Source organism: Streptomyces sp. NPDC050504, from assembly GCF_044458065.1.
Classification (GTDB): domain Bacteria; phylum Actinomycetota; class Actinomycetes; order Streptomycetales; family Streptomycetaceae; genus Streptomyces.
Genome location: NZ_JBITHO010000015.1, coordinates 57,672 through 115,342, shown reverse-complemented (window position 1 = coordinate 115,342; position 57,671 = coordinate 57,672). Strand labels below are relative to the sequence as shown.

Sequence of the window (57,671 nt, the reverse complement as noted above, 5' to 3'; positions counted from 1 at the left end):
CGCCCACCTCGTGCAGCGGCAGGTCGGGATCGGCGACGAGGGTGCCGAGCACGTGCGTGAAGCGTCCGGCCATCGCCTCGACCGTGGCACGGTCGAAGAGGTCGACGGCGTAGGACACCGTGCCCGTGAGCCCACCGGGCGCACCGTCGGCCCCGGTGCTCTCCGCGAGGGTGAACGACAGGTCGAACGCGGGGTTCTCCCCGACGGGAAGCTGCTCGATGCCGACGTCGGGCAGGGCCAGGGCCGCGGGTGCCACGTTCTGCAGGACCAGCATGATCTGGAAGAGCGGGTGACGGGCCATCGAGCGGACCGGCGCGAGGTCTTCCACCAGCCGCTCGAAGGGCACGTCCTGGTGGGCGTAGGCGGCCAGGCCGGTCTCCCGGGCGCGGTGCAGCAGGGTGCGGAAGGTCGGGTCGCCGGACAGGTCGGTCCGGAGGACCAGGGTGTTGATGAAGAACCCGACCAGCTCGTCCAGGGCTTCGTCGGTACGGCCCGCGATGGCCGTACCGATCGGGATGTCCGTACCCGCGCCGAGCCGGGACAGCAGCGCCGCCAGGGCGGCCTGCAGCACCATGAACACGGTCACACCCTCGGCGCGCGCCAACTCCACGAGCTTTCCGTGCAGTTGCTCGTCGATGCGGAGGTCCACATGACTGCCCCGGTGGCTGGCGACGGCGGGGCGGGACCGGTCGGCCGGCAGCACCAGCTCTTCGGGAAGGTCCGCCAGCGTCCTTCGCCAGTAGGCGAGTTGCCGACTCAGCAGGCTCTCCGAATCGGACTCCTCACCGAGGAGCATCCGCTGCCAGAGGGTGTAATCGGCGTACTGGACGGGAAGTTCCGCCCACGGTGGCGCCTCTCCGGCGCGGCGTGCGGCGTACGCGGTGGAGACGTCCCGCGCCAAGGGTGCCATCGACCAGCCGTCCGCGGCGATGCGGTGCACGACCACCACCAGCACCCCGACGACGCTCACCCTCGGTCATCAAGTCGAGCTGATGTATGCGCTCCTCCGCGCCGGAACGAGCCATCCACTTCAGCACTTCGAGGAATTTCGCCGCGTGCTCGTACGACGCTTCCTCGCTGTAAAGGTCCGGGTTGGCGTCCACGACAATGGAGATGCTCTTGTCGGTCGACCTGTCGTACACCGAAATCGACAGGTCATTGAAGTGGATTCCGCCGAGTCCGCGCACATCGCTGGGGGCGTCACCGAACCGCAGGTCGTAGTCGAAGGCGACGATGTTGACCAGGAGCGGATAAACACCGCTGCGCCCGACGAGCTTCAGGTCCCTGATGATGTCCTCGTAGCGGTACCGCTGGTGCCTCAGGGCGTTTCTCGTGGAACGGGAGACCTGCTTGACGAGTTCCTTCACGGTCGAGGTCGGCTGAACTTCAAGCCGTAGCGGAACGACGTAGGCCGTCATTCCCGGAAGGTTCCGCAATGCGGTTGCCCTGCCCATGACGGGGACCCCGAGGATGACGTCTTCCTGGCCTGTCACGCGGTGCAGGTACGCGGCGGTCGCGGCGATGGACAGACCGGAGACGCTCATTCCGAGGCGGCGTGCGGAAATCCGGAGTTCCGCGGCGACGTCGGAAGGAACGTGAAGCGTGTGCCGTGTCATTCCATCAGGCGTACCGGAAGGCTTCCGGCCGCTCAGGCCCGTGACTTCGGGCCGGTCGGACAGGAGCTCCGCCCAGTACTCCCGGTCGCGCCGGAAGTCCTCGGACGCCCGGTACTCGGCATCCGCGTCCATCAGCGCGGAACTCGACGGGAACGCGCCGTCATCGGCGGACCCGCCGGCCAGCATCTCCGTGTAAACGGCGGCCACTCGGGTGGCGACCAGGGAGCCGCCCAGGCCGTCGCCGATGATGTGGTGGGTGCGCTGGTACCAGAAGTAGAGCTCGTCCTCGACCTTGAAGAGGGCCTGGGTGAAGAGTTCGGTGCCCTGGAGGTCCACCGGGCGGCGCATGTCGGCCAGCATCCAGCTCTCCGCGCTGGATCGGCGGTCCTCTTCACCGCTCACGTCGATCAGGTGGAACGTCCAGTCGTTCCGTATGTCGAAGTACTGCCGCGGCACTTCGTCCGCGGTTCCTTCAAATCGAAGGTGAAAGGCGTCGGCCTCTTGAACGACCTTCCGGACGACCGCCTCGAAGAGATCCGTATCCACCTCCCCCCGGATCTCTATGTACTCACCCATGTTGAAGATGGAATTGCCCGGATGCAGTTGCTGCGCATGCCATATGCCGAGCTGTCCGGCCATCAATTCCCGACGGCCCGCACGCGATCCAGATATTCTCACACCTCGGTCTGAGCAAATAGCTCGGTGAACGTTATTGCGCCACAGTAGGTGATCGACTTCATCCAGGGAAGCTGAACCTGCTGTTGACCAAAGGTGAAGGTTTGCGTGCGGGAGGGGGAACTACTCACCAACTTCGACCACGCGCGAGCCGAGATGAGGCAGGAGCCGCGGCGCAGGTGCCGCGCACTCCTCGAACCGTGCGGTCGCCCAGTCCCCCTACCCAGCAGTAGATCGACTCATGCAGCCAAGACCCCCCGGTTCTACAGACCCAGGTCGAGCGCCAGGCACGAGTAGTACTTCCAGGAGCGTTCGGGGTCGTACGAGCCGTCTTCCACGCCGCTCCGCCCGGACTCGGCCCCTTCCGACATGTCCTCGAAACGGATCCGCTCGGGAAGCCTGCCGTAGCGGGCGCTCCGCACCGCGGCCTCGGTGTCACCGGTGGGTTCCTTGCTCATGACCGACTCTCCGTCCCGTCGACCGTGGATGTCGTTGCATCGATGGTCATCCCTCACGCGTCACCTGTCAAGACAGTGACGCATTCAGCGGGGTTGAGCTTGTGGAGCCAAAGTCACCTTGCTAGCCGGTGACCTGTATGCAGCCAGCACACATGGCCGATTACCTACTCATCAACACATGGTTGAACATGCAAGAATCCGCCACCTGTCTCATCGCGCACGTCTCGTCAACACACGCGAAAGGGTGTCCGCATGTCCACTCCCACGAAGAAGCTCCGTAGCACCGCCACCACCACCGCGGCCGCGGCCGTCGCCATGACCGCGGCCCTGGTCGGCCTCGGGGCCGGTACCGCGAACGCCACCGACTGGCCTCCGTTGCAGGAGGGCGCCCACCTCTACTCGGGCGCCCACGGAACGGGGACGGTGTCGACGGTCGACCTCGACGACTTCGGCACGTGCCACACCCTGTCGGCGCCGGTCCGCTCCGTACAGATCGCCTCCGGCTCCGCTTCCGTGGTGCTCTACCCCGGGGCCGACTGCACGGGCCCCTACCCGTGGGCCACCGGCTCTCTCGCCGAGTCCGACCTGCCGCGCCCGGCACTCAGCTACCGCGTAGTGCCGGCCTGACCACACGTTCCGACGATCCGGCCCGGAGATCCGGCCCGCCGGGGCCAAAGACGTCCTACGGGCCGGTGTGACCGGGCACGTCCTGCCGGAAGTCGAGCCTTTCGGCAGGCACGCGCTCGATACGGGTCCAGCCCTTCCAGCCCCGCTCCTCCAGGATCGCCATCACCCGCTGGGCGCCCGGCGAGGACTCGACCATCATGGCGTCCAGCAGGTCGACGAACCGGTCCTCGAAGATGTCGGACCCCGCCGTGCCCGCCTCCACCGCGCGGATCCTCAGGCGTTCCAGGACGTCGACGATCTCGAAGACCCTCGGATCGTCGGCCGACTGGACGGGCGCCCCGCTGAGGAAGCCGTAGAGCTTCACCATGTCGGGGTCGTCCAACTGCTCGTGCTTCTCGGCGATCACAGAGTCGATCAGGTCTGGCACCTGGGCGGCAATCATGATCCAGGCGTCCCTCTCCATCTCGACGTACCACTCCTCGACGCCGAGGGCACGCACCCGATCGAGGTAGTCCACGACGCTCAGCGGAAGCGCCAGGTGTTCCCCGGCGGCGAGCCTGGCGAGCCGTTTGCGGGTGTCCTGCAACCGCCGGATCTCCGCGCGCAGTTCCCCGTCGATCGCCTGGACGCCGTCGGTGAACTCCGCCGGGCCCGCGTCGAGCAGTTCCTGCACCCGGGCCAGCGGCACACCGGCGTCCGCCAGGGTGCGGATCCGGATCAGGCGCACGATCGCGGCGGTCTCGTAGGTGCGGTACCCGGACCGGTTGCGTTCGGGCTCCGGCAGCAGTCCGATCTGGTGGTAGTGGCGCACCGCCCGCACCGTCACCCCTGCGTACGCAGCCAGTTGACCGATGGTGAGCATGGGTACCAGCCTGCCTCAGGTGATCTTCCGGCGGTAGGTGGCCATCGCGAAGAGATACGCCACGACGAGGATGCCCCCGCACCATCCGAGCGCGATCCAGATGTCGCCGCCGACCGGCTGCCGGGCGAACAGGTCGCGGATCGTGTCGACGATGGACGTCACCGGCTGGTGCTCGGCGAACCACCGCACCGGGCCCGGCATGGTCGCGGTGGGGACGAACGCCGAGCTGATGAAGGGCAGGAAGATCAGCGGGTAGGCGAACGCGCCCGCGCCCTCGACCGACGTCGCCGAGAGTCCCGGGATGACGGCGATCCAGGTCAGGGCCAGGGTGAACAGGAACAGGATGCCGACGACCGCGAGCCAGGCCAGTACCCCGGCCCCCGACCGGAAGCCCATGAGCAGGGCGACGCCCACGACGATCACGAGCGAGACCAGGTTGGCGGCCAGAGACGTCAAGACGTGTGCCCACAGCACGCCCGAGCGTGCGATCGGCAGGGACTGGAACCGCTCGAAGATCCCGCTCTTCATGTCGGTGAAGAGTCGGTACGCGGTGTAGGAGACGTCCGACGCGACCGTGACGAGCAGGATGCCGGGCAGCATGTAGCTCACGTAGGGGCCCGGTCCGCTGTCGATCGCGCCGCCGAACACGTAGACGAACAGCAGCATCATGGCGACCGGCGTGATGACGGTCGTGATGACGGTGTCCACACTGCGTGTGACGTGGCGCAGGGTCCGGCCCGTGAGCACGGCCGTGTCGGTGAGCCAGTACGCACTCATCGCTGTCCTCCCGCGTGTCCGTACGCGTCCGTGCCGGTGGCGCCGCTCATCTCTTCTCCTCCGGTGATCGCGAGGAAGATCTCCTCAAGGGTCGGCTGCTTCTCGACGTACTCGGTCTTGGCGGGCGGGAAGAGCCGCCTGAGTTCGACGAGGGTGCCGTTGGCGATGATCCGGCCCTCGTGGAGGATCGCGATGCGGTCGGCGAGCTGTTCGGCCTCGTCGAGGTACTGCGTGGTGAGCAGCACCGTCGTGCCGTGTCCGGCGAGTTCCTCGACGGCCCGCCACACCTCGATGCGGCCCTCGGGGTCGAGGCCTGTCGTCGGCTCGTCCAGGAAGATCACCGGCGGGTTCCCGATGAGGCTCATCGCGATGTCCAGTCGGCGCCGCATCCCGCCCGAGTACGTGGCCACCTTCCGCGCGCCCGCCCCGGTCAGCGAGAAGCGTTCCAGCAGGTCGTCCGCTATGGCACCCGGGTCCTTGAGGTGGCGCAGCCTGGCGACGAGCACGAGGTTCTCCCGTCCGCTGAGGATCTCGTCGACGGCCGCGAACTGGCCGGTGAGGCTGAAGGATTCACGTACGTCCGCAGGTCGCCCGGTGACGTCGAAGCCGTTGACGCCGGCCGTTCCCGCGTCGGCCTTCAGGAGCGTGGCGAGGATCCTCACGGTCGTGGTCTTGCCCGAACCGTTGGCGCCTAGCAGGGCGAAGATGCTGCCCCGTGCCACGTCGAAGTCCACGCCCCGCAGCACTTCGAGCGTCCCGTACGACTTCTCCAGACCCTGTGCGCGGATCGCCGGATCCGCGGTGACCGGACCTGCGGTGACCGGACCTGTGGCGGGTGGAGCTGTCATGGTCGTCTGCCTCCTGTCGGGGAGCCGCTCCCTTCGGATGCGGAAGCGCCTGCCGGAAGGATGGAGGGTTGACCCGACGTCAGGGTCAAGCCGATGTCCGCACCCGGCTCAGGACCCCGGTATGCGTGTGGCATGCATCCGGTGAGCGCGGACCTGTTACTCTGCGAATGACCCGTACCGAAATTGATCGAGGAGTCACAGACGTGGTGGGTGAAGACGACATCTCCGGGTGAGATCCGGATGTGACCGGCCGTCGGACGGCGCTGCGAGAGCGCTGCTGCCGTGGCCTCTTCGTCGTACCCCCTTTTCCCACGTCTCCCGGGGCAGAGCTCTGCCTGCCCCCAGTTCGCGAGGTCACCTCCATGTCCGACGTCTCCGTCGTCTGCTCGAACCTCCGTTTCTCCTGGCCCGACGACACCCCTGTCTTCGACGGCCTGTCCTTCACGGTGCCCACCGGCCGCACGGGCCTGGTCGCCCCCAACGGCTCGGGGAAGAGCACCCTGCTCAAGCTGATCGCGGGCGAACTGCGGCCCGCAGCGGGCTCGGTCACGGTCAACGGCACGCTCGGCCACCTTCCGCAGGGCCTCCCGCTGGCCGGCGACCTCACGGTCGCCGAAGTGCTCGGCGTCGCCGAGGTGATCCGCGCACTGGACGCCGTCGAATCCGGCGACGTCGGCGAGGAGCACTTCGCCACCATCGGCGACGACTGGGACGTCGAGGAGCGCACCCGCGCCCAGCTCGACCGCCTCGGACTCGCCGATCTCGCCCTGGACCGCGGTCTGCACACCCTCAGCGGCGGTCAGGTCGTCTCGCTCGGCCTCGCCGCGCAGTTGCTCAAGCGCCCCGACGTACTGCTGCTCGACGAGCCGACCAACAACCTCGACCTGGCGGCCAGGCACAAGCTCTACGACGTGCTCTCCGACTTCACCGGCTGCCTGCTGCTGGTCAGCCACGACCGCGCGCTGCTCGACCGCATGGAGCGCATGGCCGAACTCGGCGGCGGCGAACTGCGCCTGTACGGCGGCGACTTCACCGAGTACGAGGAGGCCGTGCGCGCCGAGCGGGAGGTCGCGGAGAAGAACGTCCGCAACGCCGAACAGGAACTGAAGCGCGAGAAGCGCGAGATGCAGCAGGCCCGTGAGCGCGCCGAGCGCCGCCAGAGCAACGCCGCCCGCAACCTCAAGAGCGCCGGACTGCCGCGCATCTTCGCGGGCAACATGAAGCGCGGCGCGCAGGAGTCCGCAGGCCGGGCGGGGCAGGTGCACGCGACCCGGGTCGGCGAGGCCAAGGCGCGGCTCGACGAGGCCGGGCGCGCGCTGCGCGAAGAACACCGCATCACCCTCGAACTGCCCGACACGCAGGTGCCCGCCGGGCGCAACCTCTTCATCGGCGAAGAGTTGCAGGTCCAGCACGCCGGCAGGGCCGTGTTCGCGGACGGCGGTGTCGACCTCACCGTCCGCGGCCCCGAGCGCATCGCGCTGACCGGGCCGAACGGCACGGGCAAGACCACGTTGCTGCGCCTGGTCACCGGCGACCTCGCCCCGGACGGCGGGGCGGTCAAGCGGGGTGAGGGCCGGATCGCGTACCTCTCGCAGCGACTCGACCTGCTGGACCTGGACCGCACTGTGGCGGAGAACTTCGCCGCGTTCGCCCCCGAGCGGCCCGAGGCGGAGCGGATGAACCTGCTCGCCCGTTTCCTGTTCCGGGGCCAGCGGGCCCATCTGCCCGTCGGGGTGCTCTCCGGCGGCGAGCGGCTGCGCGCCACCCTGGCCTGCGTCCTGTGCGCCGAACCTGCGCCCCAGCTGCTCCTGCTCGACGAGCCGACCAACAACCTCGACCTGGTCAGCGCGGGACAGCTGGAGAGCGCGCTCAACTCCTACCGGGGCGCCTTCGTGGTGATCAGCCACGACGAGCGGTTCCTCGCCGAGATCGGGGTGGACCGCTGGCTGCGGCTGGCGGACGGGACCCTCACGGAGACCGCGGCTCCCGCGGTGTGAACCGCCGGCGTGCGAAGAGGCCCGCGTCCGAGGCAGTGCGCCCCGCGGGCCGTCCCATCGACCACGTCGGACGGTTCTCCATGCCCCAGCCCGCCCTGCTCGCCCACGACCTCGTCCGCGACCTCGGCGGTCGCCGCGTCCTCGACGGCGTCTGCCTGACCGTCTCTCCCGGCCACCGCATCGGTCTGATCGGGGAGAACGGCGTCGGCAAGTCCACCCTGCTGAGGGTGCTCGCCGGTGCGGACGAGCCCGAATCGGGGAGCGTCTCGCGCCCCGCCGACCTCGGCCACCTCCATCAGGAGATGCCGTACGACGCCGGATCCACCGTCGCCGCCGTGCTGGACGGAGCGCTGCGCGAGGCCCGCGAGGACCTTGCCGAGCTGGACCGGCTCGGCGCGGAGCTCGCCCGCGTCCCCGATGACGACCCCGGTCACCGAAAGCTCCTCGATGCGTACGGCAGTCGTCTGGAGCGGGCACAAGACCGCGAGTCCTGGGACGCCGACCGCCGCGCGGCCCTGGTCCTGGACGGCCTGGGGCTCGGCGGTATCGGGCACGACCGCGCCCTGGGCTCGCTCTCCGGCGGGCAGCGCGGTCGGCTCGCCCTGGCCGCGCTGCTCGTACGGCGGCCGTCGGCGCTGCTCCTGGACGAGCCGACCAACCATTTGGACGACGCGGCCGCCGCCTTCCTGGAACAGCAGGTCCGCGAGCTGCCCGGGGTGGTGGTGGCCGCCAGCCACGACCGGGCGTTCCTGGACGCCGTCTGTACCGATCTCTTCGACCTCGATCCGGCGGTGGAAGGACCGGTCCGCTACGGCGGCAACTACAGCGCGTACCTGGGTGAGAAGCGCGCGGAGCGGGAGCGCTGGGAGCGGCGGTACGCCGAGGAACAGGAAGAGTGGGAAGGGTTGCGTCAAGCGGCGGGTGTGAGCGCGCACCGGGTTGCACCCGACCGGGGCCGTACAGACAACGAGAAGATGGGCTACGGCCACCGGGCGGGCCGGGTGCAGAACCAGATCTCCCGCCGGGTGCGCAATGCGGCCCGGCGCCTTGAGGAGCTGGAGCGCGTACGGGTCACCGAGCCGCCGCGCCCGCTGCGGTTCGCGGCGGAGACGCTGGTCGCGGGGGCGGAAACGGAGATCCGGGCCAAAGCAAAAGCCGAGGCCGACGTCGAAGCCGACGTCGAGGCCGTGGTCGAGGGAGGTGCGGCGGAGGAGAGGGCGGAGCCCCTGGTCTCGCTGCGGAACGTACGGGTGCCGGGTCGGCTCGCCCTGGATGCCCTTGAGGTGTCGGCGGCCGACCGGCTGCTGGTCACGGGTGGCAACGGAGTCGGCAAGTCGACACTGCTGGCCGTGCTCGCCGGGCGCCTCACCGGAAGTATGGCTGAGGGCGTGGTGCACAGGCAGCGTGGTCTGACGGTGGGGTTGCTCGCCCAGGACACCGCGTTCGACCGACCCGAGCGCACGGCCCGTGACACCTACGCGCTGTCACTGGGTGCGGAGCGGGCCGAGAGGACGCCGCTGAGCTCGCTCGGGCTGCTGCACGCGCGTGACCTGGACACGCCCGTGGGCCGACTGTCCGTCGGGCAGCGGCGACGGCTCGCGCTGGCGCTCCTGGTGGCCCGTCCGCCCCGCTTGCTGCTGCTCGACGAGCCGACCAACCACCTCTCTCCGCGCTTGTGCGACGAGCTGGAAGAGGCCCTGAACGGCAGCGCGGGCGGGGACAGGGGTGGCGCCTTCGTCGTCGCGAGCCACGACCGCTGGCTGCGCCGCCGGTGGCAGGGCCGCGAGATCCGGCTGGAACGGTAGGCAGCGGGGGCGCACCGCACTGCCCCGGGCGGCGCCGCCCGGGGCAGTGCCGTTTCTTGCGCTCGACCACAGTCACTTGCCAGGATGGTGACGTGAATCTCGACCATGTCTTCGTCTGCGGGAATCCGGCCCTCGACTTCGCGGCCACGCTCCGGGCCCGCCGCTCGGTCCGGTTCGAGATGTTCGTGTCTCCGGAGCGGCTGAACGCCTGGTACCTCGAATCCGGACTCGTGGACGCGATCACCCCCGGTGACGAGGGGGACGTACGGGCGGCTACGACCGTACGCGAGGCCGTCTACCGACTCGTCACCAATCGCCGCACCGACGAAGAGTTCGATCGTGAGGCGCTCGCCGTGCTCAACGGGGCCGCGCGCGAGACCCCGGTGACTCCGCAACTCTCCGTGACCGGCCGACACAACGAAGCGACCCCGGGGCAGGCACTGGCGACCGTCGCCCGTCTGGCCGTCGAACTGCTCAGCGGCCCTGACGTCCCGCTGCTGAAGGAGTGCGAGAACCCGGAGTGCACACGGGTCTACATCGACCGCTCCCGCGGCATGCGACGCCAGTGGTGCGGCATGGAGTCCTGCGGCAACAGGATCAAGGCCGCGGCCTACCGGGCCCGCAAGAAGACCTCACCCGCCGCGTAGCCACCCAAAGGCCCCGTGAACGACGCGTTCAGCCGATCCCGTCCCACAGTTCCTGGACGCGTTCCAGCAGCGCGCGCGCCTCGTTCACGCTCTGCTCGTCGATCGCGCCGAAGCCCCGGTTCGTCGGCTGGTCGAGCAGCCACTCCTCGTGCTCCGCGAACTCGGTGTGGTGCCGGTGCAGCACCTCGATCAGTGACGCGCCGCCGCGCGGGGGCTCTTCGCCGCGGCGGATGTAGCGACGGCAGGCGTACACGGCGGTGCTGCCCCCGCGCAGTTCCGTGAGGCGGTAGCAGAGGAGGGAGCCGTCGAGTTTCGTTCCCTGGCCGACCAGTTGAACGAGCGGGACCAGGTCGGGGTCGATGTCGAGCAGGCGCGCCTCGGCGGGAACGACGAGGCCGATGGCGGTCGGCGGGGAGCCGGTTGCGTCGGTCAGGTACCACGGCAGGTTGGTGAAGTGGGCCATGATGTGCGGCCGCCCGGCGCGCTCGGGCCGCAGGGCGTAGAACTCGGCGGGGAAGGAAACCCCGTAACACTCCCGCAGGACCTCCTCGGGGCCGCTCCCTTTCGCGAACAGCGCGCGGGCCCGTCGGGTCAGCGCGGCGTACCGCGCGTCGTACCGCTCCCGTTCCTCTTCCTCGGTCATCGCTCCACCGCCTCACGTCCGGCGCCCTCGGCGCCCCTCCTGCACGATCTGTTTCAGGAGCGCACTCAACTCGATCCACAGTTCCCTGAGTTCGGCGCCCGTCATCGTCGTGATCATCTTGCGTGCGACCCTGTGTGCCGCCTCGATGGTGCCCTGGTCCGGTGTCCGCTTCCATTCGGCCTCCACCAACAGATCACTCACCTGCGCGTCCAGACGGCCCAGTTCCCGCTGGACCGGAGGGCTGTCCGTGGTCAGCCACGGCCTCTTCGACATGAGCCGGGCGACGTTCTCGACGTGCGAGAAGACCGCCTTGCGCAGCTTGTCCCTGGTCTCCTGGTCAATGGAGTGGGTCTGACTGAAGGCCGACGCGAGCTTGAAGGAGCCGACCACCGCCTGGGTCTGCATGAGGACCGCGAACACCCCGTCGGGAGGCAGGTCCTTGAACCGGGGGTGCACCCGGCGGAAGCGCTGGACGTCCTCCGGTGTGATCGTGTAGCCGCGCGGCGTCCCCGGCAGCGCGTCGGTGGAAACGCTCGCCTCTTCCCGGTACTGCACCGACGAGCCGTGCCGGCGCTTGACCCACTCCCCGATGTGCCGTCCTTCGGGCGCCCCGATGCCCCAGAGCCCGCCCTGCGCCGAGCGCAGCACCTCCAGCACTTCGGGGTCGTTGAAGAGGAGCTTGACCTCCCGGGAGGTGCCGCGCTCCCACACCTTGAAGAGCATGGCCTGTTCGGTCGGGTAGAGGATCTGCGGGTAGACCTGACCGATGGCCACCCGCATCGCGCCGTCCAACCGGTTGGCCAGCAAAGTGAGTTGCACGGTGCGCGCGTCGGCGTCCGGGCCCCAGTCGAAGCCCTCGAAGTGGTAGCCGCCGATGACCAGCAGCGGATCGTTCGCCACGTCGCGCAGGATGCGGTCGTAGACCGAGAGGAAGCCCTCGCCGCCCGTCACCTGCACCTCGGTGTCGGGGTCCTGGGACACCACGTACACCTGCTGGGCGACCTTGGAGACGATGGCGACGGCCCGCTCGGTGTACGCGGAGAGCGTGCCCTGCTCGCGGAAGATCCCGTAAGGCAGCTTCTCGCGCCAGCCCGACTCGTTGTGCGCGACGACCTGTTCCCGCTCCCTGCGCTTCAGCCTCCGGTACGCGTCGCGCACGGTCTCCATCGGGACGGGCCGCTTGTCCTTCTTGTGCACCCAGCTGGGCTCCCAGACGAAGCCGAAGGCTGCCATGGGCAGCCTGCCCGCGCCGATCCGGCTGATGGCCGTGCCGACGGCGGTCCGGGCCTCGGCGTCGTGCCTGGGGTCGAGGTGCTTGTAGGTGTTGATCCCCACGACCACGGCGGTGCGGGCCGCCGCGATGTCCGCGTTGGCGCTCTGCGCCCACGCGGCGCCCGCGTACTTGTTCACCATGTCCGGCGACGCCTGGTCGGGCGTCGCGGGCATGTTGATCACGAATCCGGTGATCGGGTCGCGGCCCTTCATCGGAATGGGGGCCGGAACCAACCTGTCGCGTTTCCTGGGGTGTTCGTGGACGACCACGGGCGCGGCCGGTCTCCCGATCCGGTACTCGAAGAAGGGCACGGGGTCCGTGTCGGCCTTCGGATTGATCTCCAGGTGGACGACGTACACACCCTCGGACTTCTCCGTGAGCCGGATCTCGGTGAGGCGGTGTCGCCGTTTGATGGCCGGGAGCCCGCGCTGTACGGACTCCGGGGTCGCGTTCTCCGTGTTGAGCAGCCGCGTCGCCTCGCGCAGGGCGGCGTCCAGGGAGCGCTTCTTGTCCTTCTCCGAGCGCTTGCCCGGACGCCTGTCCTGGCGCCTGTCGGGCCGCTCGCGCCGACGGTCACGGCGGCGGTCACGGCTGCCTGGCCGCTTGCGGCGCCGATCGGGGCGCCTCGTCCTGCGGCCGGGGCGGCGGGGCTCGCGGGTCCCGTCCAGGTCCGGCTTCTTCTTGCTCCTGTCGGACTTCGGTTTGATTTTCGCCCAGAGTTTCTTGACGAGTCCGGCGATCTTGTCGATGGCCCGGTCGATGGTCCGGTTCACGGGTTTGGCCATGGCCTGGACGATGCCCTTGACACGGGAGGCGATGCCGCCGACGCCGAGGACCGCGGCCAGGACGCCCAACAGGACGGGAACCGAGCGGGCGAGGGCCCGTTCGACCATGCCCGGCACACCCCCGCCGGCACCGCGTGCGACGGCGATGACCGCGTCCAGGACGGCGTTGACGAACTCGAAGATCTGCCGCGCCTGGGTGACGACGAACCGCACGATGTCGATCAGCAGCTTCACGGCCCGCACGAACGCGGACGCGGGGTTGAGCAGGGAGAGGATCCAGGTGATCCCGGCGACCACGATGGTGGGGGTGACGTAGGCGATGACCTTGTCGAGGAGGTCCTTGCGCAGGTCCCCCACCCGGCCCCGCACCTCCTCCCACAACCCCGCGGCACCGCGTCTGCGGACCTCCGCGACCAGCGGCACGGCCGTTTCGGCGGCCGTGAGAGCCCGCTCCGTGCCCGGGGCCCTGCGCAGGATCCGCTCACGGAGGTTGGCCCAGGTCACACCGAGCAGCGAGGCGAGCATCCGGAAGACTCCGGCCGCATCGAACCTCGCGGGCAGTTCGATGCCCGCCTCGGCGGTGCGGCCCAGCAGCCAGGAGAGGATGCCCTGCTGGAGGTGGCGGCCGATGTTCCCGATGAACAGGCGCAGACCCGCGCCGAGCGCCTGGACAAGGTTCTTCAGGAAGCCGACGGGGTCCTTGAGGATCAGCAGGACCGCCTGTGCGGCCTTGGCCAGGACCGACAGGAGCAGCTGCCTGAGTTCCAGGATGGTGCGGACGGCGGCACCGACGGCGTCGAGGGCCCTGGCGACCAGGCCCTTGTTCTTCTCCTTCTGCGCCGCGATCTCCTCGTCGACGGCGGTGAGGGCCTGGGTGTACCGGGTGGCCAGCGTGTCGACCAGCTCGGTGCCCTTGTCCCGCACCGACTGCGTCAGATCCTCGAACCTGCCCTCGAACTCGCCTGCCGCCTCACGTCCGATGGCCCGCAGCTCGGCCGGCAGCGCCCGCACCGCCGCCTGCAGTTCCCCGCGGCCCTGGGCGATGCGCCGCTTCGCCCGGCCCAGCTCGGTGCCGATGAGCGTGGCGATCTCCCCGATCAGCTGCCGCATACGGCCCACATAGCCGTCCCGGGCGCGCTCGAAGATCCTGTCGGCCTCGGCGGGCAGCCCGGCGAACTTGTCCTTCACCCAGCGCAGCTTGCCCGTGACCCCCGAGTACCTGCGGTCCTTGTACTCCCGCATCCTCTGCCCGTGCTCGGCGGTGAACGCCTGGCGCGCGGCCCTCTCCCCGTCCCCGAACCGGCCCTCCACCAGCCTGTCCAGACCCGCAAGGATCGCCTCGACATCCTGCTTCATGATGTCGAAGACACCCTGCAGCACAGCCGTAACCCGGGCACGCCGCTCCTCGTCCCGGGACTTGGCACCCTCCTTCCCGCCGTCCACCCGCTGCCCGGTGAGGGCACGCTGCGCGGCCATCGCGGCCATCGCGGCGGTGCCGGTGCGCTGTGCCTGCGCGGCGGCCGCACGCAACTCGCCCGCCTCGTGCCCCCGCAGCATCCCGGGCGCGGTGGCCGCATGGCGCTCGGCCGTCTTCTTCTCCCCCAAGGCCCGGTCGAAGGCGGGCTCGTTGCCCTTCTCCAGCTGCGCCTCGGTGACCTGGGCGTGCGCCATGCTGCGGTCGATCCCGGCGGGTCCGGCCGACAGGTCGGTGGCCGCCGGCGGCAGCCGGTCCGGCACCGCCAGCGCGGCCCGGGGCGCACCCGGCGCACCCGGCGGCCGGTCCCCAGCCAGCGGCACCACCTCCTTGGGCACCGCGGCGGAGGTGTCCGGAGGCGCGGCGGTCGTCGCGGCGATCTCTCCGGCAGAATCCTGTCTGCCCTCCCCGACCCGGCCCTGGACCTCCCCACGCACCTCATCAGCCCTGCCGGAGGAGGCGAACCTGTCCGCCTCGTCGAGGTTCTTGGGCGCCTTGTCCGCGACCGCCCTCTCCACCGCCCGCACGAACGCCTCCCGGTCGAACTCCCCGGGCCGGGCCTCGTTCATCTTCTCCGCATTCGCGGTCTTGCCCTGCGCCTCCTCATCGTCCCTGGGCGCCACCGCCGCCCGCTGCGCCGCCCCCGCCTCAACCCCCGCAGAACGATGCGACGCCGCAACCCCACGCCCCTTCCCCCGCACCTCCCCCTTCAACACCACAAACTTCGGATCACCATGCGGCCCACAACGCCCCACCACCCGACCCGCACCAGACGCGGTCGCCGTCTTCCCCTCGTCCTCCGGCCGTACCCGCGCCTTGTCCCGGCCCTCGTCAGGGGCCACTCGCCCCTCGCCCCGCTCCTTCTCGCGCCGTTCCCTCTCGCGGCGCCCCGCCGCGGCGACGGCACTGTTGCCGACCGCGTCCTGTGCTCCCGGCGGGGGACCGCTCGGACGCGTCGGGGTACGGCCGGTCGCGAGGGCGGCGGCCACCGCCGCGTTCGACGTGACGGCGGCGGGGCGCACTGGATCCGGGGTACGGGAGCTCAGCGGATCAGCAGCGCCGACACCCTCCCGTACGCCTGGCACCTGCGCGCGCGTCGTCGTCAGCTTCGTCGGCGCGGACAGCGTCGAGGCTGTCGGACGCGCCGCGAGGGCGTTCGGCACTGGCATCGGACGGATCCCTCCCCCGGCGGATCGTCGACGGCCGTCGGGCACCTGAATGAGAATGCGCGTTCGACCGTGACGGGACCGTCACGCCCCCATGCCCCAAGCGTCTCCACACGCCCCGTACGTCGACGGAGGCAACGGAGGTACGGCGGAACCGACTTGCCCGTGCGCCGCCTTGACTACCCTGTGCGGGAAGCAGCGCACCGGGGGAAGCGGGGAAGCGTGGACAGCATCATCGTGGTACCGCCGGGCCGCCCGGAGACGGGCGACCAGATCACGCTGGCCCCCGGCGAACGGCTCGTCTTCGGCCGCAACCCCGACGCGTCGGGTGCGCGCGGCCGGCGGCTGACGATCGCGCACGACGGGGTCTCGCGCGTGGCGGGCGAGATCGTCGCGGAAGGGTCCTTCTGGACGTTGAGCAATCTCAACCGCCGCCTGACCTACGCGGTGGAGAACCCCCAGGGCGCGGGCGAGCACGTGAAGGTGGCGCCCGGTCGCCTGGAGGCGCCGATCCCGTTCGAGTTCGCGCGCATCGTGCTGCCGGCCGCGGGCGAGCTGCTCGGAATCGACGTCTGGGCGCCGCGCCACGACTACTTGGGCGAAGCCTCCTGGGCCCCCGACGGCGCCACGACCGCGCCCTCCTTCTCGCTGGACCGGACCAAGCGGTACTTCGCGGTCCTGGTCGCCCTCTGTGAGCCGCGGCTGCGCGACGACCCGCCGCACACGGCGGTACCCACCGCCGAGGAGGTCGTCGAGCGGCTGCGCCCGGTCTGGCCCGCGGCCAGCCGCACAGCGGTGCAGTGGAACATCAACTACCTGGCCGTGAAGCTGCGCCTCAAACCGACCCCGGAGACCGCGGTGCCCGGCGTGCGCCGCAACGGCACGAAGGAGTCCCTGGTGTCCCTGGCCCTGCGCTTCGACCTCGTGTGCGAGGACGACCTGGTCCTCCTGTCCTGCGCGAACTCGGTCTCCCGGTGACGGGCGGGCGAAGACAGCCGTACGCGGTGCACGTGCCCCGCGCGTACCGCGTCGGCGCCTGGACCGTGGGCGACCCGCTCGGCTCGGGCGGTTTCGCCACCGTCTACGAGGGCCACCGCACGGCGCCCGGCGAGCCGCGGACCGCGGCCCTCAAGTTCCTGCCCACCGGGACGCACACCCCGCGCCAGTTGCGCCACCTGCGCGACCTGGCGCAGCGCGAGGTGGAGATGCTGCGCCGGGTGCGCGCGCCCCGGCTGATCCGCATGCACGAGGTGCTCACGGTCGACGACCCGGACAGTCCCGAGCTGGACGGCGCCACCGTGATCGTCCTCGACCTGGCCGACAGTTCCCTGGACGCACTGCTGCACGAGTCGCCCGGACCTCCGGCGGGGCCGCACCTGCTCGCCCAGGTCTGCGAAGGCCTCCAACAGCTCCACAGGGCGGGCTGGATCCACGGCGACCTCAAACCGGCCAACGTCCTCCTGCAGGACGGCGAGGCCCGGCTCGCCGACTTCAACATGGCCGCCGAGCTGGAAGGCACCCACGCCTACTCGCCCGCCTTCGCCACCCCCGACTACACCCCTCCCGAGCTCCTGTGGGGTCAGATCGGGGAGCGCGGCCGGCTGATCCGGCCCACCGCCGACGTCTGGGCCTTCGGCGTCCTCGCCCACGTGGTACTGACCGGTTCGCTGCCGTTCCCCGGCGGCACCGCGTCAGCGCGCCGGGACGCCGTCCTCCGGTACGCGAGGGGCACCGAGCCGCTGCGGCTCTCCGGCGACATCGAACCCGCCTGGCGGGACATCATCGCCGACTGCCTGGCCCCGGACCACGAGCGGCGCGCGGCCCACACGGCGGCCGCCCTGCTGCACCGCGTACGGGCCGCCGTCCGCGCCGGGGCCACGTCGCCACCGGCCCCGCCGCGCCCTCGCGGGACGCATCGCGGTCTGCTCGCCCTCGCCTGCGCGGTCGCCGTCACCGCGCTCGGCTTCGGACTGCGCGGCCTGGCACAGGACCGCGACCCGGGGTCCACGCCGAGCGCGTCGCCCGCGTCGCCCACCAAGAGCCGCGCCGCCGCCGCGAACCCCTCCGCGGGCAGCTCCTCCCCCGTCGGGTACGACCGCTGCATCAGCGGCAGCGTCTGCTTCTTCACCGCGTCGAACGGCGGCGGCCGCATGTGCGCCTGGGGCGGGGACGAGAACGACTGGCTCACCGGGAAGACCAGGTGCAGTTGGGCCGGGGGAACACGGCCGCGATCGGCGTACAACAACGGTCTGGGAACATCCGACGGGGAATCACTCGTCCACGTGCGCTACTTCACCGAGAAGCACCTCCAAAGGCAGCTGGGCTGCATCAAGTTGGGCACCAAAGTCAATTTCACGGCGCCCGTCGCGCCGCGCTCCCACGTGTGGGTCGAGGAATGCTGAAAGAGGAACGCCGAAAGAGGAGCACTGAGAGCGGAGCACTGAGAGCGGAGCGTTGAAGGAGGAGCACATCCCCTACGCATCGGGGAGTCGTACGTCACGCAGCTCCCCGCGGCCCGTGATGCCGAGCTTGGGGAAGATCTTGTACAGGTGGTAGCCGACCGTGCGCGGGCTCACCCCCAGCCGGGTGCCGATCTCCCGGTTGGAGAGCCCTTCCGCCGCCAAGCGGGCGACCTGCGCCTCCTGCGCGGTGAGCCCTCCCGCCTCCTCCCCCGTGCGCCGCGCCGACGCCCCCGCCGCGCGCAGCTCGCCGCGCGCTCGATCGCGCCAGACCGGTGCGCCGATCCCCTCGAAGAGGTCTGCCGCCAGGCGCAGCAGCGGACGCGCGTCGGCGGGCCTGCGGGCGCGCCTCAGCCGCTCTCCGTACAACAGGGCGGCCCGTGCCCGGAGGAAGGGGCGGTCCGCGAGGCCGGGGGCGACCTCCGTGTCATGGAGGCCGTAGAGGTCCGAGCCTTCGCGCTCCGCCCTGCGGGAGCCCTCATCGGACCGCTCGGCCTCTGCGGTCAGGGCGCGGCACAGGGCGGCTTGGGACCGCGCCCAGGGCAGTCCCGCTCCGTCGGCCCAGGCCCCGAACTCCCCTGTTGCGGAAGCCGCTTCACCTGTGGCACCCGTGGCCGTGTACGCCTCCACCAGGTCCGCCGCCGTGCGGCGCGCCAGCCGGGGGTGTCCGGACGGGGAGCCCGTCGTGCGTACGGGCTCCAGTCGTTCCAGGGCCGTGGCGTGGTCCCCTTCGGCCAGTGCAGCGATGGCCATCGCCCAGGCGGCGTCGGCGGCCGCCGCGCGGTTGTTCAGCGGCAGCGCGGCGGTCACCGCTTCGGCGGCGTACGCACGGCAGGACGCCGCGTCGCCGTCCACGGCCGCCACCTTCGCCAGCAGTGCGAGCGCGTCGGCCGACCGCACCGGGTGGTCCAGGTCCCGGGCGAGCCGCAACGCCTCGTCCGCGTGTTCCCTGGCGGCTTCAAAGCGCCCCGTCTCCCATTCCAACTCCGCGAGCCACAGAAGCGGTTGCTGCAGCAGCGCGGGTGATCCCGCCGTCCTGATCCGCTCGGCCGCCTCCTGCGCGAACCGTCTGGCCCGCTGCGGATCGGGGCCGTCCCTGCCGATCGCCGTCGGCCACAGCCAGCGGTGCACCCGGCTGGTTCCCAGGTCCCGCGGCGCCCTCCTCAGCAGCTCCCACGGATCGCCGCCGTACTCGCGGTGGTCGCCGTCGTACGCGGCGGCCAGCAGCCTGCCGTACCGCCGGTACTCCGGCTCCACCGCCGACTCGGCTATGCGAAGGGCGTTTTCGCGCAGGGCGTCCGCGCGGCCCGCGTGCTCGGCGGCGTCGCACGCCATGAACAGCAGCGCCGCCGACGTCGCGGGCGGCACCTCCCGTGCGGTCTCGGCGAGTTGGCGGTGGGCCGATTCCTGGTCGCCCGCCGAGTACTCAAGATAGGCGCGCATCCTGGCCAGTTCGGGCAGGGGCGCGGCGTCCTCGGGCGGCGCCGCCCTGGCCGTCAGCTCCCGCGCCGCCGCCGGGTGGCCCGACTTCCACGCGGCGTGCGCGGCCGCCGCCAGTCTGCGGGTCCTGGCCCGTTCGTCGCCCGACAGTTCCGCCGCGCGGGCCAGGGCGGCGGCGACCGCCGCCATGCCGCCGCGCCCGGCGGCGGCGTCGGCGGCCCGCTCCAGTTCGGCGGCGAGCGGTTCGTCGGGCCCGGTGCGGGCCAGGGCGCGGTGCCACAGCGCGTGTTCCCGCGCGCCGCGCGCGGTCAGCGCGTCGGCGACGGCGCGGTGGGCGGCGGCCCGGTCGGGGGACGCGGCGTCGGCGTAGACGGCCGATCGGACGAGCGGGTGCCCGAAGCGCACGGCGGGGCCCGTGACGCGGAGCAGTCCGGCCCGTTCGGCGGCGCCGAGCGCGGCTTCCGGGTCCTCGGCGCCGAGAGCGGCGGCCGCGGCCCGTACGACGTCCGTGTCCCCCCGGTCGTCGGCCGCGGCGGCCAGCAGGATCGCTCTGACCGGGGCGGGCTGGGCGCGCGCCCGGTGGGCGAACGCCTCGCGCAGTCGCCCGTCCACCGGGTAGGGCCCGGTGAACGGCGCGTCTGGCACGGGCAGTTCGGCCAGGGCGAGCGGGTTGCCGCCCGATGCGGCGAGCAGGGCGGTGACGCCGGGGCCGTCCGGGGCGAGTCCGCGCGCGGCGAGCAGGGCCGCGGCGTCGGCGGGGGCCAGCGGCGGCAGGTCGAGGGTGCGGAGGTCGCGCGGCGGGGCAGGACGGTTCGGCGCCCCGGCTTCCGTACGCAGGCCCAGCAGCACCGAGACCGGGCGGCCGGTCAGCCTGCGGGCCGCGAAGAACAGCACCGAGCGGGTCGCGGGATCGAGCCACTGCACGTCGTCGACGGCCAGCAGGACGGGCCCCGCCGCGGTCAGCAGGTCCAGGACGGCGGTGCGCACCACGAGTTCGCCGGCCGGGCGCTCCGACAGGCCCAACGCGCTGTCCAGCGCCGCGCGCTGGTCGGGGCGCAGGGCGTCCGCGCCGTGCGGCAGCAGGGGTGCCAGCAGGGCGTGCAGGCCGCCGAAGGCCAGCGCGATGTCCGACTCGACGCCCGTGCAGCGCAGTACCCGGCAGCCGGGGTGCTCGCGTCGGGCGTGCGCGGCCGTGTCGTCGAGCAGCGCGGTCTTGCCGATGCCGGGCTCGCCGCGCACCAGCAGGGCGTCACCGCTGTCGGCCTCGGCCGCGGTCACCAGGGCGCGGGCCGCGTTCTGTTCGGCGGCTCTGCCGCGAAGGGGGCTACGGATCACGGAGGTCGAGACTAGTCAAGGTGACGGATGCCCGGGTGGGCGCGGGGGACGGAGGCTGCTGCACGTACCGCCGAATCCGCGAAACGCACGAAGCGTGCGCACACCAAAGGGGTCCTTACCGTGTCAGGAACAGTGTTCAGCCGCCGCAGCACCCTCGGCGCCGCCCTCGTGGGGGCGGTCGGGGCGACCGGAGTCGGTACCGCGACCGCCCCGGAGGCACGGGCCGCGACGGGCCGGGTGCGCGGGTCGTCGCGGCGGTTCGCCGGGAAGGTGGTGCTGATCACGGGCGCCACGTCGGGGATCGGGCGCGCCGCCGCGAAGGCGTTCGCCGCCGAGGGCGCACGGGTCGGGTTCTGCGGGCGCAGGCAGCAGCTCGGGCGGGAGGTGGAGCGGGAGATCAGGGACGCGGGCGGGGACGCCGCGTACATCCGGGCGGACGTGCGGGTGCCAGAGCAGGTCGAGGCGTTCGTGGAGGGGGTCGTACGGCGGTACGGGAGGCTCGACGTGGCGTTCAACAACGCGGGCGTGGAGCGGAGCGCGCCGCTGCACGAGATGACGGTCGCGGAGTGGGACGACATCACCGGCACCAACGAGCGCGAGGTGTTCCTGGCGATGAAGTACGAGATCCCGCACATGCTGCGGGGCGGCGGCGGGGTGATCGTGTGCACGTCGTCCAGCGGGGCCGAGCGCGCCAGGCCGGGCCACGCGGGCTACGCGGCCTCCAAGCGGGGCGTGCAGGGTCTGGTGAAGGCCGCCGCGCTGGACTACGGGGCGCGCGGGATCCGGGTGAACGCGATCCTGCCGGGGACGACGGACACTCCGCTGGTGCGGCCGCCGGGGCTCGCGGACGCGGACTGGGAGGCGTTCAAGAAGGCGTGGGGGCCGCTGAACGTGGCGGGGCTGCGGCGGATGGCCTCGGCCGAGGAGATCGCCGCGGCGGTGGTGGGGCTGGCGTCGGAGGAGTTCCGCCACCAGACGGGGGCGTCCGTCGCCGTGGACGGCGGGGCGACGGCCGGGGCGGCGATGGTGTGGCCCGCGGGCTTCCCGGCCCCGCCCGGGGCGTAGAGGGGCGGGAAGGGCGCAAGGGGTGGGCGGGGCGCAGGGGGCGGGCGGGGCGTTGTCAGTGGCCTGCTGCATGATCGGCACATCAGTTCTCACGGACGGAGCGTCATGCCGATCACGAACCGGCAGGTGGCGGAGCGCGCCTTTCTGCGGCCCCTGTACGAGGACCCGTACTTCCCCGGCCACGTCCTCGACAAGGGGGTGGCGATCCTGAAGCGGCTGTGCGAGCGGATCGAGGCCGAGAAGCCGTCGGACCTGGCGGCCCTGTGCGTGCTCACCCTGGCCGCGACGGAGGAGTTCAACCGCCTGGGGGCGGAGTTCGAGGCGGCCGGGAGCGAGATCGAGACGGTCGCGCGCGAGGAGATAGCCGAGGACTTCTGGTTCATCGCCACGGCCTACGGCTTCCCCGACGACGTGGACGTGGAGGAGTTGATCGCCTCGCGGGACTGGTGAGCGGCGGCGTGGGCGGGGGTGGGCGGGCGGGGGTGGGCGGCCGCCCGCCCGGCCGGTTCGCGGGCGTCAGCGGGCGTCAGCCTCCCGTACCGGATGCTTGCTCAGGATCGAGACGCGGTTGAAGGCGTTGATGGTGATCGCCGCCCAGATCACGGCGGAGATCTCTGCGCTGTCCAGCACTTCGCCCGCCGCCGCGTAGGCCCGCTCCTGGGCGAGGGCGTCGGCGGGGTGGGTGGTGGCCTCCGCGAGGGCGAGGGCGGCGCGCTCCCTGGCGGTGAAGAGCTCGGTGTCGCGCCAGGCGGCGAGGACGCCGAGGCGCCTGGTGGTCTCCCCCGCGCGGAGCGCGGCCCTGGTGTGGACGTCGAGGCAGAAGGCGCAGCCGTTGAGCTGGGACACGCGGAGGTTGACCAGTTCGACCAGGATCCGGTCGAGTCCGGCCTCGGCGGCGGCCGCGCGGACGGCGTCGGCGGTCTTCACCAGTGCCTGGTACGCGGCGGGGTGCTGCTTGTCGAGGTAGATCCGGCCGCCGGCCCTGCGGTCCGCCGTGGTCTGCGCCGTCTCGCTCACCTTGTGCTCCTTCGCCTGCCGTCGCGAGCGTCTGTTGTCGCGAGCTGTCGTCGGCACTATGATCATCCATAGTTGTTGAAATTGAAACTACATGGCTGGGAAGAGGGCTGGGAGATGGATCACACGGAGATCGAGGTCCTGACCGCCCGGGACGTCCCGTTGGGCGGGCCGCGCGCGATGACCGTACGGCGCACACTGCCGCAGCGGGCCCGGACGTTCGTCGGCGCCTGGTGCTTCGTCGACCACTACGGACCCGACCGGGTCGCGGAGACCGGCGGCATGGACGTGGCGGCGCACCCGCACACCGGGCTGCAGACCGTCAGCTGGCTGTTCAGCGGGGAGATCGAGCACCGCGACAGCCTGGGCACCCACGCCTTCGTACGGCCCGGCGAGATCAACCTCATGACCGGCGGCCACGGCATCAGCCACACGGAGGTGTCCACCCCCGACACCACCGTGCTGCACGGCGTCCAGCTCTGGGTGGCCCTGCCCGACGCGCACCGGCACGCCCCTCGCGACTTCCAGCACCACGCGCCCGGGGCGATCCGCGTGGACGGCGCGGAACTGCGGGTCTTCCTGGGCACCCTCGCCGGTGCCACCTCACCCGTCCGGACCTTCACCCCGCTCCTCGGGGCCGAGGTCCTGATCGACGCCGGAGCCGCCGTCACCCTCGACGTCGACCCGGAGTTCGAGCACGGCCTGCTCGTCGACGAGGGCGACGTCCGGCTCGACGGCGCCCCCCTGCGCCCCGCGGAACTCGGCTACGCCCCGCCGGGGCGCGGCACGATCACCCTCACCAACGCGTCCGACCGCCCGGCCCGGACGGTCCTCCTGGGCGGTCCGCCCTTCGGCGAGGAGATCGTGATGTGGTGGAACTTCATCGGCCGCAGCCACCAGGACATCGTCGAGGCGCGGGACGACTGGGAGCGTGCCTCCGACCGGTTCGGCGCCGTCGACGGCCACCCCGGCGAACGCCTGCCCGCCCCCGCCCTGCCGAACGCCGTCATCAAGCCCCGCAAGAACCCCGCCCCCCGCTGAGCGGGCCCCGCGGGGCCCCGGCCGGGACCCCGCACCGCAAGAACCCCACCAGCCACCGACGCACCACGCGCCCCGCACCGGAAGGACCCGCCATGAGCGACCAGGCCACCACCCCCGGCGACCCGACCACCACCCCCGTCGTCCGCCGCGTCGACGAACGCCACCGCTACGAAATCCTCGTCGCCGAACAGCGCGCCGGGCTGACCGCCTACCGCGACCGCGACGACCGCCGCGTCTTCTTCCACACCGAGATCGACGACGCCTACGCGGGCCGGGGCCTCGCCTCGGTCCTCGTCGAGCAGGCACTCGCCGACACCCGCGCCTCCGGCATGCGCATCGTGCCCGTCTGCCCGTACGTGGCCAAATTCCTGACGAAACACCCGGAGTTCACCGACATCGTGGACCCCGTGACCCCCGAGGTCCGCACGTGGCTCGACGCCCGGCTGAAGCGCTGAGGCAGCGCTGAGGCCGGGCGCCGGGCCGCGTTCAGGAGAGGCGGCCGCTCAGTTCACGGCGAAAGAGCCGAGCGGCGCCTTCCAGAACTTCCGGAAGTTTCCGTTGGTCTTGCAGCCGAGGTTCTCGTACGTGTTGACCCTCGTCACGGGGTCGGTCGCGGTCAGGCGGTACTTGCACGCCTGCTTGATGTGTTCGCCCTCGATCCCGCCCGGGAAGTCGATCTCCTTGTTCCACAGGTAGGGCGACTCGTAGTGGTTGACCGCCGCCGTGGCGTTCACGTCGATGCCGCCGGGGGCCTCGATCTCGTACACCCACCCGGTCTTCGCGGCGCCGTACGTGGCGAACCTCTGCGCCACCCACTTCTCACAACTGGTGCTGAGGTGCGCGCTGTTCTGCCCGCCGCCCTTGACGATGTAGTCGGCCAGCGGGATCAGCGCGTCACCGCGCGGGGTGAAGCCCTGCGCGAAGAGGTCCTCCACGTTCTCCCGGGTGTCGCCGCGCCACAGCGTGTTCTCGTCGTCGCGCCACTGCCAGCGCTCGCTCCGCGAGGTCTCGGCGACCGTCTGGAAGATGCCCGGATTGGTCGTCGTGCGCCACCAGTCCCACGTCCGGTACCCGCCCACAGGGCCACAGGGACCGGTGTCCGGGGCGGGCGCGACAGCGCGCGAGGCGGGGGCGGCGGTGCCGGCGGCATCGGCCGGCGCGACCGCGGCGACGGAGACGAGGGAGACGGCGGCGAGCACGCGGAAAGCGGCCTTGAGCATGGTGGGGCCCATCAGTCGATCAATATGCCGGGCCCTTTATATCGATACCCAAAGCGATGAAACCGCAGGTACGGGGCGGAATCACCCGCATGAGTGGCGAAGCCGGGAACAGCGTGCCGCCCGGCCCTCCGGAGAGGCCGACCGCGGGTCGTGGCCACGGTGATCGCGGCTCCTGCGGTCGGTGTTCGCTCCCCCGCGACGCTCCGGAGGGCCGGGCTGCCCCATCAGAGTCGGCCCGCACTCCGTCGAACTCGACTCGTTTCGGGCTCGTCCGAAACGAGGGCCGACGCGAGACTGACGCGGGTGACCTTGCGAATCCACTTCACCGCCGAGGACCTCGCCCGCACCTGTCTGGCCTCAGGCGCGCGTCCTCTCCTGGAACTTGAGATCGGCATCCGGTTGTTGCAGGAACGCAGTCACCCCGTACGGTTCGACGCCTGGCGCAGGCGCGCCGCCACGCACCTGCACCCGCTTCTTGAACCGCTGTTCTGCCTCGTCCCCGCGCTCGGAGCCAGCGCGGCGTTCCTGGACCTGAGCGGCCCGGGAGTCCCCCACGACCTCGTGGAGCGGTTGCGTTCGACCCCGGAGCACCAGGTGACCCGGGACCTCGACCAGTGGGCGGGCGCGCAGAGGAGCGTCCCGAAGTCGGCGCGCGCGCTGCGTCAGGACCCCTCGCTGATCCGCCACGTCGCCGACGCCGTGGAATACGCGCACGAGCACTTCGTCGCCCCCTACTGGCCCCGGATCGAGCAACTGGCCGCCGCCGACCGGACCTGGCGGCTCAAGCGACTGGCCGAGCACGGCGTCGGCCGCCTCCTCCAGGACGTCAACCCCCGTTGCATCACCTGGCGGCCGCCCGTCCTGCACGTCACCACCGCCTCCGGCATCGACCACGACCTGCACCTGGAGGGCCGCGGGCTCCTCCTCGTCCCCTCGGTGTTCGGCGCCCACTACCCCGCCTTCGACCACCCCGAGGACGGCCGCCCCTGGATCACCTTCCCCGTCCGCGACAGCACCGACGCGACCCACGCCCCCGCCGCCTTCACCGCCGACGCCCTGACCGGCGCGCCCGCGGCCCTGCGGGCCCTGCTCGGGCGCACCCGCGCCACGGTGCTGTACGTGATAGCCGACCACCCCGGGTGCTCCACCACCCACATCGCGGCCCGCGCACGCGTCTCCCCGGCGAGCGCCAGCGAGCACACCACCGTTCTGCGCAACGCGGGTCTCACCTCCCTCACCCGGGCGGGCAAACAGGCGCTCCACTCGCTCAGTCCGGCCGGTCAGGCCCTGCTGAACTCCGTCAAGTCCCCCTGAGGACGCGCTTCCACGCGTGCCCCGGCCCCTTCTCCCTCCCTACTTCGGCGACGGGACTTGGGAGTTGTGCGGGCTGAACAGCGGCCGCCCCTGATCAGGACCGCCCGGTCGGCCCAGGAGGTGCAGGATGCGGGTGCGCAGCGGATCGGCGTCGGGCAGGCCCAGTTCACGGGTGATCTCCAGGGCCCGCGTCCACGCCTCGTGGGCGGCGTCGGCGTGGGTGGTGGCGCGGTGGGTCTCGCCGAGGCAGGCCAGTCCGGAGGCCTCGCTGTGGCGGTCGCCGGTCTGGTGGAACAGGGTGAGGGCCTGCCGGTAGTGGCCGACCGCCTGGTCGTACTGGCCGAGCTTGCGGCGGATGTAGCCGAGGCTGTCCCAGATGTGGGCCTGTCCGTTGAGGTCGCCGACCCGCTGGGCCAGGGCGAGGGCGCGGCGGCAGTGGTCCAGCGCCTGTTGGTGGGCGCCGAACTGGGCGAGTATCCAGCCGATGTGGTTGAGGGCGGCGGACTGTCCGGCCGGGTCGCCGACGGCCCGGTAGTGCTCCAGGCTGTGGTGGGCGTGTTCCAGGGCCTGCCGGCGGAGGCCCTGGGACTCGGACATCCGGGCCATGTGCTGGTGGGTGCGGGCCTGTCCGGTGCGGTTGCCGAGCCCGCTGAACAGGTCCAGGGCGAGCAGGTAGTGGGCGCGGGCCTCGTCGGGACGGTCCAGGCGGTCGTGGGCGAGGCCGAGGCCGCGGTGGGCGTCGGCCTGTCCCGCCTCGTCGCCCTGGCCCCTGGCCGCTTCGAGGGCGGCGGTCTGGACGGCGGCGAGCGTCTGCCAGCCTCCCTGCCGGTCCAGGAACGTGGTGAGCGTCGAGGCGAGCCGCCAGGCGTGCGGCCCGAACCCGGCGCCGCGCGCCTGCTTCACGGCGGCGACCAGCACCCGGTGTTCGGCGGTGAACCAGGCGAGGGACTCCTGGTGGTCGGCGTGTTCCTGGGGTGCGGCGCCCGGCCGGGCGGGCGGCAGCGCGATCGGATGGGGCTGTGGCGTGAGCAGGGCGTCGGCGGTGCGGGCGGTGTGCAGGTAGTGGTCGAGCATCCGGTGGGTGGCCTCGCGCCGGTCACGGTCGCGGGCGCGGGCCAGTTCGACGGCGTAGGCGCGCAGCAGGTCGTGGAAGGCGTACCTGCCGGGGACGTGTTCGGTGAGCAGGTGGGCCCGGGTCAGCTCGGCGAGCAGGGTGCGGGCGTGCGGCTCCGTGACGTGGGCGACGGCCGCCGCGGCGGGCGCGGCCACGTCGGGTCCGGGGTGCAGGCCGAGCAGGCGGAACATCCGGGCGGCATCGGGGCTGAGCGTGCGGTACGACCAGGAGAACACCGCGCGCACCTGTGAGGCGGGGTCGCCGCCGTCCAGGGCGTCGAGGCGGCTGCCGTCCCTGCGCAGTTCCTCGGCGAGCAGGGCGAGCGGGAAACTGGGCTGGGCGGCGGCGCGGGCGGCCACCACCGCGAGGGCCAGCGGCAGGCCCGCGCACCGGGCGACGATCTCCTCCACCGCGGCGGGTTCGGCCGCGACCCGGCGGGCGCCGAGGCGGCTGGTGAGCAGGTCCCTGGCCTGGCCGGGGGTGAGCAGGTCGACGGCGAGGAGCTGGGCGCCCTCGGCCACGGCGAGGCTGGTGAGCCTGTTGCGGCTGGTGACGAGGGTGAGGCAGCCGGGGGCGCCGGGCAGCAGGGGGCGCACCTGGTCGGCGTCGCGGGCGTTGTCGAGGAGGATCAGGACGCGGCGGCCCGCCATCAGGCTGCGGAAGAGTCCGGTCTGCGCTTCGAGTCCGGCCGGTACGTGGCCCGGCGGCACCCCGAGTGCGCTGACGAACCCGCGTACGGCCTCCTCCGGGCTGACCGCCGCTGCCTCCGGGTCGAAGCCGCGCAGGTTGACGTAGAGCTGCCCGTCGGGGAAGGCGCCGCGGACCCGGTGGGCCCAGTGGACGGCGAGCGCGGTCTTGCCGACTCCGGCGGTTCCTTCCACCGCCGAGATGACCACCGAGGTCGGGGCCGGGACCCGGCTGCCCCCGCTCAGCAGCCGGTCGAGGCGGGCGATCTCGGTGTCGCGTCCGGTGAACGCCGCAACGGAGAGCGGAAGTTGGGCGGGCGGCGTGTGCGGTCTCACGGCGCCCGGGAGCCCGGCGGGGGGTACGGCGTCCAGGGGCCCGGCGGGGGGTACGGCGTCCAGGGGGCCGGCGGGGGCCGCGGCACCCGAGCGCCCGTCAGGGGTTACGGCGGCCGGAGGCCCGGCAGAGGCGACGCCGCTCCGGGGCCCCGTGGAGGGGGCGCCGCCCCGGGGTCCGCCCTGGGGCCCGACGAGGGGTCCGACGGAGGGCGCGACGGGGGGCGCGGCGCCCGGGTGTCGGGCCGGGACGTCCTGGCGGAGGATGGCGGCCTGGATCTCGCGGAGGGCCGGAGCCGGTTCGATGCCCAGCTCCCCGCGCAGCCGTCGCCGCATGCGCTGGTAGTGGTCCAGCGCGTCGGCCGGTCGTCCGCAGCGGTGCAGGGCGGTCATCACCTGCCCGGCGAGCCGTTCGTCCAGCGGGTGGGCGGTGGCCCTGGCCACCAGCTGGGGCAACAGCGCCGCATGCTGCCCGATCCTCAACTTGATCTCGTCCAGGTCGAGTTCCGCGGCGAACCGCTCCTGTCCCAGGGTGTCGCGCAGCGCGTTGACCCATGGGGTGTCGATGGTGGCGAAGGCCTCCGCGCGCCACAGCCGCAGCGCCTGTTCGTACAGGGCGACGGCGCGCAGGTCGCCCTCGGCCGCGCGGGCCCGGACGAGCAGCGCGCGGAAGAGGTGCAGGTCCACGGTGGCCGTGTCGGCCGCGGTGAGGACGTAGCCGGTGCTGCCGCGGCTGATGCCCGCCTCGCTGGTACAGGCCAGGGCCTGGCGGAGCCGCGAGACGTATCCGTGCAGGGTGGCGCGGGCCTGCCGGGGCGGCCGCTCCCCCCACACCCGCTCGGTCAACCGGTCCATGTTCACCGGTTGGTTGACGTCGACGAGGAGCGCGGCGAGGACGCCTCTCTGCCGGGCGTGGCCCAGCTTGGCGGGCCTTCCGTCGATGCGCGCCTCGATGCTGCCCAGCAGCCCGAATTCCACTGTCATCCTGACCGCTCTCCCCCCGGAGCCTGCGGACGCCACCCTCCCGTCGTACAAGCTCCTCACGGCCGATTCAAGGGTTCTCCAAGGTTTCCCCTCGTCGTCCCGGACACAGTGATGCGCGGCACGAGCCGGAAGGCGTACGCCGGGTCACCACCGGTCCGAACGCCGTCCGGCCGGGCTCGTCGCCGCACGGGGTGTGCGGTGGCCGCGCCGAGGGCGGGGGGATCCGTTGCGCAAGCCGAAAACGGGCACGGCAGCCATGCGGGAGCGCGACTTCCGCCTGTACTGGCTGGCGGGCGCGACGGACCGGCTCGGCTCGCACTCGGCCGAACTCATTCTGGTGCTGCTGGTGTTGACGGTCGGCGGGGGTCCCGCGGCCGCGGGTCTGCTCGGTACGGTCTCGGTCGCGGTGGAGACCCTGCTCGGCCCGGTCGCGGGAGTGGTCGCCGACCGCAGGTCGCGGCGGCGGATCATGCTGGTGTCGGCCGCCGTTTCGTTCGTCACGTTCGCCGCGCTCACCGCGGCCGTGGTCGTCGACGCGGTGACGCTGCCCCTCCTGTTCGTCGTGACCCTCGTGGAGAGCGCGGCGGCGACGACGTACGCCGCCGCCGCGCGCGGGGCGATCCGCGCGATCCTGCCGCCCGACGATCCGAGCGGGGCCATCGCGGCACTGCAGGCCAGGGACCAGGGTGCGGCCCTGCTCGGCCCGCTCGTCGGCGGAGTGCTCTACCAGCTCGGCCGGTGGGTGCCGTTCGCCGCCAACGCGGTGTCCTACATAGGGGCGGCCCTGTGCGTGCGCGCGATCAGGACCGAGCTGTCACCGCCCTCGCCACCCGGCCCCGTCGAGTCGTTCCGCGAGGCGGCCGTGGAGGGACTGCGCTTCCTGTGGCGCCAGCCGTTCCTGCGGTTCGCCCTGGTCTGGGGAGCCGGGGTGAACGCGGTGTTCACCGCCGTCTACTACTTCGTGCTCATCGAGGCCGGCATCGCCGGGGCCTCGGCCTCGTCCATCGGCCTGATGCTGAGCCTGGCCAGCGGGTGCGGTCTGTGCGGCGCGCTGGTGACGCCGTGGATACTGCGCCGGGTGTCACCCGGCACGCTGATCGCGGTCTGTTCCTGGGCGATGGTGGCGCTGGTCGCCCCGCTGGGCATGGTGGGGTCGCTGTGGGCGTACGGGGCCCTGTTCGGGACGGCCCTGTTCATCGGCCCGGTGCTCAGCGTGCTGTTCCAGACCCGGGCCGTCACGATCATTCCGCCCGAACTCCAAGGCCGCGCCGGGTCCGTGATGACCGGCGCGGTCAATGCGCTGCAGCTCGCCGCGCCGGCGACCGCGGGCCTGTTGACGGGCCTCCTCGAACCGGCGGCGGTCGGCTGGGTGCTCGCCGGTTGCCTCTCCGCTCTGGCTCTGTACACCCACACCGGCCGCCGCCATCTGAACCGGGCGGGACCGGCCGCCGAACTGTCCGCCGAACCCACGCCGACCGCCCCGAGCCGAGGAGACTGAGGTGGAGATGCAGTTGCGCGTCGCCCCTGCCCTGCTGCCCACGATCGCCGAACTCGCCCCGGACCGGGGCTGCTTCGCGGGCGAGGCGGACGACCGCTGCGAGGTGTTCGCCTGGGACCTGGCGCAGGGCACGGCCCGGCAGGTCACCGACCGCCCCGGGCTCGGCACCGACACCGCGGACGTGGACCCGCACGGCCGGACCATTTGGTGGTTCGACGACGGCCCGACGGGCGTCGGCCGGTGGTTGCTCCAGCCGTGGGAGGGCGGCGCGGACACGCCCGCGCTGCCCGGGGTCCCGCCCGGTGCGCACGGCGGGCTCGCCATGGCCGCCGACGGCACCGCAGCCGTGGGCCTGCTCGGCCCGGAAGGCCTCTCGCTCCACCTGCGGTCGCCCGAGGGGCAGGTGCGCACGCTCCTGACCGGTGCGGGGCACGGCGAGCTGGTCGACCTGTCCGCCGACGGCAGCCTGCTCGCGGTCTGCGGTGAGCCGACGGACCGGGCCGCGGTACGGGTGCTCGACCGCTCCGGCCGTCCCGTCGCCACGCTCTCTGGCACCCGGCATCCGCTGTGGGCGCTGGGGTTCGGCCCGGACACGGGGCCGTCCCGGCTGCTCCTGGTGGCGGAGCGGGCCGACGGCTACCAGTTGGGCACCTGGTCGCCGGTGGGCGGGATGCGCCTCGCCGGATGGTGCCGGTTCGACACCGAGGTGTCGGCGAGCTGGTGCCCCGACGGGCGGGTCCTGGTGCGCCAGGACCGGCACGGCCGCTCCACGCTGAGCGCCGTGGACCTGCTGCGGCGGTCGCGGATCCCGCTGGCGACGCCGCCGGGCACGGTGCTCGACGCACGGATGCAGCCGGTCGTCGGCGAGGCCCGGGTGCGCAACGAACAGGGCGCCGACCTCCACTACATCTGGACGGAGACCTCGACGCCTCCGGTGCTCCGCACGTCCTCGGGGCGCATGCCGCCGGGAGAGCAGGCGGTCGCGGCGGGCCCTCCGGTGGAGGTCACCGACCGGTGGACGCCCGGACCCGGCGGTCCGATCCACACGCTGTTCTCCGTCCCGGCCCACCGGCCCCGGCCGTGGCCCACCGTCTTCCTGGTGCACGGCGGCCCCTTCGAGCAGGACCGTGACGCGTACGACCCGACCGTCACCCTGCTGACCGCCGCCGGGTACGCGGTCGCCCGGGTCAACTACCGCGGCTCCACCGGCTACGGGCCCGCCTGGCGCAACGCCTTCGACGACGGGGTGGGCCTGACGCAGGTCGCCGACCTGGCGGCGGTCCGCGCCGACCTGGTGGGGGCGGGGCTCGCGGACCCGGAACGCACCGGGCTGGCCGGCTGGTCGTGGGGCGGCTACCTCACCCTGCTCGCCCTCGGCACCCAGCCCGACCTGTGGCGGGCGGGGGCGGCGGTCCACCCGGTCGCCGACAGCGCCGCCGCGTTCCGCGCGGGCACCTCGGCGCTGCGGTCCCTGGACACCCGGCTGTTCGGCGGGACGCCCGACCAGGTGCCGGACCGGTACGCCGAGTCGTCGCCCGTGACGTACGCCGCCCGCGTGCGCGCACCGGTCCTGCTCGTCGCCGGAGGCAACGACGTGAAGTGCCCGCCGGAGCAGATCGTCGCCTACGCGGACGCGCTCCGCGCGCACGGCACCGAGCCCGAGCTGCTCGAACTGGACACCGGGCACGACAGCCGGGCCGTCCAGTCGCAGGCGACCGCCCTGATCAGGGTGGTGACCTTCCTCGGCACCGCCCTCGGCGGCCGGGTGGCGGCCGAAGCCCTGTGACCGTCCACCGACTCCGCCGACCCGCGCGCGAAGCGGGTCAGGCGGCCGACCGCTCCAGCAGGGGAAGGGGGTGAACAGCATGCGGAAGACCATCGTCCACAACGACCCGCTCGACCTGAAGAATCAGGCTCGGGCCAACCGGCCGATCATCGTCATCATCGTCAGCGCCTGACAGCCAAGTGGACGCCGGGACGGTCACCTGTCGACCGTCCCGGCCGTTCCACCCGCCGCAGAACCCGAACGGCGAACGCCCCGTACGCCGCGAAAGGCCGGGAATCCACGTGAACATCGTCATCGTCAACATGCCCTGGGCCCTCATCGACGTGCCGTCCCTCGCGACCGGCATCCTGCGCCGCACGGCCGCGAACGCCGTTCCCGACGCACAGGTCACCGTCGTGCACGGCAATCTCGAATACGTCGACTGGCTCACCGAACGCCGCGAGTTCGGCCTCGCCCAGTTCAACCTGCTCGCCCTGGACAGCTACTTCAGCGGTCTCGGCGACTGGGTGTTCTCCTCCGCGCTCTACGACGACCCCGAGTGGCGGGTCGCCGAGATGACCGAGGAGATCCCGCTGGAGGACGCGGACCGCGAACTGAGCATCGAACTGCACAGGGAGGCACCGGAGTTCATCGCCGAGCTGACCTCCCGCATCCTCGCCCTCGAACCCGACGTGGTCGGTTTCACCTCCACCTTCCAGCAGAACACCGCCGCGCTGGCCACCGCCCGCGCGATCAAGCGCGCGGCCCCCGGGACGCACACCGTCTTCGGCGGCGCCAACTGCGACGGCCCCCAGGGCACCGCACTGCACCGCAACTTCCCCTTCGTCGACTCCGTGGTGCGCGGCGAGGGCGAGCACTCCTTCCCCGCGCTGCTGCGCGAACTCGACAAGGAGAGCCCCGACCCGGCGGTCCTCGCCAAAATACCCGGGCTCTGCTGGCGCGGCGCCGACGGCATCGTCGTCAACGACATGAGCACCCGCCCGCTGCGGCCCGCCGAGATCGTCTCGCCGGACTACGACGGCTACTTCGCCCGCCTCGAAGCCTCCAAGGCGCGCGACTGGGTCGAGCCGAAGCTGGTCGTGGAGGGCTCGCGCGGCTGCTGGTGGGGCGAGAAGCACCACTGCACGTTCTGCGGCCTCAACGGCTCGTTCATGGAGTTCCGCAGCAAGAGCCCCGACGACTTCTACGCCGAGGTGATGCGGCAGGTCGAGCGGCACCAGGTGCTCGACATGTACGTCGTCGACAACATCCTCGACATGAAGTACTTGTCCACGGTGCTGCCGAGGCTGCGCGATTCCGGGTACGACATGCGGTTGCAGTACGAGATCAAGTCGAACCTCCGCCGCGAGCAGCTCGAAACCCTCTACCAGGCGGGCCTCGTCAACGTGCAGCCCGGCATCGAGAGCCTCAACAGCCAGGTCCTGAGGCTGATGGACAAGGGCGTCTCCGGCTGCCTGAACGTCCGGATGCTGCGCGACGCCGAGACGGTCGGCCTCTCGGTGTCCTGGAACTACCTCTACGGCTTCCCCGGCGAGCGGTCCGAGGACTACCGGCCGATCATCGAGCAGTTCCCCGCCCTGCACCACTTGGCACCGATGGAGGGCGTGGCCAGGATCGTCACCGAGCGGTTCAGCCCCAACTTCAACAACCCCGCGCTGGGCTTCCACCCGCTCAAGCCCGATGCGCAGTACCGGCGCAACTACGACCTGCCCGAGTCGGAGATGCTCGACTTCGGCTATCTGTTCACCGCGCCGCACCAGGGCATCGACGAGGAGACGAGCGACGCGCTCAAGGCCGGCGGCGAGCGCTGGCAGCAGGAGCACGTGCAGTGCCGGCTCAGCATGATCGACCTCGCCGACCGCATCGTGCTGATCAGCCGTCGCAAGGACTTCGACTGGACCACGCTGACCCTGCGCGACCCGTTCGAGGTCACCGCGTTCCGGCTGCTCGACCAGCCGCACACCGTGCCGGGCCTGGTGCGCAGGCTGGGCGGCGACGCCACGGAGGCCAAGGTGGACGCGCTCCTGGCGGAGTGGCTGCGGCTCGGAGTCGTCTTCACCGACGACGGGCAGTGGGTGCACATCGCCCCCTTCGCCAACAACCAGGAGCTGCTGCGCTTCGAGCGCATCTTCGACACCCGGCGCAAGGGCACGTCCGACGGGGAGGACCCGTCCGAGGCTGAGGCCCCCTCGGGCGAGTCGGACGAGGCGGTCCCGGACGGGGCCGGCACCGCGGCACCGACAGCCGTCTGACCAGGACGCCCGCAACCGACCCGAGGAGCACCGTTCATGCCCACGACCGGCACCACTCCGTTCTCCCTGACCACCTGGCGCGACCACGACGAGGAGGTGCTGCAACTGCCGACGCTGGACGCCCCCTCCCTGGTCACGGCGGATCCCACGGGCTCGGGGCCGGGCCCGGCGGACCTCGCGGCCGAGCTCTACCGGAGCGGGGCCAGGCGGGTCGCGCTCGACCGGCCTGCCGACATGTCCGGCGGCACAGGCGCCCGCTCCATCGTCTCCACCATGCTGCTCGTCGCCGAGCTGACGAGCTGGGGCACGGTGGTCGACTGGGAGATCTCGCTCGGCGCTGACCCGGAGATCTGGCGCTCGCTCAACCACCTGTATCCGCCGAGCGCCGTCCTGGGCGCCCCGGACTCGGACGACATCCGGCAACAGTGGAAGGAGACCTTCTACCTCTGCAAGTGCGTCTACCGCAAGGGTCCCGGATTCATCCAGGTGCGCGACCGGCGCACCAACGGCTCGCTGCTCCGCTTCACCCTCCACGACCCCGCCTACCTCCGGGCCGTGGAGCAGCTGTCGGCGGGCTGCCCGGCCGACGCGGTGCCGTCCCAGGTGCTCGACGACCTGGTCGGCGAGAGCCTCGCCGGCCGGGCGGGCGACCTCGCCTGGTGGCTGCCGTACCGGGTGCGCCGCTGGCCGTGGCCCTCGTTCGCGGTGTAGCGCCGCGGGCGGGCCGCACGTACGCCCGCCGACCCGCCCGTACCGGCGCCGTCCTGACGAGTGCCGGTCAGCGGGGCCCCGGAGCCCGTGTCCGAACGGACGCGGGCTCTCAGCCCGTGAAGCCCAGCCCGGTCAGTGACTTCTCGATCCGCGCCCGGTGGTTCTCCTCCCAGGCGTCCAGCGTCTCCCCGGCCTCCTTCGCGAGCTTCGCCCGCGCCGCCCCGAGCACCTCGGCCGCGCGGGCGACCGGCGTGACGACCACGCCCTCCTCGTCCGCCACCACCACGTCGCCCGGGTTGACCAGCACCCCGCCCACCCGTACCGCGGTACCCAGTTCGCCCAGCTTCTCCTTCGTGCCGGGGATCGGGATCACACCGCGGGAGAACACCGGGAAGCCCGCCTCGCGGACCTCGCCCAGGTCGCGGATCACGCCGTCCACCACGAACCCCGCGACGCCCCTCCGCCGCGCCACCGCGCACACGTTGCCGCCGGCCAGCGCATGGTCCAGGTCGCCCGATTCGACGACGACGACCGACCCGGGCTCCGCCCGGTAGATCGCCGCGTGCAGCATCAGGTTGTCTCCCGGCACGCACTTCACCGTGTACGCGGGGCCCGCGATCCGCGGCGAGTCCCACAGCGGGCGGATTCCCGTGTCCATCACCTGGCCGCGGCCCAGCAGGTCCGCGAGCGTCGTCGGGGGAACGTCCTCGAACGCCCTGATGTCGGTCATCTCGATGTCGGTCATCGTCTGTCCTTCTCCGAACGGTGTGTCGGTGGAGCCGTGAAATCGCCGGTCCCAGGTCTACGCCAAGTCGTCCGCGCAGGCCAGGGCCGGAGGCGGCGGCGCTCCGCCCGGCGCTCTCGTTAGCCTGGTGCGATGAGCGAGACGAGCGAGACGAAGAAGCCCGAGGTCCGTGTCCCCGAAGGGGCCGCTCCCGCCGAGCTGACCCTACGGGACCTGGTCGTCGGGGACGGGCCCGAGGTGAAGCCGGGCATGGTGGTCAGGGTCCACTACGTCGGGGTGACCTTCGCGTCTGGGAAGGAGTTCGACTCGTCCTGGGAGAGCGGTGAGCCGTTCAAGTTCGCGCTGGGCGGCGGCAAGGTCATCAAGGGCTGGGACCGGGGGGTGCGGGGCATGAGGGTCGGCGGTCGGCGCGAGATCGTCGTTCCCCCGCGTCTCGGCTACGGCGACCAGTCGCCCTCGTCGCTGATCCCGGCGGGCTCGACCCTGGTCTTCGTGGTGGACCTGCTGGACTCGTACGCGAGCACGACGGGGTGGCACAGCGCCCGGTGACCCCGGCGGGCCCGGCCACCCGGATCCACCGGTGCGACCTGGCCCCGCACACGCCCCCCCCCACACCGCGTCATCGCCTCTCCGGGGCCACCGGATACAGTGCGCGACGGCAGCCTGGCCGAGTTCGAGGGGGCAGCGTGACCGGCACCAGTGACACCCGATCCGCCGACGGCGCGGCGCACGGGCCCCGGCCCGGCCGACTGCACCGCCTGATGCGCTTCCTCCCCCTGGTCGCCCCCGTCCTGCTGTGGACCGTGCCCTGCTGGCTGCTGCTGCACGCAGGCCAGCACTGGCCGCTCCCGATCGCGCTGTCCGGCACCGCCCTGTTCGCGCTCGGCCTGATCGGCATGCCGCTCGCGATGGTGCGCGGCCACGGGCGGCGGCAGCAGGACCGGGCGGCGATCGTCGGGGACACCCTGCTGGGCGCCGTCTGGGTGCTGTTCACCTGGTCCGTGCTGCTCGGCGCCCTGTTGCGGCCCGCCTTGGCCGTGACCGGCGTCGGCGACGGCCAGGACCGGGCCAGGGGTGTCACCTGGGCGGTCATCGGCACGTCCGCCGCACTGCTCGCCTGGGGGTACGCCGAGGCCCGTCGGGTTCCCCGGGTGCGCCGCCTCGACGTGCTCCTCCCCCGTCTGGGGGCCGGGTTGGACGGCACACGCGTCGTACTCGTCACCGACACCCACTACGGCCCGCTCGACCGCGCCCGCTGGTCGGCGCGGGTCTGCGACACGGTGAACACGCTGCGGGCCGACCTGGTCTGCCACACCGGGGACATCGCGGACGGCACGGCCGAACGCAGGCGTGCCCAGGCGGCTCCGCTCGGCACCGTGCGGGCCACCAGGGCCCGGGTCTACGTCACCGGCAACCACGAGTACTACAGCGAGGCCCAGGGCTGGGTCGACCTGATGGACGAGCTGGGCTGGGAGCCGCTGCGCAACCGCCACCTGCTGCTCGAACGCGGCGGCGACACCCTCGTGGTCGCCGGTGTGGACGACGTCACCGCCGAGTCCTCGGGCCTCGCCGGCCACCGCGCCCACCTCGCCGGGGCCCTGCGCGGCGCCGACCCCGACCATCCCGTGCTGCTCCTGGCCCACCAGCCCGCGTTCGTCGACCGGGCGGCGGCGGGCGGCGTCGACCTCCAGCTCTCCGGCCACACCCACGGCGGCCAGATCTGGCCCTTCCACTACTTGGTCCGCCTCGACCAGCCCGCCGTCGCCGGCCTCAGCCGCCACGGCGCCCGCACGCTCCTCTACACCAGCCGGGGCACCGGCTTCTGGGGTCCGCCGTTCCGCGTCTTCGCCCCCAGCGAGATCACCCTGCTCGTACTCCGCTCCCCGCGAAGGACCCCTTCGCCGTAGCGGTCCCGCCCGCCGCGCTCCTTGCGCGCGCGTTACATCTTGCGGGCGCGTTGCGGAATCCCGTGCCACCCGTGTCGGCGCGTATCGGCGTCTTGTCCTTCCCGTGAAGAGGTGATCGGCAAATCCGGCACGGGCGGCCGAACCCCCTTTTGTCGTACGTGACATGCGCGCGCCCAACTGAGAGTGTCCCTGGCCATCAAGGCCTTCCCTCCTTGAACGGCTGGGCGGCGATCCCGCCCAACTTCCCACGACACTCTGGAGATTCCCCATGTCCTCGTTCTCCCTCTCCGCCGGCAGAGCACGTCGTCTCGCCCTCACGTCCGGCGCGGCCGTCCTCACCGGCGCCCTGCTCGCCGCGGGTACCGCCGCCGCGTCCGCGGGCACCGCTCCCGAGCAGCGCGACGGCACCTCCGTCGCGGCCACCGCCCAGGCGCTCGGCCTCGGCAGCGAGGAGGCGCTGGTCGTCAAGGACGTCATCAAGGACGCCGACGGCACGGTCCACACACGCTACGAGCGCACCTATGCGGGCCTTCCCGTCCTCGGCGGCGACCTCGTCGTCCACCGCGCCGCCGACGGCACGGTCAAGGACGTCACCAAGGCCGTCGAGGCCGCCATCGAGGTCGCCTCGCTCACCCCGAAGCTGACCCCGGCCGCCGCCGCGACCGCCGCGGTCAAGGCCGCCAAGGCCGCGAAGGCCGTGAAGTCCACGGGGGCCGCCACCGGCGCGACCCCCCGCAAGGTCGTCTGGGCCGCCGACGGCAAGCCGGTCCTCGCCTACGAGAGCGTCGTCACCGGCACCCAGCGGGACGGCGTCACCCCGAGCCGGCTGCGCGTCGTCACCGACGCCAACACCGGCAAGAAGCTGCACGAGGCCCAGCTGATCAGCGACATAGCCGGCGGCATCGCCCCCAAGGGCGGCTCGGGGACGGCCGCGCCAGCCGGCTCCCGGGCCGCCGTCGCCGGCACCGGCGTCAGCCAGTACAGCGGCACGGTCGGCCTGGACACCACCAAGTCCTCGTCGGGCTTCACCCTCGTCGACGGCGTGCGCGGCGGTTCCACCGTCACCGACCTCAAGCACAGGACGAGCGGCAGGGGAACCGTCTTCACCGACGCGGACAACAAGTGGGGCAACGGCAGCCCCACCGACAACCAGACGGCCGCCGTGGACGCCGCCTACGGCGCCGCCAAGACCTGGGACTTCTACAAGAACGTCCTGCGCCGCAACGGCATCAAGAACGACGGCAGGGCCCCGGTGTCCCGGGTCCACTACGGCAACGCGTACGTCAACGCCTTCTGGGACGACAGCGCGTTCACGATCACCTACGGCGACGGCGCGGGCAACAAGAAGCCGCTCACGCAACTCGACGTGGCCGGACACGAGTTCAGCCACGGCGTCACCTCCGCCACCGCGAACCTCCGGTACTCCGACGAGTCCGGCGGCCTGAACGAGGCCACCTCGGACATCTTCGGCACCGCGGTGGAGTGGAACGCCAACAACCCGCAGGACAAGGGCGACTACCTGCTCGGCGAGAAGATCGACATCTTCGGCAACGGCAAGCCGCTGCGCTACCAGGACAAGCCCAGCAAGGACGGCCGCGGTTCGGCCGACTACTGGAACGCCGGGGTCGGCGACCTCGACGTGCACTACTCGTCCGGTGTCGCCAACCACTTCTTCTACCTGCTGTCCGAGGGCAGCGGCGCGAAGGACATCAACGGCGTGCACTACGACAGCCCGACCGTGGACGGCTCCACCGTCACCGGCATCGGCCGCGACAAGGCCGTACAGATCTGGTACAAGGCGCTGACCACCTACTTCACGTCCACCACCGACTACCACGGCGCCCGCCAGGGCACCTTGAAGGCGGCCACGGACCTCTACGGCGCGAACAGCGCCGAGGTCAAGGCCGTGAACGCCGCCTGGGCCGGGGTGAACGTCAAGGCCTGACCCCTGCACCGCGCCGCGCCGCCCCGGCTCCGGGCCGGTGCGGCGCGGCCGTGCCGCCCCGGCCCACGATCCGCACGAGCTACCCCCTCCAGGTGAATTGCCCGCCATGGAAACGATTCGCCCGTGAAGTCCTTGCTAGCAATGGTCCGTCCTATTGATCAGTAGGAGGGATCCCCATGCGTTTCAAGAGCAGCAGTGCGACCGTCGGCCTGGCGGCCCTGGCAGTGCTGACGATGGTCGGCGCGCCGGCGGGCCAGGCCCGTGAACACGGCGAGGTCCAGGACCCGGTCTTCTGGCTGGAGAACATCGAAACGGGCAGGTGCCTCGACGACAGCCACGGCGGCGGGCTCCGCACGCTGGAGTGCAACCAGCTCCGCTTCCAGAAGTGGCGCATGCTGCCGTCCGAGCACGGCGAGGTGCTGCAGAACGAGGCCACGGGGCGCTGCCTGGACGACAGCGACGCCTTCAAGCTGCGCGCGTACGAGTGCAACGGCGGGACGACCTTCCAGTCCTGGAGGACCCGGGACTGGGAGAGCGGCACGGAATTCCTCAACGCGGCCACGGGCCTGTGCCTGGACGACAGCACGGGCGGCGGAGTCCGCACCTTCCGCTGCGGCGGCGGCAGCACGCACCAGCAGTGGCGGATCTTCTCGGACCAGTGACGCGGGTCGGCACGGCGGGTCGTGCCCCCGTCGGCAACGGCCTGTCCGGCCCGCCTTGCCCGCGGGCCGGACAGGCCCCCGGGAGCACGGGAGCCGACCGGGTCAGAACTGCCGGGTGAGCGACCCCCGGTCCCAGTAGCAACCGCACCGCACGATACGCAGGCCGCCGTCGAACTCGGCCACCGTGACGCCCACGAGCGTGAAGGACTTCCCGACGGCGTCCGGCGGCAGCACCTCGGGCATCTCCTTGCGGATGGTGCCGTGCATCTCCCACCGCAGCGCGGCGCGGCGCTGCGAACCGAACGCGTCCAGCGTGGGGAAGGTGAAGTCGACGTAGTCGAACCACGGCTGGTACACCCGGGCGACCTCGTCGGGGGTGTGCGCGACGACGCCCAGCGAGGGCTCCTCGTAGTAGATCTCGTCGGCGAAGTGCCGTACGACTCCCTCCGTGTCCGATGCGACCATGGCGCGGTACTGATCGAGCAGGATCGCTGCTCCCGGGTGTCCCTCGGTCATGGTGAACCTTCTCCTCTCGGGTCCCGCCGACGCGGCGCGAAGGCGAACAGCAGGCGGTGACAGACCCCGGCGGTCGCCGGGCGGGCGGGCTTCGGGATCACGAGCCGCTCGTCTTGACCGACCGTGTCGGCCGTACGGTCCCGGCAGCGGGGCGCGGACGGAGCGCCTTGGCCACCACCGACGGCGCGGCCAGCGCGGCGGGCGAACGCCGCATGTGCTGCACCCCGGCGAAGACCCGGTACAGCTCGGGGTCGGTGGGAACGCGGTCGACCAGCCGGGTGCTGTACCAGTGCGCGGCGCGCGCCGCCCAGGGCGCCCGGGGCAGGGACCAGGCCATGTCCGAGCTGGTCGACATCAGCCAGGGGACGCGGATGATGCGCGCGCAGCGCTTGTGGAAGGTGCGGCAGTCCTCGTGCCGGTCCAGGGACTCTCCCAGCGCCTGGGCCTCCATGGCCGCCACGGTGAGGCCCTGTGCGTAGATGGGGTTGAACGTGCACAGCGCGTCGCCCAGCACCGCCAGCCCGTCCGGCCAGGACCGCACCTGGTGCACCAGGCGCCACCGGTTGCCCCGGTCGATGAACCGGTGCGCGTGCACGTGCGGCGGAGCGGTGGCGAGGAAGTCGGCCAGACAAGGGTCGGGCAGGCTCCGGGCGAAGCGCAGGAAGCCGTCGTCGTCCAGCGGGGGCCGATGGGCGCCGTACCCGAACAGAGCCAGGACGCTGCGCCCCTTCTCCACGGCGAGGACACCGCCGCCGCGCTGTTGCAGCGGTGCGTAGAGAAGTACGGCCAGGCAGGCGTCCAGGTCGGGCGGTGCGGTGGGGTAGGTCCGTGTGGTGTAGGTGACTTCGGCCGCGACCGTACGTTCGGGCACGGGCCCGTAGCCGGCACTCTCCAGCCAGGTGCCGACGACGTTGCCCCGGCCGGTGGCGGCCACCACCAGATCCGCCTCGATGACCTCGTCGCCCGTCCGCACCCCGCGGACCCGGCCGGCGCGCACCACGACGCGGTCCACCGGGGTGGCGCAGCGCAGCGTGAGGTTCGGGTGGTCCAGGACGCGGCGCCGGATCTGCTGTTCCAGGTAGGGGCGCGTCATGGACTGGATCTGAATGCCCGTGGGCACGCGCGGAGTCCACCCCGACGGCAACAGGAACCGGGCGTCGCTCCCGAAGTCCCGGGTGGCCACCCCGTCGCCGGTCACGGCCTGCCGCAACCCGGGCAGGAGGTTCTCCAGGGTGTGTGCGCCGTGCTCGAGGAGGTAGTGCGGGTGGTGCCCCTGGGGGACTCCCCTGCGGGGCTGGTCGGAGTCGGTGATGTCGTCCCGGTCGACCAGCACGACCTGGCGGAACCGCGTGGCCAGGACCTGCGCGGCCAGGAGGCCGCCGTAACCGGCTCCCACGACCAGGGCGCGGTCGCGGCCGGTCATGCCGGTTTCCGGTAGCGGTCGCTGGTGACGTGCCAGTAGCGGTTGACCGCGAGCCAGTTGAGGATGTCGGAGAGGTACCGCCCCAGCACCGGGCCGTGCGCGGCGGTGAGCCTGTCCTTCTCGTCCTGGAAGAAGTCGATCAGCTCGTTGTGGAGGTCGATGGTCCTGTCCACCGCCACCTCCAGCGCGATGCCCTCCTCGGCCGCGAGGATCAGGGGGAGGCTGTACGCGGTGCTCTTCTGCTCCTGATCGCGCCAGAGCGAGTACACGTCGTTCATGAGGTTGCTGGACAGCGCGGCGGCGCGCAGGGCCCGCTGCACCTCGGGGAGGTAGTACAGCCGTGGATCGAGTTCGTATCCGGCGGCCACGTCGGGCAGGATCATCGAGCAGAAGAACGAGTTGAGTTGACGCTCCATCAGGTACTCCCAGGCGGGAGGCGTCCGGGCGCCGAGCCGCCAGCCGGATTCGCCGCCGAAGCCGATGAACAGCGTGGCCAGGGCGTGCCTGAGCCGACCGGCCTGGGTGGGGGAGGCTATCTCGTGGAGGCTCGCCATCGCCCCTCGCCACGCGCGGCACAACAGGCTGCCCCCGGTGCGGACGTCCCAGTCCTTGGCGTACTCCGCCAGCCGGACCGTCGGCTCGATGGTGAACGTGCCCATCATGAGCTGCGGGTACAGCTGCGCGGGGGTGACGCCGTGCGCGTTGTCCTCACAGGTGTCGTCGGTGATGTACTCGGCGACGAAGCACTTGGCCAGCACCGCCAGGTGCGTGTCGCTGACCGCGCGCGGATTGGCCAGGCACATCATGTTCCCGAACCCGCTGAGGTTGATCTCACCGAGGTAGTCGGCGATGCCGATCTCGTGCGCCCATGCTTCCAACGAGCTCTCCACGCGCTCGGCGCGCGCCGGATTCTCGTTCGTCGGTGGTGGCGGCGTGTGGAGCCGGTCGAAGGCGTCCATGCAGAACCCTCCCGGGCTGGTGGGTCCGATGCCCCGGCAGCCGGGCGTCGCGACCCTGGATCCGTACACGATCAGTGCGTGCCGGGCAGCTGCCCACCCATTGGTCTACACGCCTGTCGCCGACGGCTGGAACGGCGTGCGGGCGGGGCCGGGTGGCGCATCGTGTGCCCAGCGCTCCCCGCGCCGCGCGAAGCGCCGCACCAGCGCGTTCCGCGGCCGGGCGCCGCTCAGTGAAGCACCTGTGCCCGGTGGGGCGTCCAGTGCCGCGCGGCCGCTCCGGTCCCCCGTCGTCCCGCGTTCCCCCGAGGCCACCTCCGCGACGGCGCTCCACCCGCAAACTCCCCGCCAAGTCCGGCGTGGGGAGGCCGACGGGACCAGATCCTCGCCGACCCGCGGGCCGCCGTCGGCATCCGGTGCGAGGCGGTCCGCCGCATCATGAGCGCGTCACCGGCCGCCGTCCGCATCGGCGGCGACTGGCGAGTGAGCGACAGCCGACCCCCGTGGCCAGGGGGTCGGCGCCGCTGGTGCCTAGTGCGCCGCCGGTTCCTAGTGCGCCGCCACCAGTTCCTCAAGGGTTCCGACGACCTCCGCCGGGGTCGGCTGGGCCAGTATCTCCTCCCGCAGGCGCAGGGCCGCCGTGCGGAGTCCGCCGTCGCGGTCGAGGAGCTTGGCCGCCTCCGTCCTGATGGTGTCGGCGCCCGTCCGCCCCGCCCGCAGGGCGATGCCCGCGCCGACCCGTTCCAGACGTTCGCTGACCAGGTGCTGGTCGGCGACCTGGGGGAGGGTCAGCTGCGGCAGGCCGTACAGGGCCGCGGTGAGCGTGGTGCCCGCGCCCGACTGGTGGACGACGGCGTCGCAGGTGGGCATGATCAGCTCCAGCGGCAGGCCCTCCACGATCCGGGTCCGCGGCGGGACCGCGGGGATGCGTTCGCGGTCCGCCCGCCTGACGGCGACGACGACGTCCACGTCGAGGCCGGACAGCGCGTCCAGGATCCCGGGCACCAGGAACGAATCGGCGCCCAGGAGGGCGGTGGCGGCCGAGCCCCAGGTGACGCAGATCCTCGGGCTGTCCGACGGCTCCGACAACCACGCGGGGGCCACTGCGGATCCGTTGTACGAGGTGTAGCGCATCGCGATCCGGTTGGGCACGCCCGGGAGCTGGAGGCTCTCGGGGCAGTGGTCGACGGTGCGCACGGCGACGTCGGCGGCGGGCTCCGCCCCGAACTTCTCGTAGAGCGAAACGAGTTGGCCGGGCCAGGCGGCTCGCGGATCGTCCTGTTCGCCGACCCCCGAGCCGGGCAGGAAGATGTTCCTGGACATGTCGGGCCCCCACAGGTGGCGGACGACGGGGGCGCCCGCGACCGCTGCCGCGAGCGGGGCGGCGTACACCAGGGGATCGGCGATCACCAGGTCAGGCCGCCATGCGCGGGCGAAGGCGACCAGGTCGTCGGCCGCGTCCTCGGCCGCCTTGATGTGCGGCACCATTCTCAGTTCCAGGAGGTTGGGGCGTTCCACCGTCCCGGACCCGGCGGACCGCTCGGCCTCGGCGGCCGCACGGTCCGCCCGCTGCTTCGCCCTCACCAGGTCGGTGATGCCCGCCATGACGTCGTAGCGGCCGCCCACCGCCACGGCGACGGTCCCCGTGCGGGTCACCGCGTCGGCGACGGAGGGCGGCACGGCCACCCGTACGTCGTGCCCCGCCGCCCTGAACGCCCATACCAGGCCCACCATTTGGTAGTAGTGGGTGGCCCAGGCCATCGGTGTGAACAGCACTCTCACTCGGTCCTCCTCCGTCGGGCGCCGCCTGCTCACACCGCGGTCGCGGGCTCCGCCGTCGCGGTGCCGTCGGGCGCGGCGAGCAGCACGGCCAGGTGCTCGCTGATCGCGGACACGGTGGGCTGGTGCCACAGGAGCGTCGCCGGCAGCTTGTGCCCGAACCGCTTCTCCAGGCGCCGCCGGATGACGATCGTCATCACCGAGTCGAGCCCCTGCTCGACGAGCGACTTGCGGTGGTCCAACTGGCTGAGGGCCAGCTTCATCTCACCGGCGATCTGCGCGCCCACCTCTTCCAGCAGGCGTGTCCGCAGCTCCTCGGGGGGCAGGCCGGCGAAGGACTCGGTGCCCTGTCCGGCCGCGGGCGCCGACTTCTCGGCCCGGTGCACCTCGCTCAGGAACGGCAGGTCCAGATCCGGCTCGTCGGGCAGCAGGCCCAGGACCGGATAGTGCCCGGGGCCGCGCCGCTCCGCGAAGTCCCAGGCGGCGAACGCCTCCTGGACGGAGATGTCGCACACGCCGCGGGCCCGCAGCTCGCTGTCGACGACCTCGTTCACCGCCATGCCCTGGCCGCGCCAGGAGGTCCAGCCGAAGCTGGTCGTGCCGCCGGAAACGATCCTGCCGCCGGACGCGGTCGTACCACCGGACGCGGTCGTGCCGCCGGACGCGGTCGTGCCGCCGGACGCGGCCCGTGCGCCGTTGCGGTGGGCGGCGAGCGCGTCGAGGAACGTGTTGGCGGAGCCGTACGCGGCCTGCCCCGGCAGGCCGAGGAGCTGGCCGCAGGAGGAGAACAGTACGAAGAAGTCGACCGCTTCGGGCGGGAAGAGCGTGTGCAGCGCCCAGGCGCCGTCGACCTTGGGCCGCAGCACTGTGCGCAGCGAACCCTCGTCGACGGTGGTGGCCATGCGGTTGTCGAGTACGCCCGCGAGGTGGACCACGCCCCGGACGGGCGGCAGCCCGAGTGCGTCCGGATCGAGCAGTGCGGCGGCCCGCTCGACGTCGGTGACGTCGAGGGCCACCACCCGGACGGTCACGCCCTGTTCCTCAAGGGCGCGCACGGCCTCGATCCGCTGCTTGGTCTCCTGGTCGGCGGGACCGTCCCAGGTGGAGCGGGGCGGCAGCCCGCGTCGGCCCGTGAGGACGAGCCTGCGGGCGCCGCGCTCGGCGAGCCACTGGGCGACCTCCAGGCCGAGGACGCCCAGGCCGCCGGTGATGAGGTAGGTGCCGTCCGCCCGGCACTCCAGCGGCTCGCCCTCGGGCTCGCGTTCGCAGACGGAGAGCCTGGCGACCGTCGCGGCCCCGTCGCGGACCGCGACCACGTCCTCGCCCGCCGCCGCGTGCAGCACTTTCAGGAGGGTGGCGGCGTCGGCGCCCGGGTCGCCAGGAGCCACGTCGATCACGCCGCCCCACAGTTCGCTGTGCTCACCCGCGATCACCCGGCCCAGTCCCCACAGCGTGGAGTGCGCGAGGTGGGTCTCCCGAAGGCTCTCGCGCACTCCGGTGGTCACACACCAGAGCCGCGGGAAGCGGAGCGTGTCGAGTGCGGCGATCCGTTGCGCCGTGGCGAGGAACTGCCACGCGGCCCGTGCGGCGGTCTCCGCGACCGGGGTGTCCGTCTCGGACGGCGGCACCACGACGACGTCGGTGTTCTCGTCGAGCCCGGCGAGACCGTCCAGCAGGTCCGGCTCCGGCACCGTGCGGACCTCGGCCCCGGCCGCGGAGAGAGCGGCGTGCAGGGCACGCACGCCCGGCGCGTCCGTCCCGACCAGGACGATCCGGCGGCCCGTGGCGGCCTGCTCGGGGGCGGTCGGCTCGAAGGGGCGCCACACCACCTCGTACACGAGGTCCTGGGGGTGGGCCGCGGCCATCGCGCCCTGGTCCATGCCGCTGTACCGCAGTCCGCTCACGTGGGCGGCGGTGCGTCCGTCGGCGTCCCGCACGAGCACGTCCACGGTGTCCTCGCGGTCCGGATCGGCCGCCACCTCGACGGTGACCGGGCCGGTCGGCGGCGCGCCGACCGTGGCCAGTTCCTCGAAGGAGGCCACCATGCGCAGGGCGGCGGGGCCCGGGACCGCGGTGGGCGCGATGGACAGGGCGGCGTCGAGCAGCGGCGCCCAGGTCGGCTCCGCCCGCTGGGGCTGCTCCACGACGACGCAGGCCGTCAACCGGCCTTCGCCGCGCGCGAGTTCCTTGATGGTCCAGTCGAATCCCATGGTGGGCACGCCCACCGAGGCCAGGTGGCGCTGCACGTCGTCCGGGTCGGCCTCGGCCGGTGCGGGCCCCTCGGTCCCGCGCCGGGGCGGTTCGGGTTCGGCGCCGTTCGGCGGGGCCGCGGTGGCGGTGGTGTGGGTGAGCCACAGCGCGCCGTCCTCCTGGGACCTGGAGGCGAGCCGCAGCGCGGTGTCCTCCTTGACCACCTGCAGTTCCCTGCGCTCACCGACGATCAGCGGCAGCCGCAGCGCCATGTCGCGCAGCACGGGCCTGGTTCCGTCGGCGGTCCGGGCGGCGTCGAGGAAGGTGTTGATCAGGACGGCGGCCGGGACGATCTCCGTGCCGTTGATGGTGTGGCTTCCCGGGTACGGGCGGGTGTCGTCGTCCAGGAGGGTGCGCCACAGCTCGATCGGGCGTCCCGCCACGGGGACCTTCGGGCCGAGCAGGGCGTGCGAGTCGAGGTCGTGCTGGAGCCCCTGCCCCGTGCCCGCCGAGGTGGTTTCCCGCCAGTGCGGCTGCCGGTGCCAGGCCACGGTGGGCAGCGGGACGAGGCCGCCGGTCGGCTGGAGGCGCGTCCAGTCGACGGGGATGCCGTGGCAGTGCGCCGCTCCGACGGCCGCGAGCAGGGTGGCCCGCTCCGGCTGGTTGCGGCGCAGGGAGGAGCCGGTGAAGGCGTCCTCCCGGCCGAGCTCGGACAGCGTCTCGCCGATGGAGTGGGTGACCACGGGGTGCGCGGAGATCTCCAGGAACGCGCGGTGACCGTCCTCGACGGCCGCCGTGACGGCCGCCCGCAGCCGGACCGGGCTGCGCAGGTTGGCCGCCCAGTAGGCGCCGTCGAGCGGCAGCCGCGACCGGGGGTCGTCCCGCGACGTGGAGTACATCGGCACGCTCGGCTCACGGAACGTCAGATCGGCTGTGGCAGCGGCGAGTTCGTCGAGCAGGGGGTCCATGTGCGGGCTGTGGAAGGCCACGTCGGAGGCGACGCGGCGCACCTGGATCTCCTCGGCCTGCCACTCGGCCGTCAGCGCGTCGATCGCGGCCGGGTCACCGGCGACGACCGCGGAGTACGGGGAAGCGGCGATGGCGGGCACCACGTCGGTGCGTCCCGCGAGGCGTTCGGCGGCCTCCTCGAAGGACAGGCTCGCCATCGCCATGGCGCCGCGGCCCGCCACCCGCCGCAACAGCAGCGACCGGCGGCAGATCAGACGTGCGCCGTCCGTCGGGGACAGGCCGCCCGCGGCCACCGCCGCGGCGATCTCGCCGACGGAGTGGCCGATCACCGCGGCCGGGGTGGCGCCGTTCGCGCGCCAGACGGCGGCGAGTGCGACCTGCACGGCGAAGATCATGGTCTGGATGCGGTCGACCGTGTCGAAGTCGCCGTCCAGGAGGGCCTGTCGGGGGGAGAATCCGATCTCGTCCTGGAAGACCGGCTCGATCTCGTCGATGACGGCGGCGAACGCGGGCTCGGAAGCCAGGAGTTCACGGCCCATGCCGGACCACTGGGAGCCGTGGCCGGAGAACACCCAGACCGCGCCCGTGCCCGGATCGGACGGTGCCGTCCCGGCGACGGCTTCGCGGGACTGCTCGCCGACCGCGAGGAGGCGCAGTTTGGCGACGAGGTCGTCGTGGTCCGTCGCCACCACCGCGGCGCGGTGGGCCAGCGGCGACCTGCGCAGCGCCAGGGTGTGGCCGACCGATTCGATGGGCAGCTCGGCGCCCTCGGCCGCCAGGCGGTCGGCGAGGCGTCCCGCGTACGCCTTGAGACCGGCCCGGGTACCGCCCGAGATCGGGAACAGCCGTTCGGCCCGGACGGGTCGTGCGTCCTCGTCGCGCTCTTCGGCGCCGGACGGCGGGCCGCCGGGGCGGGTCGGTTCCGGGGCGCGCTCCATGACGACGTGGGCGATGGTGCCGCCGTAGCCGAAGCCGGAGACGCCCGCCCGTACCGGCCGCTGGTCGCGTGCGGGCCAGGGGGTGCGTTCGGTGACGACGCGCAGCCCCGACGCGTCCCAGTCGATGGCGGGGTTGCCCTCGGAGTAGTTGAGGCTGGGCGGGATCTCGTCGTTGCTGAGGGCCAGGGTCACCTTGATGAGGCCGGCGATGCCGGCGGCGGCTTCCAGGTGGCCGATGTTCGACTTCACGGAGCCGATGAGGCAGGGCTCCCCCTCGGGTCGGCCCCGCCCGAACACGGCGCTGAGCGCTCCGGCCTCCAGCGGGTCGCCGAGCCGGGTGCCGGTGCCGTGGGCCTCCACGTAGTCGATGGACGCGGGGTCCACGCCCGCCCGTCGGCAGGCCAGGTCGAGCACGTGCTCCTGGGCCGTGCCGCTGGGCGCCATGATGCCGTTGGTGCGGCCGTCCTGGTTGACCGAGCTGCCCCGGATGACGGCCAGCACGGGGTCGCCGTCGCGCTGCGCGTCGGAGAGCCGCTTGAGGACCAGCAGGCCGCAGCCCTCGCCGCGGCCGTAGCCGTCGGCGGAGGCGTCGAAGGACTTGGAGCGGCCGTCAGGGGCCGTCGCGCCCGCCGCGTCCAGGGTGAGCGTCAGGCCGGGCGAGATCATCAGGTTCACGCCCGCCGCGAGGCTCACGTCGCTCTCGCCTGCCCGCAGGCTCTGGCAGGCCAGGTGGACGGCGACCAGGGACGCCGAGCAGGCGGTGTCCACCGCGAGGCTCGGCCCCTGGAGGTCGAGCGCGTACGAGATGCGGTTGGCCGCCGCGCACATCGCGCTGCCGATGCCGGTCCAGGCCTCGATGCCCGGCAGGTCCTCCAGCAGGCGGCGCCCGTAGTCGTCCGAGCCGATCCCGACGAACACCCCGGCGTCGGTGCCCGCGAGGTCGCGCGGCGGGATGCCGGCGTGCTCCAGCGCCTCCCAGGCCACTTCGAGCAGCAGCCGCTGCTGCGGGTCCATCAGCTCCGCCTCGCGCGGGGAGAGGCCGAAGAACTCGGCGTCGAACCCCTCGATGTCGTCGAGGAACCCGCCCCACCGGGTGGCGCCGCGCAGGGCCGCGGCGTGGTCGGGGCCTGCCGTCTCGTACACGCGCCACCGCTCGTCGGGCACCTCGCTGATGCCGTCACGGCCGTCGAGCAGCAGGTCCCAGAAGGCCTCGGGGGTGTCGGCCCCGCCTGCGAAGCGGCAGGCCGTGCCGAGCACCGCGATGGGCTCTTCGGCGACCTCGGGACTGCCCACGGGGGCAGCGTCGTGACTGTGCACGGTCCAAGCTCCTTCTCGTCCTTGACGCCGTCGGTGGTCAGAAGGTCGGTGCTGCCGAGGGGGCCCGCAGCGTTCCGAGGTAGGGGTGCCACAGGTGTTCGGGGTCGTTCTCGACCGTGGTCACGAGGTCCCGCATCGCCTTGAGCGCCTTGGGTTCCTCGTCGTCGTAGAAGTCGCCCTGGAGCATCTTCAGGACGTCGATGCGGTAGCGGGGGTCCTGGACGAACGCGGTGAACAGGACGTTCAGTCGGTAGTAGACGGAGATGAACTCGTACCAGTTGCGGACGGCACGCCGGAGCTTGTCCTCGTACGTCGCGAAGCGGTCCTTGCCGAAGTCGCCCGCGCGGTGGGCGGCGATGACGTCCTTCGCGGCGAGGCGGGCGCTGTTGAGGGCGACGCTCACGCCGCTGGAGAAGATGGGGTCGACGAACCGCGCGGCGTCGCCGATCAGGAGGAACCGGTCGCCGCAGATCTGCCGCATGGCGTAGCTGTAGTCGCCCTCGGCCTTGAACGGGCGGGCCCGCCGGGCGTTCTGGAGCGCGTCGTAGAGGTCCTTGCGGCTGGAGACGATGTCCCAGAAGAACTTCTCGCGGTCGGCGTTCGCGGTTTTGAACCGGTGCTTCTGGGTCACCACACCGATGCTGGTGACGGTGTCCGAGATGGGGATCTGCCACATCCAGGTGTCCTCGACGGGGAGGAAGTGGATGTAGATGTAGTCCCGCTTGGAGGGGTCGATCGCCATGGCCGTGCGGTCGAGTCCCTCGAACCAGGCGTGGACCGCGTACTGGTTGAAGACCGGGTCGGGGACCTTCACCTTGAGCTGGTTGCCGAGCATGGTCTGCCGGCCGGACGCGTCGATGACCGTACGGGCCGTGAAGTCGATTTGACGCGGTCCGATGCGGCACTTGAGACCGACGACGTCGGGGTCCGAGTCGAAGTCGACCTGGAGCACGCGGGTCTTCTGCATCACCTGGGCGCCCAGGTTCTCCGCGTGCTTGAGCAGGATCAGGTCGAACTTCGAGCGGTCGACGTGGAACGTGTAGTCGCGGTGGACTCCGGGCTGGTCCCGTTCCACGAACATGACCTCGGCGGCCTTGAAGTCGTGGTCGAGGCCGGTGAATCCGTTGTGCGGCACGTCGCGCGACTCGGCCGACGTCCAGGCCGCCCCGTACTTCTTGGGGAATCCCGCGGCCTCGACGTCGTCCATCACGCCGATCTCGTCGAGGACCGGCATGGTCGCGGGGACGAGCGATTCCCCGATGTGGGGCCGCGGGAACATCTCGCTCTCGAACACGGCCACGGACATGCCGGCGTCGACGAGATACGCGGCCATGGCCGAGCCGGCCGGGCCGCCGCCGATGATCGCGGCGTCGAAATCGGGCTGCATGCTTTCCTCCTGGGCTGTCGTCTAGCCGTTGTTCGCAGCGGCGAGTTCTCGGATGACCGCGATGATCGTGCCGGGCGACTTGAAGTTGCCCGTGCTGAGCTTTTCCGGCGGGATGAAGACGCCCAACTCGTTGCGGATGTAGTTCATCAGGATCGCCGTCTTGAGCGAATCGAGAATCCCCAGCTCCAGAAGCGGAGTTTCCTCGTCCACGACGATGTCGAGCTCTTTCGGCAGGAGGTTGTCCTGGATGAACGGAAGGAGTCGTGCCGCGTAGTCTTCTGCTGTCATCGCATCTTCCTTGGAATGGGACCGACGACCCGGGCCCGCTGGACTATTGGTTCTCATTCGCGCCACGGGGCCGGCGCGAGGATTTTCACGACGGCGCACGAGAGCGTGACGCCCGGCCCGAGGCCGAGCATCAGCATGTGGTCGCCGGGGCCCAGTTCTCCGGTGGTCACCAGCTGGTCCAGCGAGATGATCTGGTCGCTCGCGCCGAGGTGCCCGAGCGTTCTGCCGAATTCCCAGGTCGAGGCGGACATGGGAAGACCGATGGCCGCCATGCACCGCTGTTCGACGATTTCGCGCGAGTAGTTCATGTAGGCGACCCGCGTGATGTCGTCGACGGACGTCCCCGCCTCGGCCAGGGTCCGCTGGACGAGCATGAGCGTCTGCTGGTGCACCCGCATCAGGACGCCCGTGCCCATGCCGTCGGACAGGGACCGGTCGCGGAAGGCGGCGTTGCGGGAGCTGAAGTCCAAGGGGCGGCCGAGGGTCGGGCCGGGCGGGAAGAGCGGTTCGGCGCCCCGGTGCATCTGCTCGGCCTCGGGCACCGTCACGGACCCCACCGCCAGCAGCCGCGCGAATCCGGGGTCGGTGGTGAGGATCACGGCGCTGGCACCGTCACCGGCGATGTATCCGGGGCCCATGGTCCAGCGGTCCATGAGCGGCGTACCGAAGTTGTCGGACGCCACGAGCAGCGCCGAGCGGGGCCGCTCCCCCGCCTGCAGGTGGCCCGCCGCCAGTTCGAGCGCGCTGAACATGCCGTTGCAGCCGTGCTGGATCTCCACCGCGAGGACGTCGCCGCCGACGAGGTGGCGCTGCAGGTGGTACTGGGGCTGCCAGCCGTCGGGGCCCTGGTGCCAGGAGTCGGCGTACAGCAGCAGGTCCAGGTCGTCAGGCCGGTGCCCGCAGCGTTTGAAGGCCTCCTGGGCGGCCCACAGCGCCATTTCCGGCGCGGGAATGTCACCGGCGACGGCGGCGCCGCCCAATTCGTGTATCTCGGCGTCCCGCGCCGGATAGTGCCCCTGCTCGACGGCCCATTCGACACTGACCGTGTCGGGGAGGAATCTCCCTGTCGCCTTGATGAATACGTCGGGCGTCCGCACGACCGCGCCTCCTTGGTTGCCTGGCTGCGACGAGCCTGCCCGGCACCCCTTAAGGCGATCTAAGAACACATTCCTTTCGGCCAACCCGCGGCCCCCGGGCGATCTTTCGCCTGCGTGTCGGCTTCGCGGGAGTCCGGTTCGGGCAGCGTATGTGCATCGACCATCCAGATAATTCAGGTGAAAGGACGGCTCAGCATGTCGACATCCCAGGCGCTGCGCGACCCGAGGGTGGTGAGGGTCCTCACCCGGCTCGACCGGCGCAACCTCGAATCGTTCGGGGAGGCCCTGTCCCTCGACACCTGGAGCAGCGACCCCTTCGCGTTCCAGGAACAACCGCTCTCGGTGACCGCCGAGATCGGAGACCTCATCTACCTGACCGCGCGGGCGGCACGGGCCACCCGCGCCGTCGACTTCGCGACTTCCGTCGGCATGTCGCTCATCTACCTCGCGGCGGCCGTACGGGACAACGGCGGGGGCCTGGTGATCGGCTCGGAGCTGGTCCCGGCGAAGGTCGAGGAGGCCCGGCGCAACGTCGAGGAGGCCGGCCTCACGGACTACGTCGAGATCCGCGAGGGCGACGCCCGCGAGACGCTCGCCGACGTCGGCGGACCGATCGACTACGCGATCGTCGACGGGTTCCAGGGGACCGACAACGGCTGGATCGGCGAGAGCGGCAGCTCGCTGGCGCTCGACGTGCTCAGGTTGCTCACCCCGCAGCTCCGTTCCGGGGCCGTCCTCGTCAACGACAACGCCGAGCCGGACTACGTCGCGCACGTCAGGGACCCCGGGAACGGCTTCCGCTCCAGTTGGCTCCCCCTCCTCTCGCAACCGCCCGAGGCCACCCGGCGCAAGCTGGCCGAGAGCCTCAGGCGCCGGCCCGCCGACTCGCCGCTGGCCACCCTGCTGCCCGAGGTCCCGGGCCTGGAGCTGTCGGTACGCGACTGAGCCCGTCCGCCCCGCTCTCAAGAACGCCTTAAGCGCCCTGCGTGACCGTGGACGCCTCCGGCAATGGGAGAGGGAATGAAGCTCAGCAACATCCACGTCCAGTCGATCGGCCTGTACCGCTCCACGGAGTCGATGAGCCCGGCCGAGGCCGGCCTGCACGAGGAGGAGTTTCCCGGGGGTGATCTGAAGAGCGTGCAGATCGCCCCCGGGGTGCCGCCGGTCGACATGGCCGTGTCGGCGGCCCGGGAGGCGATCGGCAGGACCGGCACGTCCGCGGCGGAGACGGGCATCCTGCTGCACGCGACGTGCTTCTGGAACGGACCGGAGGAGTGGTCGCCCGCCGGCTACATCATGCGGGAGCTCGGCTGCCCGGACACTTCGGGCCAGATCCTGAACCAGGGCTGCAACGGGATGCTGGCCGCGCTGGAGATGGCGGCGGGCTGGCTCGCCCTGCGGGAGGAGGGCGCGTCGGCGCTCCTGACGACCGCGACCATGGTGGACGGATCCACCACCATCGACCGCTGGCGGAGCGCCGGTTACGGCATCGCCATCGGCGACGGGGCCTGCGCGCTCGTGCTGGGCCGACGGCCGGGCATCGCGGAGGTGTCGGCCGTCAACTCGACCACCGTCCCCGAGATGGAGTGGTTCCACCGCGGCGCCCTGCCCCTGACGGAGCCGAACCCTCCGCTGCGGCCCAAGGTCGACGTGCTGGCCCGTGCCAGGGAGAACACCGCACTGTCCGCACAGACCGGTCTCGAACTCCAGAGCCTGCAGATCCAGGCGTACCGGAAGGTCATGCGCCGGACGCTGGACGACGTGGGCATCGAACCCGAGGACCTGACGAAGGTGCTGTTCGCCAATGTGGGCGGGGCACAGACCGACGCGACCATCATGCAGCAGCTGCGTCTGCCGCTCAGCCGGTCGACGTGGGACTACGGGCGCACGATCGGCCACGTCGGCGCGAGCGACCACGTCTACGCGCTGGAGCACCTCATCACGACGGGCGAGGTGTCCCGGGGCGACCGGCTCATGCTGGTGTGCGGCACCGCCGGGTTCCACATCAGCTGCATCGTGCTGACGGTCGGCGACCTGTCTCCGTACGAGGGCTACGAGCGCCACGAGCAGGAAGCACTGCGGCGCTGACCAGGCCTTCCGTCTACGTGTACGTCTCTACCTCCCAGGCCCACCTCGGCCCGTTTCGCGGTCCGTCCCGAGGTGGGCCTTTCGTAGGTTCACGAGCCGGGGGCCGACTCCAGGCAGGCGTCGATCACGCCCTTGTAGTAGTCCTCGGGGAACGGCTGTCCGGCCTTTCCGCGGGTCAGCTCGGACAGTTTGTCCAGCGACACCTCGTAGCGACTGGAGCGGTCCACGAACCGGCGCTCCAGCGGGCCGCCGAGGCGCAGCTCCAGGTGGTCGACGATGCTCTCGGCGGGAACGGCGACCCCCGAGGCCACGTTCACCACCTCGTCCAGGGCGTCGGCCCGCAGCAGCGCGTCGACGGCGGACACCACGTCGGCCACGTCGATGAGGTCGCGGCAGGCCCCGCGGTGCACCTCGACCCGGCCGGAGCGCACCGCGCCGATCAGGATCGGAAGCATCTGGTGTGCGGGCTGGTCCGGCCCCAGGACGTGACCGAGCCGCAGGATCAGGTGGCGCACTCCGGAGAGGCGGACGACGGTCTCAAGCGCCAACTTGTGGTGTCCGTACGGGCTTTGCGGATACACCGGGCCGTCCTCGCGGCCCGGCGCGCCGACTCCCCCGTACATGCTCGCCGATGCCGTGGAGAAGAAGAGCAGGGTGCGGTCCAGGCGGCGGCAGTCGTCGATCGTCTCGTAGAGCAGCGCAGCCTCCCGCTGGTAGGCGCTCTGGCCGACGTCGATCGTCCTCGACACCCCCGCGGCCAGGGCCGTCACGTGCGGGTGGTCGGTTTCGAGCACGGCGAGATGCCGGGCGAGGAATCCGCTGCCGATGATTTCCACGTACGTGTCCTCTCCTCGGGCCGGTGGGCGCAGGTGGCAGCCGCGCCGCCCCGGTTCCGTCAGCCGGTGGCCGGTCGGCCGACCGCCCTGATCGCGTCGATCAGGGCGGCGTGCCGCAGCAGGGTGTCTTCGTAGGGGCGCCGGTCCGCGCCCTCGCGCACCACGTGGGCGAACGCCCTCACGGGTCCGGCGAACTGGTCGTCGGTGGAGAGCGAGATCTCTTCGTAGTGGCCCTGCCGCTCGACCCGGAGCACCGGTTGGTGGGTGACGGGCGGCGTGAAGGCGCGCTCCAGCCACAGCCGGCCCTCGCTGCCCCAGACCGCGTACATCGAGCGGTAGCCGTGCTCGAAGCCGAAGCCGAGTTCGGCGGTGCGCCCGTCGGGGGTGTGCAGCAGCGCGGACCCGGCCACGTCCACGTGCCGCTCCGCGTCCATGCGCAGGACGGATCCGGCGACCGCCAGGTCGTCGCCGAGCACGAGTTGGGCGGCGCGGACGGTGTAGACGCCGACGTCGAGCAGCGCGCCGCCGCCGAGGTCGGCGTCGTAGCGGACGTCGTCGGCCGGGCGGGGCGGGATCCCGAAGCGGCTGGAGAAGGACCTGGGCTCGCCGATGCGGCCCTCGGCGATCAGCTTGGCCACGGCGGCGTGCTGGCTGTGGTGGAGAAACATGAAGTTGTCCATCAGCACCCGCTCGTGCGTACGGGCGAGCCGGACCAGCTCCCCG

43 protein-coding genes and 1 pseudogene (2 of these 44 cut by a window edge) are annotated in these 57,671 nt (G+C 72.0%); 21 read left to right on the top strand and 23 right to left on the bottom strand.

Features of this window, described 5'->3' with window-relative positions:
* The 3 genes and pseudogenes from ACIBNE_RS38530 to ACIBNE_RS38520 form a co-directional block, all read right to left on the bottom strand.
* Positions 1–901, bottom strand: a pseudogene (locus ACIBNE_RS38530) (condensation domain-containing protein); its annotated part reaches 338 nt to the left of the window's first position; the annotation flags it as partial.
* On the bottom strand, positions 783–2,255 hold the full coding sequence (locus ACIBNE_RS38525) for a condensation domain-containing protein (RefSeq protein ID WP_399280263.1): 1,473 nt from the start codon (positions 2,253–2,255) through the stop codon (positions 783–785). The pseudogene ACIBNE_RS38530 and the gene ACIBNE_RS38525, both read right to left, overlap by 119 nt.
* Before the next feature lie 299 nt (positions 2,256–2,554).
* Positions 2,555–2,749, bottom strand: a complete 195-nt coding sequence (locus ACIBNE_RS38520; RefSeq protein ID WP_399280261.1) for a hypothetical protein — start codon at positions 2,747–2,749, stop codon at positions 2,555–2,557.
* Between the two features lie 252 nt (positions 2,750–3,001).
* Between ACIBNE_RS38520 and ACIBNE_RS38515 the strand changes: the two genes are divergently transcribed.
* On the top strand, positions 3,002–3,376 hold the full coding sequence (locus tag ACIBNE_RS38515; RefSeq protein ID WP_399280259.1) for a hypothetical protein: 375 nt from the start codon (positions 3,002–3,004) through the stop codon (positions 3,374–3,376).
* Positions 3,377–3,431: 55 nt separating this feature from the next.
* On the opposite strand, the gene ACIBNE_RS38510 is transcribed toward ACIBNE_RS38515, so the two are convergent.
* The 3 genes from ACIBNE_RS38510 to ACIBNE_RS38500 are packed head-to-tail and all read right to left on the bottom strand — an operon-like array spanning position 3,432 to position 5,863.
* Positions 3,432–4,238 carry a MerR family transcriptional regulator gene (locus ACIBNE_RS38510; RefSeq protein ID WP_399280257.1) on the bottom strand — a complete coding sequence of 269 codons (807 nt, stop codon included), beginning with the start codon at positions 4,236–4,238 and terminating at the stop codon, positions 3,432–3,434.
* Between the two features lie 15 nt (positions 4,239–4,253).
* Positions 4,254–5,015 carry an ABC transporter permease gene (locus ACIBNE_RS38505; protein ID WP_399280255.1) on the bottom strand — a complete coding sequence of 254 codons (762 nt, stop codon included), beginning with the start codon at positions 5,013–5,015 and terminating at the stop codon, positions 4,254–4,256.
* A complete protein-coding gene (locus tag ACIBNE_RS38500) occupies positions 5,012–5,863 on the bottom strand; it encodes an ABC transporter ATP-binding protein (protein WP_399280253.1) in 852 nt (283 codons plus the stop codon). Before ACIBNE_RS38500 ends, ACIBNE_RS38505 begins: the two co-directional genes overlap by 4 nt.
* 362 nt (positions 5,864–6,225) lie before the next feature.
* Here ACIBNE_RS38500 and ACIBNE_RS38495 point away from each other — a divergent pair, with 362 nt between their 5' ends.
* From ACIBNE_RS38495 to ACIBNE_RS38485, 3 genes are all read left to right on the top strand, one after another.
* On the top strand, positions 6,226–7,860 hold the full coding sequence (locus ACIBNE_RS38495) for an ABC-F family ATP-binding cassette domain-containing protein (RefSeq protein WP_399280251.1): 1,635 nt from the start codon (positions 6,226–6,228) through the stop codon (positions 7,858–7,860).
* Between the two features lie 80 nt (positions 7,861–7,940).
* Positions 7,941–9,665 carry an ABC-F family ATP-binding cassette domain-containing protein gene (locus ACIBNE_RS38490; protein WP_399280249.1) on the top strand — a complete coding sequence of 575 codons (1,725 nt, stop codon included), beginning with the start codon at positions 7,941–7,943 and terminating at the stop codon, positions 9,663–9,665.
* 92 nt (positions 9,666–9,757) lie between these two features.
* Positions 9,758–10,312: a CGNR zinc finger domain-containing protein gene (locus ACIBNE_RS38485; RefSeq protein WP_399280247.1), complete on the top strand. Its 555-nt coding sequence runs from the start codon at positions 9,758–9,760 to the stop codon at positions 10,310–10,312.
* A 28-nt stretch (positions 10,313–10,340) separates the two neighbouring features.
* Here ACIBNE_RS38485 and ACIBNE_RS38480 read toward each other — a convergent pair whose 3' ends face one another.
* Together ACIBNE_RS38480 and ACIBNE_RS38475 are read right to left on the bottom strand one after the other, a co-directional pair.
* On the bottom strand, positions 10,341–10,955 hold the full coding sequence (locus tag ACIBNE_RS38480) for a hypothetical protein (RefSeq protein ID WP_399280245.1): 615 nt from the start codon (positions 10,953–10,955) through the stop codon (positions 10,341–10,343).
* A 12-nt stretch (positions 10,956–10,967) separates the two neighbouring features.
* Positions 10,968–15,110, bottom strand: coding sequence for a hypothetical protein (locus ACIBNE_RS38475; RefSeq protein ID WP_399280243.1), 4,143 nt, complete (start codon positions 15,108–15,110; stop codon positions 10,968–10,970).
* Between the two features lie 765 nt (positions 15,111–15,875).
* Between ACIBNE_RS38475 and ACIBNE_RS38470 the strand changes: the two genes are divergently transcribed.
* Together ACIBNE_RS38470 and ACIBNE_RS38465 are read left to right on the top strand one after the other, a co-directional pair.
* Positions 15,876–16,631 (top strand): FHA domain-containing protein, encoded by a 756-nt coding sequence (locus ACIBNE_RS38470; protein WP_399280242.1) that lies wholly within the window; start codon positions 15,876–15,878, stop codon positions 16,629–16,631.
* A gap of 26 nt (positions 16,632–16,657) precedes the next feature.
* Entirely contained in the window at positions 16,658–18,055 is a 1,398-nt protein-coding gene (locus ACIBNE_RS38465) for a serine/threonine-protein kinase (protein ID WP_399280240.1), read from the top strand.
* Positions 18,056–18,127: 72 nt separating this feature from the next.
* Here ACIBNE_RS38465 and ACIBNE_RS38460 read toward each other — a convergent pair whose 3' ends face one another.
* Entirely contained in the window at positions 18,128–20,887 is a 2,760-nt protein-coding gene (locus tag ACIBNE_RS38460) for an AAA family ATPase (protein ID WP_399280239.1), read from the bottom strand.
* Positions 20,888–21,007: 120 nt separating this feature from the next.
* Between ACIBNE_RS38460 and ACIBNE_RS38455 the strand changes: the two genes are divergently transcribed.
* Complete coding sequence (locus tag ACIBNE_RS38455; RefSeq protein WP_399280237.1) at positions 21,008–21,952, top strand: SDR family NAD(P)-dependent oxidoreductase; 945 nt, start codon at positions 21,008–21,010, stop codon at positions 21,950–21,952.
* A 105-nt stretch (positions 21,953–22,057) separates the two neighbouring features.
* Complete coding sequence (locus ACIBNE_RS38450) at positions 22,058–22,402, top strand: DUF5713 family protein (RefSeq protein ID WP_399280235.1); 345 nt, start codon at positions 22,058–22,060, stop codon at positions 22,400–22,402.
* Positions 22,403–22,468: 66 nt separating this feature from the next.
* Here ACIBNE_RS38450 and ACIBNE_RS38445 read toward each other — a convergent pair whose 3' ends face one another.
* Positions 22,469–22,969, bottom strand: coding sequence for a carboxymuconolactone decarboxylase family protein (locus ACIBNE_RS38445; RefSeq protein WP_399280233.1), 501 nt, complete (start codon positions 22,967–22,969; stop codon positions 22,469–22,471).
* A 114-nt stretch (positions 22,970–23,083) separates the two neighbouring features.
* Between ACIBNE_RS38445 and ACIBNE_RS38440 the strand changes: the two genes are divergently transcribed.
* Together ACIBNE_RS38440 and ACIBNE_RS38435 are read left to right on the top strand one after the other, a co-directional pair.
* On the top strand, positions 23,084–24,007 hold the full coding sequence (locus tag ACIBNE_RS38440) for a pirin family protein (protein ID WP_399280231.1): 924 nt from the start codon (positions 23,084–23,086) through the stop codon (positions 24,005–24,007).
* A gap of 92 nt (positions 24,008–24,099) precedes the next feature.
* Positions 24,100–24,462 (top strand): GNAT family N-acetyltransferase, encoded by a 363-nt coding sequence (locus ACIBNE_RS38435; protein ID WP_399280229.1) that lies wholly within the window; start codon positions 24,100–24,102, stop codon positions 24,460–24,462.
* Between the two features lie 48 nt (positions 24,463–24,510).
* Here ACIBNE_RS38435 and ACIBNE_RS38430 read toward each other — a convergent pair whose 3' ends face one another.
* The gene (locus tag ACIBNE_RS38430; protein ID WP_399280227.1) at positions 24,511–25,239 is read right to left on the bottom strand and encodes a hypothetical protein; all 729 of its coding nucleotides are present in this window, start codon (positions 25,237–25,239) and stop codon (positions 24,511–24,513) included.
* Between the two features lie 291 nt (positions 25,240–25,530).
* On the opposite strand from ACIBNE_RS38430, the gene ACIBNE_RS38425 reads away from it, so the two are divergent.
* Positions 25,531–26,541 carry an ArsR/SmtB family transcription factor gene (locus ACIBNE_RS38425; protein ID WP_399280225.1) on the top strand — a complete coding sequence of 337 codons (1,011 nt, stop codon included), beginning with the start codon at positions 25,531–25,533 and terminating at the stop codon, positions 26,539–26,541.
* 39 nt (positions 26,542–26,580) lie between these two features.
* Here the strand turns inward: ACIBNE_RS38425 and ACIBNE_RS38420 are convergent, their stop codons facing one another.
* A complete protein-coding gene (locus ACIBNE_RS38420) occupies positions 26,581–29,658 on the bottom strand; it encodes an AfsR/SARP family transcriptional regulator (RefSeq protein ID WP_399280223.1) in 3,078 nt (1,025 codons plus the stop codon).
* Between the two features lie 226 nt (positions 29,659–29,884).
* Here ACIBNE_RS38420 and ACIBNE_RS38415 point away from each other — a divergent pair, with 226 nt between their 5' ends.
* The 4 genes from ACIBNE_RS38415 (at position 29,885) to ACIBNE_RS38400 (ending at position 35,905) form a co-directional block, all read left to right on the top strand.
* Positions 29,885–31,156 (top strand): MFS transporter, encoded by a 1,272-nt coding sequence (locus tag ACIBNE_RS38415; RefSeq protein WP_399280221.1) that lies wholly within the window; start codon positions 29,885–29,887, stop codon positions 31,154–31,156.
* A gap of 7 nt (positions 31,157–31,163) precedes the next feature.
* On the top strand, positions 31,164–32,942 hold the full coding sequence (locus tag ACIBNE_RS38410; protein ID WP_399280322.1) for a S9 family peptidase: 1,779 nt from the start codon (positions 31,164–31,166) through the stop codon (positions 32,940–32,942).
* 281 nt (positions 32,943–33,223) lie between these two features.
* Positions 33,224–35,194, top strand: coding sequence for a RiPP maturation radical SAM C-methyltransferase (locus tag ACIBNE_RS38405; protein ID WP_399280218.1), 1,971 nt, complete (start codon positions 33,224–33,226; stop codon positions 35,192–35,194).
* 36 nt (positions 35,195–35,230) lie between these two features.
* The gene (locus tag ACIBNE_RS38400; RefSeq protein WP_399280216.1) at positions 35,231–35,905 is read left to right on the top strand and encodes a DUF5825 family protein; all 675 of its coding nucleotides are present in this window, start codon (positions 35,231–35,233) and stop codon (positions 35,903–35,905) included.
* A gap of 109 nt (positions 35,906–36,014) precedes the next feature.
* Here the strand turns inward: ACIBNE_RS38400 and ACIBNE_RS38395 are convergent, their stop codons facing one another.
* Positions 36,015–36,635, bottom strand: a complete 621-nt coding sequence (locus tag ACIBNE_RS38395; RefSeq protein WP_399280320.1) for an RraA family protein — start codon at positions 36,633–36,635, stop codon at positions 36,015–36,017.
* Positions 36,636–36,782: 147 nt separating this feature from the next.
* On the opposite strand from ACIBNE_RS38395, the gene ACIBNE_RS38390 reads away from it, so the two are divergent.
* The 4 genes from ACIBNE_RS38390 (at position 36,783) to ACIBNE_RS38375 (ending at position 41,164) form a co-directional block, all read left to right on the top strand.
* Positions 36,783–37,199, top strand: coding sequence for an FKBP-type peptidyl-prolyl cis-trans isomerase (locus ACIBNE_RS38390; protein WP_399280215.1), 417 nt, complete (start codon positions 36,783–36,785; stop codon positions 37,197–37,199).
* A 137-nt stretch (positions 37,200–37,336) separates the two neighbouring features.
* A complete protein-coding gene (locus ACIBNE_RS38385; RefSeq protein ID WP_399280214.1) occupies positions 37,337–38,557 on the top strand; it encodes a metallophosphoesterase in 1,221 nt (406 codons plus the stop codon).
* A 268-nt stretch (positions 38,558–38,825) separates the two neighbouring features.
* Positions 38,826–40,502: a M4 family metallopeptidase gene (locus ACIBNE_RS38380; RefSeq protein WP_399280212.1), complete on the top strand. Its 1,677-nt coding sequence runs from the start codon at positions 38,826–38,828 to the stop codon at positions 40,500–40,502.
* A gap of 176 nt (positions 40,503–40,678) precedes the next feature.
* Positions 40,679–41,164, top strand: coding sequence for an RICIN domain-containing protein (locus ACIBNE_RS38375; RefSeq protein ID WP_399280210.1), 486 nt, complete (start codon positions 40,679–40,681; stop codon positions 41,162–41,164).
* Between the two features lie 102 nt (positions 41,165–41,266).
* Here the strand turns inward: ACIBNE_RS38375 and ACIBNE_RS38370 are convergent, their stop codons facing one another.
* From ACIBNE_RS38370 to ACIBNE_RS38335, 8 genes are all read right to left on the bottom strand, one after another.
* Complete coding sequence (locus ACIBNE_RS38370) at positions 41,267–41,680, bottom strand: nuclear transport factor 2 family protein (RefSeq protein ID WP_399280208.1); 414 nt, start codon at positions 41,678–41,680, stop codon at positions 41,267–41,269.
* Between the two features lie 97 nt (positions 41,681–41,777).
* Positions 41,778–43,103, bottom strand: coding sequence for an FAD-dependent oxidoreductase (locus ACIBNE_RS38365; protein ID WP_399280206.1), 1,326 nt, complete (start codon positions 43,101–43,103; stop codon positions 41,778–41,780).
* A complete protein-coding gene (locus tag ACIBNE_RS38360) occupies positions 43,100–44,062 on the bottom strand; it encodes a hypothetical protein (protein ID WP_399280204.1) in 963 nt (320 codons plus the stop codon). The genes ACIBNE_RS38365 and ACIBNE_RS38360 overlap by 4 nt, the downstream gene beginning before the upstream one ends.
* Before the next feature lie 546 nt (positions 44,063–44,608).
* Positions 44,609–45,835: a nucleotide disphospho-sugar-binding domain-containing protein gene (locus ACIBNE_RS38355; RefSeq protein WP_399280202.1), complete on the bottom strand. Its 1,227-nt coding sequence runs from the start codon at positions 45,833–45,835 to the stop codon at positions 44,609–44,611.
* 35 nt (positions 45,836–45,870) lie between these two features.
* A complete protein-coding gene (locus ACIBNE_RS38350; protein WP_399280200.1) occupies positions 45,871–51,252 on the bottom strand; it encodes a type I polyketide synthase in 5,382 nt (1,793 codons plus the stop codon).
* A gap of 37 nt (positions 51,253–51,289) precedes the next feature.
* Positions 51,290–52,639 carry an NAD(P)/FAD-dependent oxidoreductase gene (locus ACIBNE_RS38345; RefSeq protein ID WP_399280198.1) on the bottom strand — a complete coding sequence of 450 codons (1,350 nt, stop codon included), beginning with the start codon at positions 52,637–52,639 and terminating at the stop codon, positions 51,290–51,292.
* A 21-nt stretch (positions 52,640–52,660) separates the two neighbouring features.
* Entirely contained in the window at positions 52,661–52,927 is a 267-nt protein-coding gene (locus ACIBNE_RS38340) for an acyl carrier protein (RefSeq protein ID WP_399280196.1), read from the bottom strand.
* Positions 52,928–52,980: 53 nt separating this feature from the next.
* Positions 52,981–54,024 (bottom strand): ketoacyl-ACP synthase III family protein, encoded by a 1,044-nt coding sequence (locus ACIBNE_RS38335; protein ID WP_399280194.1) that lies wholly within the window; start codon positions 54,022–54,024, stop codon positions 52,981–52,983.
* Positions 54,025–54,219: 195 nt separating this feature from the next.
* On the opposite strand from ACIBNE_RS38335, the gene ACIBNE_RS38330 reads away from it, so the two are divergent.
* Positions 54,220–54,969 carry an O-methyltransferase gene (locus tag ACIBNE_RS38330; protein WP_399280192.1) on the top strand — a complete coding sequence of 250 codons (750 nt, stop codon included), beginning with the start codon at positions 54,220–54,222 and terminating at the stop codon, positions 54,967–54,969.
* 75 nt (positions 54,970–55,044) lie between these two features.
* A complete protein-coding gene (locus ACIBNE_RS38325) occupies positions 55,045–56,112 on the top strand; it encodes a ketoacyl-ACP synthase III family protein (RefSeq protein ID WP_399280190.1) in 1,068 nt (355 codons plus the stop codon).
* Positions 56,113–56,201: 89 nt separating this feature from the next.
* Here the strand turns inward: ACIBNE_RS38325 and ACIBNE_RS38320 are convergent, their stop codons facing one another.
* Positions 56,202–56,948, bottom strand: coding sequence for an NAD-dependent epimerase/dehydratase family protein (locus tag ACIBNE_RS38320; protein WP_399280188.1), 747 nt, complete (start codon positions 56,946–56,948; stop codon positions 56,202–56,204).
* A gap of 59 nt (positions 56,949–57,007) precedes the next feature.
* Positions 57,008–57,671, bottom strand: partial view of a Gfo/Idh/MocA family protein gene (locus ACIBNE_RS38315; protein ID WP_399280186.1) — the 3' portion only. Its footprint extends 332 nt past the window's final position; only the last 664 of its 996 coding nucleotides appear in the window; the start codon falls outside the window, past its right edge; it ends in the stop codon at positions 57,008–57,010.

Coding starts and splice junctions, on each gene's coding strand:
- ACIBNE_RS38525 (WP_399280263.1), bottom strand. CDS start 2,255: ATGGCCGGACAGCTCGGCATATGGCATGCGCAGCAACTGCATCCGGGC.
- ACIBNE_RS38520 (WP_399280261.1), bottom strand. CDS start 2,749: ATGAGCAAGGAACCCACCGGTGACACCGAGGCCGCGGTGCGGAGCGCC.
- ACIBNE_RS38515 (WP_399280259.1), top strand. CDS start 3,002: ATGTCCACTCCCACGAAGAAGCTCCGTAGCACCGCCACCACCACCGCG.
- ACIBNE_RS38510 (WP_399280257.1), bottom strand. CDS start 4,238: ATGCTCACCATCGGTCAACTGGCTGCGTACGCAGGGGTGACGGTGCGG.
- ACIBNE_RS38505 (WP_399280255.1), bottom strand. CDS start 5,015: ATGAGTGCGTACTGGCTCACCGACACGGCCGTGCTCACGGGCCGGACC.
- ACIBNE_RS38500 (WP_399280253.1), bottom strand. CDS start 5,863: ATGACAGCTCCACCCGCCACAGGTCCGGTCACCGCAGGTCCGGTCACC.
- ACIBNE_RS38495 (WP_399280251.1), top strand. CDS start 6,226: ATGTCCGACGTCTCCGTCGTCTGCTCGAACCTCCGTTTCTCCTGGCCC.
- ACIBNE_RS38490 (WP_399280249.1), top strand. CDS start 7,941: ATGCCCCAGCCCGCCCTGCTCGCCCACGACCTCGTCCGCGACCTCGGC.
- ACIBNE_RS38480 (WP_399280245.1), bottom strand. CDS start 10,955: ATGACCGAGGAAGAGGAACGGGAGCGGTACGACGCGCGGTACGCCGCG.
- ACIBNE_RS38450 (WP_399280235.1), top strand. CDS start 22,058: ATGCCGATCACGAACCGGCAGGTGGCGGAGCGCGCCTTTCTGCGGCCC.
- ACIBNE_RS38440 (WP_399280231.1), top strand. CDS start 23,084: ATGGATCACACGGAGATCGAGGTCCTGACCGCCCGGGACGTCCCGTTG.
- ACIBNE_RS38435 (WP_399280229.1), top strand. CDS start 24,100: ATGAGCGACCAGGCCACCACCCCCGGCGACCCGACCACCACCCCCGTC.
- ACIBNE_RS38430 (WP_399280227.1), bottom strand. CDS start 25,239: ATGGGCCCCACCATGCTCAAGGCCGCTTTCCGCGTGCTCGCCGCCGTC.
- ACIBNE_RS38420 (WP_399280223.1), bottom strand. CDS start 29,658: ATGACAGTGGAATTCGGGCTGCTGGGCAGCATCGAGGCGCGCATCGAC.
- ACIBNE_RS38410 (WP_399280322.1), top strand. CDS start 31,164: ATGCAGTTGCGCGTCGCCCCTGCCCTGCTGCCCACGATCGCCGAACTC.
- ACIBNE_RS38400 (WP_399280216.1), top strand. CDS start 35,231: ATGCCCACGACCGGCACCACTCCGTTCTCCCTGACCACCTGGCGCGAC.
- ACIBNE_RS38395 (WP_399280320.1), bottom strand. CDS start 36,635: ATGACCGACATCAGGGCGTTCGAGGACGTTCCCCCGACGACGCTCGCG.
- ACIBNE_RS38390 (WP_399280215.1), top strand. CDS start 36,783: ATGAGCGAGACGAGCGAGACGAAGAAGCCCGAGGTCCGTGTCCCCGAA.
- ACIBNE_RS38380 (WP_399280212.1), top strand. CDS start 38,826: ATGTCCTCGTTCTCCCTCTCCGCCGGCAGAGCACGTCGTCTCGCCCTC.
- ACIBNE_RS38375 (WP_399280210.1), top strand. CDS start 40,679: ATGCGTTTCAAGAGCAGCAGTGCGACCGTCGGCCTGGCGGCCCTGGCA.
- ACIBNE_RS38370 (WP_399280208.1), bottom strand. CDS start 41,680: ATGACCGAGGGACACCCGGGAGCAGCGATCCTGCTCGATCAGTACCGC.
- ACIBNE_RS38365 (WP_399280206.1), bottom strand. CDS start 43,103: ATGACCGGCCGCGACCGCGCCCTGGTCGTGGGAGCCGGTTACGGCGGC.
- ACIBNE_RS38360 (WP_399280204.1), bottom strand. CDS start 44,062: ATGGACGCCTTCGACCGGCTCCACACGCCGCCACCACCGACGAACGAG.
- ACIBNE_RS38345 (WP_399280198.1), bottom strand. CDS start 52,639: ATGCAGCCCGATTTCGACGCCGCGATCATCGGCGGCGGCCCGGCCGGC.
- ACIBNE_RS38340 (WP_399280196.1), bottom strand. CDS start 52,927: ATGACAGCAGAAGACTACGCGGCACGACTCCTTCCGTTCATCCAGGAC.
- ACIBNE_RS38330 (WP_399280192.1), top strand. CDS start 54,220: ATGTCGACATCCCAGGCGCTGCGCGACCCGAGGGTGGTGAGGGTCCTC.
- ACIBNE_RS38325 (WP_399280190.1), top strand. CDS start 55,045: ATGAAGCTCAGCAACATCCACGTCCAGTCGATCGGCCTGTACCGCTCC.